Below are 46,268 nucleotides of genomic sequence, written 5' to 3' on the forward strand. Positions count from 1 at the left end.
CCCACCAGGCACGAATTTCCTGTATGGGGTTATGAAAGGTTAACAAACGCATAAGCAGCACATACAACACCCAAGCCGGATGAAACTGCTTGCGTATAAAATAATAATTATCAAAAAGCGATACCGCCTCAAAAGCCGTATAACATGGTATATCCCCTATATATCCCGCCTGAATAGCCTGCCAAGACAAATCGTAAGCACGGGCAGTTTCTGAATGGTAATGCCCATCAACAGTCAAGGTGTCTAACACAGTTTTGGGCAACTCCGAAACTATAGGATAAGCACTAGCCCCTGAAGCATTAAACAAGCGAAAGTAATGCGTGGGCTGTAAATATGTTAAAAACTGAAATGGCATGTATTAAAGTAAATAAATATTAAGAGTTAGGGGAATCAGTTATAACGGATTTCAACTGCTTATATATAATCGATTTCTCGAAAGTATCGGCATATAAACTTTTAAAATAATCAGTTGATAATCCTTCACCATCTATATAGCATTGCAATTTATGACTAAGTTCTTTAATATCTCTGGGGTTAAAACTAAAATCGGACAGCTGATATTTTGATGTGTCCACAAAATTCAAGGCGCCAAAGGTTTGTGAAACAATTACAGGAGTTCCTAAAGCAATCGCTTCTATAAGAACCAAACCAAAAGCTTCGTGAAAGCTCGGTAAAACTACCACATCCATTTGCTTATAAAAGGCAACCATTTCGCTTACGGATAGATTCCCCAAAAATACCACCACATCTTGTAAACCATATTGTTCAATCAATGCGCTTAAAGCCTTTTGATTATCTCCTTTACCAGCCAAATATAATTTTAATGGTATGTTCGTCTTAGACTTTAAGATGCTTAAAGCTTCTATAACACTTTGCTGGTTTTTATCAAAAACCAAACGTCCTGGACAACCAATCTGAAAAACACCCGTTTCTTGTAATGTACTTAACGTTTTGGGGCAAGCTTCATATTCTTGTATATTAGTCCAAAACGGTATACAGCCAGTACGGCCCCTCGGCACCTTATACACACTATGCATTTCGCCTTGCAATTGTTTGGAATTGGCTAAAACAAAATCAGCTAAATTAAGATAAAATGATTTATTCCATACTTTCAACTGGCTAGGTTTTGTATGACCATAAGCACTATGAAACCAAGCTATATTACGTTTAACACCCAATAGTTTCCCAAACAAAACAGCAGGATTAATATAACTAAAGTTAGAAATAACCACATCGGGTTTTCGAGCCTTAATTATACGGTAAATCGCTAAGTAATTCTTAAAATAACTACTTCGCTTTTCACCATATATAGATACACCGTCCTGTTTAAAACAAGCTTTCTTATGCTTTAAATAAAAATTATCCACTTCAAATCCATCAGCATACAACCGCTCTGATAGTTCCTGAAAAAAACCAGAAAGCAAGCCTTTATTATATGTGTATAAGATTAATAGTTTCAAATTAATAATAGGTGTTAATTTACTAAAACAATAAGGTTATAGTATTTATGATAGGTTCTTAAAAAAATCTACATCACGATTGATAGCTATAGAATTTTCATAATATTTTAAAAACCTTATATATCCAGATTTTGCTAGGTCATTCCTTAAATTTTCATCCAACAAAATCTGTTTTAACTTAGTCTTCAAATCGACAGAATTACCTGTTTCAAATAATAAACCAGACTCTCCATTAATTATAATTTCTTTTATACCTGTATTATTAGCCCCAATAACGCAGGTCCCAGAACTCATTGCTTCAATTAGAGTAAATCCAAACGCCTCTGAATTACTAGGAACAATGGTACAGTATGATTGCTTATATGCTCGTAATACAACTTCTTTATTTTTTTCTCCTAAAAAAGTAACTTTATCAGAAACCTCCAAAGCAATCGTCAAGCTTTTTAAATCATTTAGAATATATCCATTACCAATGATATCTAAAGTAACATTAGGAAATTCTTTTGCAATTTGAGCAAAAGCATGAAGCAGAATATCAACCCCTTTACTAGGGTGTAGGCGCCCTACATATAATAATTTATTTTTACAGGTATTAATACCATCTAAAACAACACTATAATCCTTTACTGAATTAGGTAACACTGTTATTTTAGTTTCAGGTATTGAAAAAAACGTACTAGCATCATCTTTTGTTGCCAATGAATTAGTAATAATATCAGTTGCTAAACCATATATAAATGATTTCCTATATACTTTAAAATTATTTTGGCTATATTGAGTACTAAGTGTACGTATCCAAGACACTCTCTTTTCAACTCTATGAATCCATCCTACTATTAAAAAAAGATTAACAGAACTAAACATAGATATCATTAATTCTGGCTTATATTTACGGACTAACCCATATAAAAACCAAAAATCCCGCCACTTAGTAGGTCGTTTTGAAGGCCACTTCAACAAAACAACATCCTCATTTAAAACAATTTGCGTTTTTCTAACTTTACTTGTAATTACAACAACTGTATTTGTTTCAGCTAACTTATTACTGAGTGTAATAAAATAATCAGATGTAGAGTTATTCATTAAATTATAAGAAAGAAAGCAAACACCCATATAACATCTATTTATACCCTACTGCCACTAAATGAGCCGTCTGCTGGGCTGTTTGTTCCAACCCTTTAGATTGCTGCCTGTTCACAGCGGTACCCACCAAGGTTTTAAGCATAGATAACGGATTGAGCGTTTTTAAACTCTTTAAACTCCATACCCGATACTTACCTGTTTTCACCGCATAATGCACATCTACCGTTTTAAAGTAAGGTGCTAATAAATCATGCAATTCCTGACGGGTATAATGCCGCACGTGATCGGGGTTTTTATCAGGCCCTTCATTTTTTATAAAATCACCATTGGGTGTCGTTAAATAAGCCCAACCTCCCGGTTTTATAACCTCCGAAATATGTTTTACAAAGGCCTCATCGGCTTCCACATGTTCTATAACTTCTATAGACACCACGGCATCGTAACTTTCAGCTGCCAATCCGGGTTGGGTCATATCATGTATTACCAAATCCGAAATATTAGACCGCTTACCTTGTATGGTGGATAAAATATTCTCAGTAAACCCCAAATGCAAATCGGCACGAACACCAGCTTCTTGAGGCACATCTAATAAGGTTACCGATGCTGGTAAATTAATGGTATAAGGCGATTTACGACCACCCACATCCAGTACCGAAAGCCTCGCTTGCTTTTCCGGAGTACTCTGGCTTAATAAGCGCTTAATATCATTACGTACTGTTACCAAATGCGTCGTCATCAAAGGAAAGCTCAACCAACGCATAAATTCATAAGAGGTCATGGAATCGTTTTTATCATTTTGCACTACAATAATAAGCCTTATCTATAAGATTTCCACATAGTTTCTAAAAAAGCTAATAAATTTCTAGAAACCAACTATAATCAGGACTACGAGGCTTGGTAAAACGTTACAAAAGCGGCCTGCTGCTGTTCTAAATAAAAAGTAGCTTGTACACGGGCTTGTGCACGGTGTCTTATAGCCATTTGCTGTGATCCTGATAAATTTAAAATATCCACAAGATGCCTGGCCAATAACGCAGGTTGGCGCTTAGGAACCACCCAACCGGTGTTTCCATCTAAAACATTCTCGGCCAAGCCTTCCGCATCCGATACAACACAAAGCAAGCCCATAGCCTGAGCTTCTAAAACCGCATTACAAAACCCTTCTTGAATACTATACTGCACATACACATCAGACTGACTCAGTGTGGCTTTAACTGCTTCTGGTGCCATTTTTCCGGCAAATATAACAGAGGCTGAAATCCCCAATTGATGTGCCGCAAAAACAAGACGCTCACGTTCAGAGCCACTACCAATAATAGTATATTCAAAAGCAATACCTTGCTGTTGCAGTATGGCCAAAGCCTCTAAAGTGTATTCCAAGCCCTTCTTCCAGTGCAAACGAGCTACACTTACCAAACGCAAAGGCGCACTACCATCTACAACACAAGTAACCAATTCCTTATTAAAAAAGGCTACATCTATGGCAGGTGGAATAACATGAATACAAGCTTTTGAAATCCCCAAGGCTATTAAATCTGCTTGCATTTCTTGAGATAACACATGATACCGAACCGCTTTCTTAAAGAGTAAATCATAACATCCTGGATGCTTTAAAGGCGATAAATACAAATCAAAGCCCCTAAAGCTCACCGCCATATCGGCACCAATAGATGCCGCTACATGCTCACGACCTACAGCCAACATGCCAAAACCAAAGTGCAACCAATCTACGGATGTCGAAAACAAAAAGGCATTCGTCACCAAGCGTTTAACACAGCTGAATACCGAAAAGCCAGTGGCACGATCCAATGTAAAATGCCGAACACTACGACGCGGATGTTTTAAAAGCACCCCGAACAACACCCAAATACTCAACAACATTTGGTACCAAACAGCCCCTTTAAAAGGCCTTCCCGGAATAACCCGACATCCAAAAGCCGTTGTTGAAGGACCTGAAGCATCGGTAACAAACAAAACCACTTCAATGCCATGAGCCTGTAAACCCGCAATCTTATTTCGGAAAAACGTTTCCGAATAACCCGGTACGGCCGACAAAACAAGTCCGATACGTTTGCTATTCCTTTCTTTCATATAAATATCCTAATCCTTTTTTCTATAATTTTAATCCGCTTCCATAACAGACGTATAAAGCCCCAACATACCAGAAACCATATGGGATTCCAAGTGTTGCTGCCTAATCAATTCCTGAGCCTGATCCAATAGCTGCTCCTGCTCCGTTTCCGATAATTCAGCCAAGGCTAAAACAGCTGCTGCTAGTGCTTTGGCTGAGCGGATAGGGACTAAAAAGCCCGTCTCATGGGGTTTAACAACCTCAGCCATACCGCCGCAATCGGTACTCAACACCAACGTACGTAAGGCCATAGCCTCCAAAACCACATTAGCAACCCCTTCTTTTACACTCGGTAAAAGCATTAAATCAGCCTCTGCTATCTGCTCCTGTACCGTATCGAAGGATTGCTGACCCACAAGCCTCACATGATTGTCTAAGCCTAAATCGGAAATCTGATACTGGTATTCTATAGCATCCGCACCACCAATAATAGTATACTCAAAATCAAACCCTGCTGCTACTAATTGCTTACAAGCATCCAAGGCATAGCTATAACCTTTAATCCAATGCGGACGTCCTACCGATAGTATTTGAAATGTGTTTTTGCCTGGTTTTAATGGATTTGAAGCTGCTGATTTTAAAAAACTAGCTGCCAAACCACTATAAACAACCTGTATGCGCGATTTTTCAGCACCATACTGTGCTGCTTCCAAACCAATGGCTTTGGATACAGCATGAAAACCGGCTACTTGCGGGAAATACTCTTCGTACATGGCGGCTAGTTCAGCATCAGCAATAGGCGAATAATTAATATGGGCTCCACGCAAACTAAGCACCAATTTCATACCAAAATCCTGAACCCAAATCCAATCGGAAACCCCTTTGGCCCATTGGACATGAAAAACATCAGGACTATACCAAAGCACCGGGTAATACTTCACCTTACTATACCAATCTGCTTTACCGACTTGCTGTAAATGGGCATCCAGACGCTGTTTGTCACGACGCTTAAACAACCATAATAACAACCCAAACCGAAGCAAATGCCAAAGTTTAGATAAGCGGCGTAAACGATACCCCACCACTACAACACCAGAACGCCGTATAGGCTTACGGTTTAAAATACCAAAAAGATACACCTGATGCCCAGACTTAGATAAGCCAGATACCAACCGCTCAATAAAAGTGGTACTACAAACCCTTCCGGAGTAAATAGCTATTTTTAAAGGTGCTTTCAATAACTTCAATTTTAAAACCTAAAGGTAAAAATCTTTAGATAACACAACCAATATTCACACATATAAATGGGCTAATTAAAATAGGGCGCTAATTGCTGAGCAAAAAGTAAGCTAACTGCCTGCTGACCACGTTTATTAACATGAAGCGCATCATAAAAATACCAATCTTCAGTTAACACACCGCTATAATTAACAACTTTAAAAGGAGAGGCTTTAATCTCAGCATTTATTCGGCCATGTGGTGGTACATAAACCACTAACGTTATACCATTCTCAGTACATAACGTTTCTATTTTCTGCAAATACGGGTTTTTAAAGACTATAGGTCGAGATTCACGATCCTGATGCGCATGCGATTCTTTACGCAGTACCGGATAACTATAATTTCCCAAAGCATCAAACCGATTACGTTTCTTAGGCTTAACGATACTTAACAGCCCTGGGTAAAACAACTCCGCATTATAATACCCCATGCCTATAGACGGCAACCACCTGCTCCATTGCAATATGCGAGACTCTCCACCTGAAAAACCTTGATAATGTCCTTGAACATAAGGCGTTGATATATAAGGTAAAAAGCGATAATCATTACTACTCAATACGGGGTTTGATCGATTATAATCCATCATACTCGCAGCTAACACACACACCTTGCTCCGCTTACCACTTGCTATAAAATGCTGCAACATAACGTACTGACTAGCCAGCGAGGTATCATCCATGGCGAGGTTTATACCATCGGTTCCTAAAACAGAATCCATAACACGCGTATTCAAGCCTGTCAACCCCACACTAGAACCCAAAACCACATAATCAAAAGTTTTAGTAGGTACATGCGTTATAAACGACGGTTTATAAAATTGACCTTGTCGCAAAGCCCATAAACTGGCATATGACAAGACCAAGGACACGCCTATTACCATCAGTAAAATAAACCTAATATGTTTTAAAAATGCCCGCATTAAAATTGAAAATAAATAAAGTCCGAAGGATTCTTATAAACCCCCATAAATACTATTAAAACGCCAATCAGTATAGCTTGGTAAGTAGTCAACTGAACCTCCCGTGCTTGTCCTTGTACACTCCGATACTCATACCCCAATAAAACCAAAATACCAACAGCACTGATAAGACTAAACAACAACGATTTCGAGCTACTATAAAACAGCCCTAATGCGAACGAATCAAAACTAAAGATCCTTGCTAAAAAATGCCATGCAGCTTCCAAACTATCAGCCCTAAAAAACAACCAAGCCAAACACACCATCAAAAAGGTTCCCAATATACTAGGTAATTCACCCCAGCTAATTCGGGTACTACTGGTGTGTTTTCTATTCCATTTCAAAACTAATAAGGGCAAAAACAAAAACGCATGTATGCCGCCCCAAACGATAAAAGTCCAATTAGCACCATGCCAAAAACCACTGACTAAAAAAATTATAAACACATTCCGAACTTGCTGCCATGTAGAGCCACGAGATCCTCCCAAAGGAATATACAAGTAATCTCGAAACCAAGTAGATAGAGAAATATGCCAACGGCGCCAAAATTCGGCAATATCTCTTGAAAAATAAGGGAATGAAAAATTCGTCATCAACTGAAAGCCAAACAACCGGGCTACACCAATAGCGATATCTGAATAACCCGAAAAATCCCCATAAATCTGAAAGGCAAATAAAACAATTCCTAAAAATAATTCGGCAGAACTATAACCACCCGTACCATCAAAAATCTGATTTACAAAAAAAGCACAATTATCAGCAACCACCATTTTTTTAAACAGCCCCCAAATAATCAAACTCACCCCCCCCTTGGCCAACTCTGAATCAAACACACGGGGTTTTAAAAACTGTGGCAATAAATGTGTAGCCCGCTCTATAGGGCCTGCTACCAACTGTGGAAAAAAAGCAACATAACTAGCAAAGGGAACAAAACCGCTTACAGGCCTTAATTGGTGTCTATAAACATCAATGCTATAACTTAACGTTTGGAAGGTATAAAAACTAATCCCCACAGGTAAAATAATGTCTAAGCTACTAGGTTGTATGCTACTACCAAAAAAGGAGAATGCCGCAACAAAATTATCTATAAAAAAATTATAATATTTAAAAACACCTAGCAAACCTAAATTAACAAAAACACTAGTATATAGCAGAAGTTTTCTCTTGCGAGCTTCTTTAGCATAGCGTAAAGAGTTACCAATCCCAAAATCTACAAGGGTGCTAAACAAAATCAATCCCAAAAAACGCCAATCCCACCAGCCATAAAACACATAACTAGCCACTAACAACAAAATATTTTGCGCGCGTAAAGACTGCTTAAACACAAACCAATACAGGATAAATACTATAGGAAGGAATACCGCAAAATCTAAAGAGTTAAATAGCATAAATGATTTACAAATAAGTTAATATTCATCAGTAAAATAAGTGTTTATAAAAAAATCTGTAAAAACCTTTGCACCATCTCTATTCAAATGCTGGTAATCATGAAACATATTCATATTATCTATAGATTTAGAATAGTCCATATAGTTTGGAAGATTCACTCTTAAAACTTCGGTATTAAAATCGGTTTGATAGTAGGGTGCTGTAAAAAAATAACATGCAATTTTATTTTTCTTACACATATTTATAATTTCTACTAAATGTTCATTTGTTTTATTTTCTAGGGCTTTTAAAGTATAATTCTCATCTTTTTCCATAGTTCCAACAATTCCCGAAAACCCTAAATTACTTTCAAAATTATTATCCTTTATAAAAGTAAGAGCAAGCTCCCTAAATCCTAACTTAGTATCATTTTGCATATATCGATAAAAGGGTATGTATTTTTTATAAATAGCCAATGAATCATACTTTTTTATTTCATTGTATACATAATCATCTCCTATAAACGGTGTCCATGGCGCTATCGCTAAAGGGTCTAATGATTCTTTATTATATACTTTATCTACTTGAATAAAAATTCGTTTAACATGATGTTTCTCTAAAAAAGTATGAACCATCAATTTTATTTCTAGGTTTGTAACAGCAGGATAAGCTAAATTAACACCTAATTGATTCGTTTTTTGTAGTATTTGCTTTGGATTAACATGATAAAAAGCCCTAGAAGAACCAAAAATAGCATAATCCAAAGGAACATCTTTACTCATATGTTTAACCCAAGAAACTTTACTTCTATTATAAACGCTATTTGAATATATTTCAGTGTAACAAATATCCAAAACAACCAATAGTAATATGGATAAAAGTAAAACCTTAAAAGAATGCAGTAAAAATTTTCTCATAATTAAAATTGAAAATAAATAAATTCTTGTAGGTTAGAAAAACTACCAAAGACAAAAATGAATAGAATAATTACTAAACTTGATGTTATAGGACTCTTTACCTTCTCCAAAGGAAATACTTTTTTTCTTGTAAACCACTCAACAATTAAAAGGAATGCAATTAAAGGCAAAATTTCAAATGCATAACGCTCTATGTGCAACTTCTCCATAAAATTGACAGTAAAGGCACTTACCTGATTTAAATAAGAAAAAGCACTAGCAACATTTTCAGCTCTAAAAAAAACCCAAGCTATTAAGGTTAAAATAAAGGTTATAAATATTTGCAAAAATTCTTTAACGCTTGGCAAATTTGTATTTTCTGCTACCGTATTAATATGTATGCGGTTTCTGGAACCAAGCATGATTGGTAAAAAATAACATGCATTTAATGCCCCCCAAACTATAAAAGTCCAATTGGCGCCATGCCAAAACCCACTGACTAAAAATATAATAAACACATTCCGAACCTGATTCCATTTATTACCTCGAGACCCGCCTAATGGTATATACAAATAATCCCGAAACCACGTGGATAGGGAAATATGCCAACGCCGCCAAAATTCAGCGATATCTCTTGAAAAATAAGGTGTAGCAAAATTCTGTTTTAAATCAAACCCAAAAAGTTTAGAGGTCCCTATGGCTATATCTGAGTAGCCTGAAAAATCACCATAAATCTGAAAGGCGAAATAAACAGCCCCCAAAATTAAAGTACTTGATGAATAGTCTGAATAATTATTAAAAATATCATTAGATAATTGTGCACAATTATCAGCAATAACAACCTTTTTAAATAAACCCCAAAGTATTTGTTGCAAACCACTAATACCTTTTTTTGCATCAAAACGCGTTGCTTTTTTAAATTGCGGCAATAAATTAGAAGCCCGCTCAATGGGACCTGCTACTAGCTGTGGGAAAAACGAAACAAATGCTGCAAAGGCAATAAAATTAGTTGTAGGTTCTAACTTTCTTCTATAGACATCAATCGTATAACTTAAAGTTTGGAACGTATAAAAACTAATTCCTACAGGTAAGATAACATCTAAACTATTAGGCTGTATGCTACTACCAAAAAAGGAGAATGCCGCAACAAAATTATCTACAAAAAAATTATAATATTTAAAAACACCTAGCAAACCTAAGTTAACAAAAACACTGGTATATAACAGAAGTTTTCTGTTGCGCGCTTCTTTAGCATAGCGTAAAGAATTACCGATCCCAAAATCAACGAGGGTGCTAAACAAAATCAATCCCAAAAAACGCCAATCCCACCAGCCATAAAACACATAACTAGCTACTAACAACAAGATATTTTGCGCACGTAACGACTGCTTAAACACAAACCAATACAGTATAAATACTACAGGAAGGAATACCGCAAAATCTAATGAGTTAAAAAGCATAGTTTAATTCTATTTAAAACGTCGTTCGTATAAATCCGTTTTAAAAATGTCTAAAATGTTATTAATTCCAGCTATAGTTTCATCCGATAAATCCATGGTCTTATTAGTAACTAAAGCGCCTTTCGGATGTGTTTTAGATGATGGTCGATTATAAATAGCGTCAAGATTTGGTGCAACCTCCAAATTAAATGTATGGCAAATATTACGCAATAAACTAATATCGCCAAGTAAATCTTCGTATCTAACGACTGTTATACGTTCTAAATAATTTGCAAAACGTGAAATGGGCACCACATTTTCAATACACCAACGCAAAGCCAATACTTCTGTCTTAGAAAGTTTGGCATAATTAGAAATATTAAAATCAAACTCCTTTTTAATAAATGCAACCAAATCAGGTTGTGCGGTAAAATGCGACAAATCAAATAACCAAGGAAACTGAACTTGTAGTTGTGAACGTATCACATCATAAGGATTTCGAATAATGTGTATAACTGGAATATTAAACACCTCACGCAAATACAAGCCAGATAAATTAAACCTTACAAACTTAATTATAAAACGTTTTGGCACTAAAGGCCACAAATGCCGTTTCCATTTACGATTACTATTCTGAGCAATCCAATCGCAATCTACGGTATTACTAAAAACCTGCTTCAAATATTTTTTCGCAGGTTTAGATGATACGGTACCATGAAACCATTTATCACATAACAAATACCCATTCTTAGTTCGGGTTTCTTGTTCAGGCTCAAACAACATACGATACCGATGGGGTTGCGACAAAGTTTCACTAAGCCAACTCGTACCACTTCTAGCACTACCTACTATAACTATATGTTTCTTAAAGGACCTCATGACTCATCATTTTAGTATACAAAGCTTCATGTGCTTTTATAAAAGTAACCATCGTAAAATGGGCTTCACAATAAGCTCTAAGTTTACACCCTAAGACATCAAGAGCAGCGGAATCCAATTCTTTAAGGTTTTGTATTTTTTCAGCTAAGGCTTCTGAATCGCCTGCTTTGAATAACAACGCTTTAAAATCTTTTAAAACATAATTAATACCCGTTATATCCGATCCCAACACAGGAAGCCCCATACTCATAGCTTCTACTAGCGCCATAGGCATACCTTCTTTACGTCCTTCATCAAGTGTAGGAATAACGTATAAATCTGCCGATTTCATATAAGGTCTCACATCTAATGCTTTCCCTAAAAAAGCAACCTGATCTTGTAACTCCAACCGGTCCCGTAAAGCAACCATAGCATGGCCATAAGCATTATCAAAATCTCCCAAAACACTTAACTTCACCTGGCTGTCATTTAGCCTAGCCATAGCTTCCAATAACACTTGTATCCCTTTTACGGGCACTAAATTGGCGACTGTTATAATATGAAAATGGGTATCTGCTGGCTTGGTATAACTGGTTACCGCGTGCGGACTATAATACGACGTATCAATACCTAAAGGGATTAAAGCTTGGGCTTTTTTATTTGGAAAATACCCCCCCATCTCTTCATTAATGGTAATAATAAAATGGGCTAAATAACTTTTTATTTGCCAATGCTTATTAAAGCCCATAGCCTTTTTAGTATACAACCATTTTTTACCTACCAGATGCGCCGCTAAGGCTTCCGTCCAATCATTACTCCATTGCCAAGAATGAATAATATCAAAATCATGCTGCTTATAAAAACGCGCTATCGGTACTATACGAAATGGCAACGATATGTAAGGCCTGTAAGGCACCTTCGTCTCAAAAATATAAATTGGTACATGTAAAGACTCTATAACCTTAAAAAAGGAGCCCTCTGAACTTCCACAAGCTATAGATATATCAAATTTATTCTTATCAAGTCCTTTAACTAAATCATAAACAACTTTACCACTTCCAGCCGTATTAAAATTAGAGATAGTAAATAAAACACGTATTTTTTTAGAGCTCATCAATTTCTTTAATAATTTTTGCTGGATTTCCTGCAATCACACAATTAGAAGGCACATCTTTTACTACAACCGATCCAGCCCCTATCACGACATTATTGCCGATTTTGATAGAACCAATAATTACCACGTTAGCGCCGACTGTTACATTATCTCCAATAATTGGACGTAATTGATTATCATTACCTTTATTACCAATGGTTAAACCATTGCGGAATTGAAAGTCTTTTCCTATTGATTCCGCATTAATAACACTAGCAAAAGGATGATAACATAGCATCCCACCGGCTATTTTTGTGTTTCTAAATAATTTACACGGGATATCACTTACAAATACTTTTCGCCATTGCGAGTTTAACTTATTTATACGCCAAAAAAAGACAAAAGCATAATCTGGGTAATAAGTCATTAAATGTTTAAACTGTTGCTCTATTGAAGCATTTTGCACCTTACTCCCTCTAACTTTCAATGTTTGTATTATGTCTTCTTGAATAACACCATTACCTAATACATAGCGTCTGTAAAGGCTAGGAATTAAAATTTTTTTCTTGATTTTTTTTATGAAATGAGTTGGTTTCAAATGTATTGTATTTAATCCGTAAGTTGCTTAACGACTCTAGGCACCAAATGATACCCATAAATTTTCCTTAGCACTTCTAACGGCAATATAACTAATATTGATAAATATAATCGAATTGAAATTGGAATACTTATTCCTTTAATATCATCAAATAATTGCTGTTTTAAACGCTTTCGTTCTTTAAATTCAGGCGTATAAACAAGTTGTCTACCCATAGATTGAAATAGCTGACTAAATAAAATCTTTTTAAATGTTTTAGGAGGATTATATTCTAAATAAAAAGGTAAATGTGCTTTTACCAGCCTAGGCCATATCATGAAAGCGCGTGGCATCTGGCGTTTCGATTGTTGTATTGTTGACACTTCATGCTTATAGTACAAATACACATAGGAATCTAAAAAGGCTACAGCACTAGTCATCCCTAATCTTATATCGAATGCCGTATCTTCTCCTATTTTTATTTCTTCAGGATACACACCTATTTTATCAAAGACGCTACGTCTGTATAAGAAGGCAGGTGGTCCTACCACATGTTTTAAGTGCTCAAACCATAATAACCCCCAATAGGGTTTTTCTTTAAAAACTACCTTATCAGTTTCATCGGTTGGTTTCTCTGTTTCAGTAATCCCTTTATAGGATTTCACCATTTTACCAAATACAGCATCCACATCTTTATTGCCTTCTAAAACAGCGAGCATTTTATGTAAAGCATGCGGATAAATCTCATCATCCACATCAAACATATAAACATAATCCCCTTTAGCCTTTTCAATACCTAAATTTCGGGCAGGTGCAGCACCTTGCTTGGCTTGCTTAAAAAGCTTGACTCTTTTATCCTGTGTTATTAATTTTTGAATGTTTTGTACCGAACTATCTGTAGAATTATTATCTACATATAGAATTTCAAAATCATCTACATGTTGATTTAAGATAGACTGATAGGATTTATCAATAAAATCAGCACCATTATAAACAGGAATAACAACAGATAATTGCATACATTATTTGGTGTAAAAGTGTTTCTTCCAAAGGGAAAAGGTTAATAACATACTTACAGGTGTGGAATAATAAACAGCATCCACGTTTTTAAATTTATCATAAAATGCAGCAACCACCTCCTTGGGAATAAATGCTAAAAAAGAATCATCAAAAAGACGTTCTTTTAACTGCGCATCATTGGCTTCCCCATAAAACTGCAGTTCAAAATTCCGCTGAATATAAGGCTTCCCCACAGCCGCTTTAAGCTCACGTTGCAACTTATTTAAAATACGATAAGGTAAATTATAAGGTACTTTATTGTATTGGTAATTATTTAAATGAAACGGCTTTTGCTGGTGCCATGTAATTTCTGCTATGGCTTGATTCTGTTGTAAATGGGCTATTTGCAAACGCCTATCGGCAAGATATGCTTCTGGAACCGTACAAATAAACTGCAACATCCGGTCGTCATAATACGGTAAGGTAATGGGGTTTGCCTCTGCAAACACTTGCAAATTAGTGGTGGTCCATCGGTGTGCCCATTGCGAGGTTTTAAAGGCTCGTATACGGGCACTAATATTTTTAATCGGTATTTTAGCCAAACCGGCTTCTATACGAGATACTAAATAGGACTTAAAAGTCCCATCTAATCCCCATGCCTGCCAAAGCGCTTCTGCAAATTCCAAGCCTCCCGGTTTTAACATCTTTTTTAAAAGCAACGGAATAACATCTTGTTCTGCCACCCCATCTGGAGCACCGCGATCAAACAACACATCCCCCCAGTGCCCTAAAGAAAACACACCCGTCTTCTGTTTCAATTCCGGTAATACCGCCATTTGCCTTGCATGGGTAAACTCCGAAAAACAGCCATTTAGCTGTGCCAAATCATCGATACAGCCCCATAAATACCCTTTAGAAATACTATAGGCTTCAAAATCAAACCCACAAACGTCGGCTATTTGTTTACTTATTTTATGCTCAGGATATCCGCCAGGAAAATAATAACTATAAGCCGATACCCTATTGGGTAAATCTTTAAAAACTAAGGCCTGACTTCTACTGTCTAAGCCACCGGATAACGGTAATATAACGGGGCTATCACCTACTTGATCTTTGGTGATAGTAGTTAATAAATCAACATATTCTTTTAAAGCGGCTTCAAATGTTAGGTCTCGAGGGGTATAATGCCATTCAAACCACGGCGTACTATCTATTAAATAACCATCTGCATCTAAAGTATGACGATGTCCTGGAGCCAAACAAATTTCGTCTTTATAATACGTATCACCATCCATAAAAAACCCCGTAGCGGCATATATGCATATAGCCTCAAGATTTAACTCATGTGGCATCTTAGCTTTTTTAACAAAGACCTGCTTTGTCGGCAATATTGGGCTCTTTATTGTTGTCATATTACTAGCAAGCTAATATAATAAAAAAGGTGACGTTACATTAAGGTATCTGAAGAGTTTTTTTGAAACCAAAAAGGCTATATTCCCTTATTAAAAACAACTATGTTTACTGTAGTTTTCAAACAAGATGTCCAATTACTTGTTTCTTTTAAAGTCTATCTTATTTAGATTTGATATTTCGTCACATTAAACATGTAAATTCGCCCACTTTTGCCAAGCATAAATATGCCAAACACCCCAAGCATTATCATGCTTCTTCGCATAAAAATCCGTAACATAGTCTTGCAGAACTGATACATCCATGGCTTCTTTACCATAAAAAGGGGTGTCAAAAACAAAATGCATAACATCAGCACGCAACTCTTTATGTAACCAATTATTTAAAGGTACCGTAAACCCCATTTTCTTTTGATTTATTAGTGTTTCTGGAATCTCTTGGGCTAACAACTTTTTTAAATTCTTTTTTAAATCTTGCATGTTATGTAATTCGCCTTCTTGTTGCCAAGCACTCTCAATACTATTCTTATCCAAAAATGGTACTCGAACCTCTAAACTATGTGCCATACTAGCACGGTCTACCTTTATTAAAACTCTCTGCATATGCGCATAAAATTCATTCCAGCGTTGTTCGTGCAATAACCTACTATTATTTGAGTTCGTAAAGGAATATAAGTTATTAATAGATTTGGAAAATGATGTATTTGGAAAAGCAGCACTTAACGTTTCTACTGGAAGTTTTAAATGCTTATTGGCAATAAATGCATCCAAACTTTTAAAATAAGGGGCCCAAGTTTTAGTTAGACCTAAGGTATTAGTGATCTGAGCTAAAGGTTTTCTAAGAAAAAAAGGCAACTTAAACCACCAACGTTTTTGTAAAACATCCAACATTCTTGGATAACCAAAAAACAACTCATCACCTCCGTCTCCTGATAACATCACCGTATGTTTCTTTTTAGCTTCTTTTGAAATAACATAGGTTGGAATACTTGAGTAATCTCCAAAAGGTTCTGGATATGCCTTGAAATGTGAATCTATTTCTAACAACAAATCCCTTTCATGTACGGCTACAATATGTTGTTTTATTTCTAAATGTGTTGCATAAGCCTTCGCTATTTCACTTTCATTTAAATTTGGATTATCTACTTCTAAAGTAAAAGCTTCAATATCTGGAATATGCTTCTTAGCATATGCACTAACTATAGGACTATCCACCCCTCCACTCAAAAACGTTGCAATTGGTACATCACTCACTAATTGTTTAGAAACAGCATTTTGCAAAATAGCAGATAAATCTGTTGTCGATTCTACCGCTTTTTGCGTTTTTTTAAAGGAAACTATAGCCTTCTTAGTAACATTTCCTTGTCTATCTATTTGTAATAATTCACCAGGGTTTACTTGAAAAATAGATTTATAAATAGTATTTGGTGCTTGCATATAACCAAAACCAAAGTATTCTTTTACTATTTCGGGTACCAACGCCAAGGTTTTACAAAACCAAGTATGTTTATATACCTGATCAAACTGTGAGGCCATAACTACCCCCTCTTGAGCTACACCATAAAACAAAGGTTTTATACCTGCAAAATCACGTGTAAGATACAAACAGTCTTTTTCAGTATCAACAACAGCTATGGCAAACATCCCATTTAGAAGCTGCACCGTAGTTTCTACACCTTTCTTATCCAATAAATGTATAAGCACTTCGGTATCGGATGTTGAGTGTAAATTGGTGAGTCCATAGGTTTGAGCTAAAGCTTTATAATTATAAATTTCACCATTAAAAACAACATGATAACGACCACTAGGACTTTGCTTAGGCTGATTACCTTGCGGAGAAACGTCTAAAATAGCCAACCTATTAAACCCTAACTGAAAGCCAGCCCCTGTTTCTATGCCACTTGCATCAGGACCACGATGCCTAGACATTGCTAAAAGCTTTTTAAACTCAGTTAATTGGGTTACTTCGTAATTTTTAAATGTATACTCACCTATAAATCCACACATAACTTATTTTTTTTTTTCAAAAATCCCTACTATGGCTGATGAAAAATATTTAGAAGAATGTTTTTCTAATATTTCATTAGCAAAGTATTTAAAAAATAAACGATGCCCTTTATAAATAAGTTTTTGAATCAAATTATTTTTCTGGTGTACACCTAAAGGGAAACCTCCATAATAATCTAGAAAGAGTAACGATAGATTGTTTCGTTTTGCAAAATTTTCAAAAACCTGAAGTTTCATACATTTTAAATTATGAACCTTTAAATTTTTATAATCCACCATATATTTATAGAACTTTATATACCCTCTCATATTAGGTATCATGACCAATAAACGTCCTTGATCAGACATATATTTTACATGTAAATCTAAAATAGTATCGTAATTTTCAAAATGTTCAATAAAACCATTGGACATCACATAATCATATGAGGTTTGTGGTTTAAACTTCGTAAAATCCTCTTGAACAATATGATATTTTGGTACATCCATCACTTTAAAGGAGCCCTCTATTTGTGTAATGTATGAATTATAATCTAGACAAGTTGGCTTAAGCTTATACTGATATGCTAAATAACGTCCTGGAAAGCCACCTATTTCTATAACGCTTTTTTTCTCATCATTATCTTTTATAAAGACATTCCAAATTCTATCATAATATGAACAAACTGTAGTAATGTGCTTTTTGTTTACATGACTATGTTTGTAATAACTTTCCCAATATTTTTCTGTTGTAAGCTTATCTTCCATTATTTAAATCTATAAATTAATATTAAACTCACTTATTAAATACGCCATATTTCAATAAAAAATACCCAAACCGCATTCCTTCCTGTATATTTATTTTAAAAACACTAATAATCAAATTCACTTTAATTTGAAGTCCTGGACAATGATTCTTTAACAGTTGCTTGTAGCGTTTCGCTTCAACTTTAGCAATTAACCCCCTATCTTTCTTTGTAAAATGCAGCTCTCCCCATTTTAGAAGCGCTTTAGTCAATGCTCGATATCTTATAAATTGCTCATAAGGATCTGTATTAACCATACGAGAGGTATTGTCATCATGCTTCCGTACACATGCCAGTACATCTGGCAAGGCATAAAATGGGTAGTAATAAGCCACGCGACGCCACATTTCCCAATCCTCTTCAATTCTAAAATCAGTATTAAACACCCCAACGGTATCAAAAACTTCTCGCCTTAAAACTGGCGTAATCATAGAAAGTCGATTTTTAAACAATAAATCTTTAAAAACATAACCATGATTTCCTCTTTGTTTTATGACACGTCCGGTTCGAACACCATCAGTATTAACAAATTCAATATTACCGGTTACCAAGCCTACTTCGGGATTCGATTTAAATACGGGTATTTGTTTTTCTAATTTATCAGACAACCAAAAGTCATCATCATCACAAAAAGCTATTAAAGCACCTTTACTCTTAGATAGGCCAAAATTTCTTGCCCCATTTACACCTTTTGGGAAATCATTACTTCGTTTAAAATAAGCTATCCTAGTATCTTGCTGACTGAAGTCAGCCATTATTTTTGCGGTATTATCAGTACTTCCATCATCAACAACAATACATTCCCAATGAGGATATGTTTGTGATAATATACTTTGAATAGCAAAACCGATATATGCTTCACGATTTAAAGTTGGGATAATAATAGAAACGACAACGTCATTCATTCAAAATAATTTTAGAGATTAAGCCTTTAACTAGTCTTTAAGCAAAACATAACCTTTATTAAAAATAGTATAAGACACAAAACCTATTAGAGTTTTCAACACACCCAGTATATCAGATTGCCTCCATTGAAATTTTAATAATGTACGTAACACAAAATATTTTATATTATTGTTTTCAACAAGAGCACGTCTCAAATAATGTTTAAAACGCTGTACTATGAGTAGCTCCAAAATAACTATATATTTTTTTAGTTCATTCTTTTCTAACAATTCTATATGTTTAACTCTAGCTTTTAAATCAGACCGAATCTCAACCTCATTTAGTTTGTTCATTTCTTTAGAAAAAGAGTTTTCATGCCATCTATATAATATATTAGCAGAATTTAAATAAGCTATTTTCGGCTTAGTATATAACATTCGTAAATTAAAATCCCAATCATCAACATTACGTATACTTTCGTCAAAAAGATATTCTTGCTTCAGTAAAAACGACCTACTCCATAAAGGACCACTAACAAAAAAAGTCATTTTTCCTGAAATAAAATCAGAAAACAAATCATGGGTTTTAAAATTGTTAGTATGTTTCTTTTTATTTGTCTCTAAATCAACAACATCTACTTTGGATACAACAACATCTTCACAATCAGTAAATCGACCAACCCATTCCTCTAAAGCACAGGGCATGAATATATCATCACTATCAAAAAAATTAATAAAGTCCCCTTTACTTTTTTCAAACCCATAATTCCTACAACTGCAAGGCCCTTTTAATTTATTTTCGGGGCGTTTGTAGTAACGGAAGCGTTTATCACGAAGCATATAATCAGACATGATTTCGGCTGTGTTATCTGTACTACCATCATCCACTACAATGCACTCCCAGTTGGTATAGGTTTGAGCAATTATAGAGTCTAAAGTTTCCCCTATAATATGTGCTCTATTATAGGTCGGGATGATTATAGAAATTAAAGCTGTTTCTAACATAACTCCATAGTTTTCCATCGTTTATTAATTCTGTAACTATAAAGTTTAAACCTGAACATACTACCACACACAAACTTAAACTCCATAAAAACTGACTTATTTTCATGTTTTAAAATGGGACCTAAGTGCTTGTAAATAAATGCCGCTGTATTATAATCACCATGCTTTAAACTCATAAAAAAATACACCATAAGTGTTTGAAAACATCTATTGATTAATTGGCAATCTCTAATTTCTATCGCTCGTTTCAAGTTTTCTATATTAATATAGCTTTGTGAGAATTTATAATCAGAAACGTAAACCTTATTTTCAGCAGACTTTGTGGAACCGTGTTGTCTGTATAAAAATAAAGGCTTATTAATAATAACGCATTGCTCTTGTGATAAATTATAAAATATCCGAGAGAAGAATTCAGTCTCTTGTCCTCTCAATATTTCAGGATTAAAAAGTTCCGTATTATCTAAAAAACATCTTCTAAAGGTTACATTATTGGTTACAATTTTAAAATTCCAAAGCACATAGTCTCTATACAAAATTGTCTTTATTTTTAAATCAACTATAGAAGTTTCTTTTAATGATTTGTCAACTTTTTTACAAGAGCATATTACTAAATCTATCCCTTCACTGAACGCAAACAGTTTTACTTTTAAAAAATTAAACAACATTACATCATCATCATCAAACCACTGAACATATTTACCCTTTGACACCTCAAACCCATAATTACGAGCCCCATTCCCACCTGGTAAATATGTGTCTGGTCGGTTATGATATTGAAATCGAGAATCCTTTTCTAAATAAGTAGCCATTAAGGCCGCAGTACCATCCGTACTGCCATCATCTACCACAATACACTCCCAGTTGGTATAAGTTTGTGACAGCACAGAATCTAAAGTCTCTCCTATTAAATGGGCACGATTATAAGTGGGTATAATTATAGACACCAATGGTGTAGTAGACATCTTATTATTTTTAATAGCTGGGCTAATATAGGGAATTTATTCTTTGATAAATGAATGATAGGTAATGAGTGAAGCGTGGTGCGTGGTGAAATCTTGGTTTAAGTTTGCTTGGCTTCGGAAATGGGTCCATTTTTAGCATATACACCCAAAGCGCTATCGAAGGAATCCCGAAGGAAACTCGAAGAAACCACCTCAAAAACGCGGCGTTCTTGTCAGGCTGTGTCTCTGTCGTTCACATTAAATCAGTAGAGTTCAGCAGAGGTCTTCTTGTTTCATAGCTGTTTAATTTCGTTCACAACACACTTTATGACATCACTAGTAATCACTACGTTTCAACCTCTTGTTTGGTAGCTTAATAGGCAGTAGCTTGAGGTATTATTAATCATAAATTTTTGAATTATGGCAACATTTGACAAAGGCATACTTGGCGGTTTTTCCGGTAAAGTAGGCAACGTAGTAGGGTCGCGCTGGAGAGGTAAAAACATCATGCGCAGTTTACCAACACGGGGTAATTACACCCCATCGGTAAAACAATTGGAACAACGTGAAAAATTTAAAACGGTTATTCAATTCCTAACACCTATAGTCCCCGTACTGGATTTGTACTTTGGTAATAAACAAGGTGATAAATCTCGTTATAATTTAGCCACCTCGTACCATATTACCGAAGCGGTTATAGATACCGGATTGGGATTTGCTATAGATTATACCAAAGTATTAATTAGTAAAGGGGATTTACGTGGCATAGATGCCGGTGCTGTAGCAGCTGCCGCAGGACAGACCCTGAATTTTACTTGGGCTGATAATAGCGGTCAAGGAAATGCCTCGGCGTTTGACGATTTTATGGTGGTGGTTTTTGCCCCGGGATTGGATGAGTTTTATTCCAACCTAGCAGTAGATACACGCGATGCTACATCAGCATCCGTTTCACTACCCGCTTATTGGACGGGGCAGGACGTAGAAATATGGGCTGCATTTAATAAACCAGACACCAAACTGGCAGCAACAAGCAGCTATTTAGGAACTGTAACATTAACCTAACCCCCTATGGTGGTTATTAAAAAACGCAGAAAAGTAAATTTTACTTTTCTGCGTTTTTTTTATTTGTGAGAAATGGATAGTAAGTAGTGAGTGGTTCATGGTGCCTGGTGAAAAACTTGTCCCATAAAAACTCATTCTTTCTTTAAACTATTAATAGCGCGTTGTAACATAACTTTATTCAGCAAAACTTTAGGATACATCGGAATACGTCCTAATACAAAACTGGGCAAGACGCGTTTTTTACGAAGGCGGTAAATGGTACTCCTACTAATATTAAGATGCTTGACAACCTCATCTGTTGTAAGCCATTCCTCATTACGGATCACCTCTGGATTATTAGACAGAAAAGCCTGTAAAGCTTCGGGTTGGGACTGCTTAAGGACTTGCTTTGTTTTTGTAGCCTTAGTACGTTTAGTGGATGTTGAACGTTTGGTAGGTTTAGTAGGTTTCATAGGCTCAGGAATTTAAACAACACAACCAACTGAATTGCAGTTGATTAACCCCAAGTTAGCATTTTTTTTAATTAGTTGTACGCCAAAACAAAAAAATACGTAGAAATACGTATGTATACCTTTACCTACATGATTATCAAGCTTGTTATAAGAAAATTATAAACCCTGTAATTACTTAACTAGTTGCTGTGTGCTTATAATCAGCTGTCTCTTTCAAGATGTTTTGTAAACTCTCAATATGACGTTTTATATTATAATTTCTTAAAATATGCTGCTTCCCTGATGTTCCTAATTTTTTAGCATATTCCACATCATCCATAAGTTGTAACATATTGTTCGCCATACCGTGAACATCATGCTCCTCACATAACAAACCGGTTTCTCCATCTATAATCACATCTGGTATTCCTGCATGCTTAGTAGCAATTACAGGTAATCCTGATACACTAGCTTCTAGTACAGCTAAAGGTGTCCCTTCCATATCACCACTCGCAGCTACAATGGAATGTTGCACAAAACCCAATGATTCTGACAACAAAACCCTATAAGCCTCTGGAGTAACCACACCTAGAAATTGTACTTGCTTTTCTAATTGATACTGTTTAACCAAGTTAACACATACATTCATTAAAGAGCCACTACCCGCTAACAACAAATGTGCATCGGGATGTTTATGGGCAATTTCATTGAAAGCCATAATAGTATAATAAGGTGCTTTTTTATCGGTAAAACGACCTATACCTATGAATTGTTTTTTTGCAAAGGTTGGTGTAACAGCTTCAAACTCTGGTTGAGGACCATACACGTTATACACTAGCTTTTCCTTAGGACAACCAAGACCTAATAACATCTGCTTCATTTTTGTAGAAACAGCAACTATTTTTGTAGCGTAATTAAAAACGTCCTTATAATCATTACAAGCTTTAATTGCTGTATGTACACTAGCATCATAACCATGAAAATGGACTACTACAGGCAAACCACTTTTAACCAATACATCTTTCATATTAAAAGCATGCGTACCATACTCCACTAAAACAACATCTATGTTCTTTTCTTTTAATGAAGCAAGCACTGCCTCTTCATTTATATAAGAAAAGGAATACTTTTTTATTTTACGAACCAAACGTAATCTCAATAACGCCCATTTAGAAACTAAAGAGTTCGCTGCTTCTAACCGAATACGTCCCCTTCCTCCATAATAATAAAACACTTGCCCTTTAAGGTAGTTTTTATGTGCCTGAATAAAAGTTTCAGAATATGGGTTTTGGCTTGGTGTGAAAATAGCAATATTCATTTACTAGTATTTTTTTAGTTTAAAACAAATAAACTGAAAAGCGAATACAACCTTTTTAAAAAGAGAAGGGTGTAGTCTATAAAAACTTCTTTTAAATAAGTCTTTTTTTGTATGCAATTTAAACCAGTTAACTAACAACTTATTATTCATTACTTTATTGTTAATCCCTTGTTTCTCCTTCAAATATTGTCTTATTAAAGATTCTTCTATCAGTCGCACTTTTTTTTTATTGCTATTAAAATGATTTCTACTTACCTGATTATGGTGTCTAAAAAAGTTTAAATCCTGATTAATGAATGCAATATTAGTATTACTCACTAACTGTAACCAAAAAAACCAATCACCGCACATCCTCATAGATAGTAAAGCCTTATTAAAGTACACATCGCTAATTATATCCTTTTTAAACACAACAGCACTGGCATTAGGTATTACATTCTTTAAAAGGAGATAATCTGATATAAATTTAGCCCCATCCATTTTAAAATCATCTTTCCAAATATTAGTTTTATAAGACTGTGTATAATTTATTCTATGAGAAAGTTTATCTCCATTTTCATCTATATCTAAACTCTGCGTATATACAACTCCCACATCACCAACCAAAGTTTTTAAACAGGTTTCCAAAAAATTTAGCTCGCAATAATCATCACTCTCTGCAATCCAAACATATGTTCCTTTAGCTAAAGCAATCCCTTTTTCCCATTGCTTAAAAGGACTACCTGAATTATCCTTATTAATAATAACATGACTTACTTTTGGATGATTTACATACGAATTTAAAAGTAACGCACTATCATCTGTAGACGCATCATCCAATAAAATCACTTCAAAATCTTGAAATGTCTGATTAAAAACAGAATCTAAACGTTGCTGTAAAAAGTCAGAATGATTGTAATTGGGAATAATAATAGAGAAAGTCGGTTTCAATATGATTTTAATTTGTTAAAAACTTTCCTAAATACAGATGTTGAAAGTTCTTTTTTTAAATATATATTTTCTTTTAACAGTTTTTGATAAGCTTTTATATACAGTTGATAATGCTTTTGTTTAATATAGTCTAAATTTTCTTGCATCATATCGTCGTTAAAAGACTTAATCATAGAGCTGTTAGACACCCGATAATCAAATGTAATTTTATTTAAATAAAAAAAACTAAAATCCGTTTTCATAATACTTAACCAAAAATCCCAATCTTCATGCCCTTGATAAGGTAAATTTTCTTCATAACCACCAATAATATCAAATAGTGATTTACGGATAACGGCACAGGCGTCTATATAATTATGATTTAACATTTTGAATAGGTCAAAATCACCAACATTCCAAATCCCGGACTTTTCCCCAAAATACATAGCATCTCCATAAACGACACCAATATTACTTTCATTATTCAATATGCTAATTGCATTTCTTACAAATTCTGGTCGAACCTTGTTATCTGAATCTAACGGTAAAATATAGCTCCCTACAGCTTTACTTATACCATAATTTCTAGCACTACCTAAACCGCCATTTGTTTTTTTATAATATTTAAACCTATGGTCTTTTTCTGTCCATTTTAAGGCAATTTCCTCCAAATTATCTGGCGAACCATCATTAACCATAATAGCTTCCCAGGCATTATAATTTTGATCAATGACAGATTGCAAGGTATCTTCTAAGGTTCTTTGTGAATTGTAACAGGGAATAATAATACTTACATTTATCATAATTTACTTATTATAACCTATTCCTTCAAGTAATTCTAACTTCGAGTTAGATTCAAAATAATATGCTTCTAACTCCCTCATTAAAAAGGGACTTATGTTTTTCTGATAATCCCCAACAAATATTTTTTTTGTTTTAAGAAAATTCCAATCTATTTTATTTACATTAATGAATTTGGTTATGTTATTCAATATTTCTTCAGTTTCCTTATCAAGCAATTCGTTCTTTACAACTATTAAGTTTTCATTAAAAACCTCTCTGAACACTTTAATTTGTTCAATATACTTTCCATTTAATAAAACCGGACATTCCATGATCTCCCCTTCTTCGAGCCAAGCCAACTCTTCTTTGATAAAAAATTCAAAACTCGAATAAGATTCTGCCGACCTTCTTCTTCCTACAGGTCTATAACCTATTCGCTTCTCAAACCAATCAAACCACCAATTATCCCTACCTTGCTCATACCTCTTTTTAAACATATTATATGCACTATAAGCTCTATCGATAGGATTCCGTACTAAACAAATAATTTTTATTTCAGGGTTATACAATTTAATTCTTTCTGCTGTTTGTTTTATGTCACAAAATAAGCTTCCATTAATATAAGAAGGAGTAGCTTCTATTAATTTATACCCTCTTGTTTTATGAAAAAAAGGTTTATGTTTAAAAAAAGAATGGTAATATGAATTTCCCTTATTGTAATTAAAATCATAATTAAAATAATCAATTTCTTTAGGATTAGAAACAATAATTTTCGAATGTTGTCCTAAAAAATGATGTAAAGCAGTTGTTCCACATTTTTGTCCTCCAGCTATTATAACATCTACTTTCATAACCCTTTTTTATAATTTAATAACTTAAAATCTTTATCATAATAAACATCAAGAATCATTTTCACTTCTTGACTTAAGTCTTCTTTTTCTCCTTGAGATTTATTCACAATAGGTATTTTTAAATTCATCTGAAATTTCTCCAAAAAATCCACTTCTAGTTCTTTAAGGTTCTCTAGTTGATAAATCTTTGAAACCAAACATTTATCAGAAGAATCAAATATCCATGTTACTTGTGGCTCCCATTGATTCCATGCTAAATCATGTTTCAACTTACCTTTTTTTAACAACTGAGCACATTCTAACAAAGAAGCATCTTTTAATAATTTATAATCTAAATGTATACCGTGCTTAGCCTTTTCTGGCTCGATATTATTATGATAGTGACTGATAGGCATTCGTGCATAATTGTACAAGGATAAAAATCGATCATATGGATGTCTAGCAATTGCAAATGAAAATCTACTCCTTAATAATTCACTGCGGTTTGTATTTATAATCTCCTGAGCCTTTATATGAGTAACACCTTTAAAACCAAATGCTTTAACTAAAGAAGAACCACCATTTTTAGGTATATGAATAAATAAAAAATCGTTAGTAAAATTAACAGGATATTTTTTTTTAATTTTCCTTATTCCCTTTATTTTTTTTAAAAACCACATTTATTCAAGGATTTTCCAATCAAATATTGGTTTCAATGGCCCTTTTGTTTTACCCATCCAAACCCCTAACTCTTTACTCTCTTGAGCGACAACAAAACTTACAATATCGTTTTGACAATATATTTGTTTTCTATTATGATTAATCAGTAAATCAACATAAAATGTTCCTTCATTAAAAAAGTAATTTGGCAATATAACTTCATATGTAAATACACCTATTTTATCTCTATCTTTAGTAGTATTTTTAGCTAAGACAAAAATAAAATGCCCCGAATCATCTTTAAATCGTAGAACTACACCTAAAAAATCAGAAACTTTCTTTTCTAACACAAGCTCTACTCTTATTTTATCATCTCTATCTATAGGTGTGTCTATTGTCTCATTGCAAGCTTGTACAGATAGTTTATGTAAACCAAAAAATAAATTTTCTTTAAAATCAGCTTCTTTATATTCAACAAAATTTAATAACCCATGACTATTCGTATTTAAATAATAATTAACAGCCTCATCCGTTCCACCCTCAAATACCGTACATCCATTTTCTAAAACAATGGCGCGGGTACACAAACTTTTTACTGCTGCCATATTATGGCTGACAAATAAAACGGTTCTACCATCGCCTTTGCTGATATCTTGCATTTTACCAATAGCCTTTTTTTGGAACTCGGCATCACCAACGGCTAACACCTCATCTATAACCAAAATATCGGGCTCTAAAAAAGCGGCTACAGCAAAGGCCAACCGCACACGCATACCCGAAGAGTAGCGTTTTACAGGGGTATCTACATAACGTGCACAACCAGAAAAGTCTATAATCTCGGCTTCTTTGGCTTGTATTTCGGCCTTAGACATCCCTAAAATAGCACCGTTTAAATAAATATTTTCTTTACCAGTAAGCTCAGGGTGAAACCCTGTACCTACTTCTAACAAACTCGCTATACGCCCTCGTGTTTTGATCTCCCCTGTGGTAGGGCCAGTTACACGGGATAGGATTTTTAAAAGCGTCGATTTTCCAGCGCCATTTTTCCCAATAATACCGAGAACCTCACCTTGTTGTACTTCAAAATTAATGTCTTTTAAAGCCCATACATACTTACTATCAGACTTCGTACTCCGGTCATTAACAGCGCCTACTTTTAAATATGGATCGTCTTTACCACGCACACGGTACCACCAACGGTTTAAATCGTGACTAATAGTACCAGTCCCCACAAGACCCAATCGGTATTGCTTGCTTATATTTTCAGCTTTTAAAATGACACTCATTTATTAATAATTATATGTTTTATAAGAGATTTGATGTTGTTAATTCCACCAATCACTACTCCACTATTCACTTCTCACTACTCACTATTCCATTTAAACAGTATCAATAAACGTCTTTTCGGTTCTATTGAATATGATAATACCTAAAAACAGAACAACAAAAGTTACAGCTACCGTATATACAATACCTTGCAAACTAAAGGTGCCTGTTCCTAAAAGCATATAACGTGTGGTTTCTATAATGTAAGCAACCGGATTATACTCCACAATCCATGCTATTTGCGGTAACTTATTGCGCATTAACGTCAACGGATACATAACAGCAGATACATACATCAGCAACTGCACCCCAAAACCTAGTAGAAATTTTAAATCGCGGTACTTGGTAACCATGCTAGATATAATCATCCCAATCCCAAGGCCCAACAAGCCCATAAGCATCACTATAAAAGGGAAAAACAAAAGACCTCCGGTAGGATGAATAGCAGCACCATTAAGATAGTAATACACATAAAAAGCAATAAAAATGAGCAACTGAATAGCAAACTTCATCAAATTAGAAATGATGATTGACAGTGGTACTATAATTCTCGGAAAATAAACTTTTCCAAAAACGGCAGCGTTACTCTTAAATGTATCACTTGTAGAGGTTAAACAGGTGCTAAAGTAGTTCCAAATAGATATCCCTGCTAAATTAAATAAAAAGGGTGGCACGGTACCGGTTTCAATATTAGCAACCTTATTAAAGATTAAAGTAAAGGTAAGTGCTGTAAACAATGGCTGTATTAAATACCATAAAGGCCCTAATACGGTTTGCTTGTAAACAGTAACGACATCACGCTTTACAAATAAAATTAGTAAATCTCTATATCGCCAAATCTCCTTAAAATTAAAGTCTATTAATTTGCGCTTAGACGAAATGGTATATAGCCAAGCATCATCTTTAGGTGTACTCAAGGTTCGTTAGGTTTTATTTGGGGCTAATATAACAAAAGACAAGGTTTTATCTTATAAAGTTTTAAGCATTTTAATCTAAATAAACATTAGGTATTAAACTTATCCCAAGTAATTTTCAAACCTTCCCTGACGCTATATATCGGTTTATATCCCAATAGATTTTTAGCCTTAGAAATATCGGCTAAAGAATCTCTAACATCCCCTTGGCGTTTTGGTCCGTGAATAGGTTTTAACTCTGAATTGGCCGCTATACGCAAGGACTCCCATAAATAGTTAATCGTAATCCGTTCGCCGCAGGCTACATTAAAAACCTCGTTTTTTGCTTCTTGAGATGCAAAGAAGCTTTTCACATTGGCTTGAACCACATTATCGATAAAGGTAAAATCTCGCGTTTGCTCTCCGTCTCCATTAATTTTAGGAGATTTATCATCCTTTAAGGCTTGCATGAACAATGGAATGACTGCGGCATAGGCGCCATCCGGACTTTGTTTTGGTCCGAATACGTTAAAATAACGTAAGCCTATAACATCAGTATTATACGTCGTCCCAAACACATCTGCATATAACTCGTTCACATATTTTGTTACCGCATACGGCGATAAAGGTTTCCCAATCGTATCTTCCACCTTTGGTAACGCTTTACTATCCCCATAGGTAGAGCTTGATGCGGCATATACCATCCGTTCCACAGTAGGACTTTCTTTTAGCGCAATTAACATATTTAAAAACCCAGACACATTAACATCATTAGTCGTGGCCGGATCATTAATGGAACGCGGTACCGAACCTAAAGCGGCTTGGTGTGACACATAGTCCATATTTTCCATTGCCGATTTACAGGTTTCTAAATCTCTGATATCCCCTTCCATCAATTCAAAAGCGGGATGCCTATGAAAAGGGGCTAGATTTTTACGATGGCCGTTAGAAAAATTATCGAGTACACGTACTTTTTTTGCCTTATACTTTAACAAATACTCAACAAGGTTAGACCCTATAAATCCTGCGCCCCCTGTAATGAGAAAACTGAATTCTGAGAGATCTTTGGTATGGTGTGGATGGTTATACATTACAATCTAGCATCTATGGTGTTCTTTGGAAGTAAAGATTTTACATCGAATACAACACCGGTTTCTGATTTCAATTTTGAAAGATCTATATTGAGAAATTCATTATGAGACACGGCTAAAATTACCGCTTCGTAATCTGTACTTAAGGCCTCATCATCTTTAATTAGGTCTAAGTGATATTCTTGCTGTACTTCTTCTTTGGAGGCCCAAGGATCGTATACCTCAACATTAATATCGTAAGTCATTAATTCTCTTATAATATCAATAACCCTCGAATTTCTAATATCTGGGCAATTTTCTTTAAACGTAATCCCTAGTACTAAAACTTTAGCACCTTTTATGGTGGCCCCTTTTTTTATCATCATCTTTACGGTCTCCGTAGCGACGTAGCTCCCCATACTATCATTCATCTTCCGGCCTGCTAGAATAATTTCAGGATTATACCCCGATTCTATAGCTTTTTGAGCTAAATAATAAGGGTCTACACCGATACAATGGCCGCCGACTAAACCTGGAGAAAAATTTAAGAAGTTCCATTTGGTCCCTGCTGCTTCTAACACTGCTTTGGTATCAATCTCTAACAATCTAAAAATTTTAGAGAGTTCGTTTACAAAGGCAATGTTAATATCTCGCTGCGAATTCTCAATGACTTTAGCCGCCTCGGCAACTTTAATGGAAGGTGCTAAATGCGTCCCTGCTGTAATGACTTTTAAATACAAGGCATTGACTTTCTCTGCAATCTCTGGAGTAGAACCCGATGTGACTTTTAAAATTTTAGTTACGGTATGTTCTTTATCTCCTGGATTTATACGTTCTGGACTGTAACCTGCAAAGAACTCTTTGTTATAGGTTAAACCCGATACTTCTGCTAATATAGGGACACAAATATCTTCCGTTGCCCCGGGATACACGGTAGACTCATAAATAACGATATCATTTGGACTTAGCACCTGACCTACCGTTTCACTCGCTTTAATTAAAGGGGTGAACACCGGTTTGTTTAAAACATCCGTAGGGGTAGGCACCGTTATGATGTAGTAATTCGCTACGGCCAAAGCTTCTCGATCATCCGTAATAAACAACCCTGAATTGGCGTTTAAATCTTGAGTTAAAACTGATTCTAAATCTGCATTTTCTACTTCTAAGGTCTTATCTACACCTGCATTTAACTCGGTAACACGCGGTTTATTAATATCAAAACCCACCACTAAAAATTGTTTCGCAAATTCCACTGCGAGTGGTAGACCAACATAACCTAATCCTATAATTGCTATTTTATCCGTGGTGTTTATCATCTGTGTATGGTTGATTTAAAATCGATTTAAGAAGGATACTCAAATCTAAGTAAAAAGTATAATTTTGAATGTAATTTCTATTAATTTTCACTTTATCTACCCAAATAATCGTTCTATTGTACTCCTCAGGGTTGGGTTGACGGGCTAAAATATCGTCTTCATGTCTGTATTTTAAAGAAGCTAAACCTGTAAGTCCTGGTTTGACTTTAAGAATAATCTGATCTTTTCCTTTTAAGGCATCCGCGAAACCTGGCAGATCTGGGCGTGGCCCCACCAAACTCATATCGCCTTTAAGTACGTTGTATAACTGTGGGAGTTCATTGAGTTTAGAGCGTCTTAAAAAATGACCATAAGATGATGGGCCATTTTCTCTTGTACCACCAATCCCTGTTCTTACCGCTAAAGTCTTGATTTTATAAATCTTAAAAGGCAGCCCGTGTTGACCAATACGTTGTTGGCTAAAAATCCCCCACTCTCGAGTATCAATCATAGCAATCAACGTCAGCAAGAGAACAGGAAATAGTATAAAAGGAATACTCAAGATAACAATAACGAGATCAAACAGACGCTTAAAGTATCGTTGTGGTGTGGTTATCATGATTCTATTTTAAAATTAAGGTCATGAAATATAAATATCAATGGTAAACCTAAAAATATCATTTTTAACGGTGTAAAATAGCCAAATGCTTTCCACTTTATAAGATACTCTTGGTCCTACCCTCTATCCTTTTTCTTCTATGCTTTATTATCCAATCGATATCCGCTATTCAAATCAACTATATACGCTTTAGAAACTGTTTGATCTTTTTAATTATGGAATTGTCATCTTTTTCGTGATAACTGTTTCCGTACACCCCATAACCATAGCCGTAACCGTATCCATAGCCATAACCGTATCCATAATTACTATTATTTTTATGGCGGTAGAAATTAAGAATGTAATTCACATTTTTTAATTCCCCACTACGATGTTTAGCATTAACCAATTGAAGCATCCCTTTTTTGGTATAATCTAAACGGACCATAAAAATAGTGGCGTCTACATATTGGGTTAACTCTAAAGCATCAGTTACCAAACCTAGAGGAGGGGTATCTAGAATAACCACATCATAAGTCTCCTTTAAGGTGGCAATCATAGCACTTAGCCGATCACTCATTAATAATTCCGAGGGGTTTGGTGGAATTGGTCCTGAAGTTATAATGTCTAAATTTTCAATATGGGTATGCGTGATGATATTGTCTAAAGTATTATCGCCAATGAGGTAATTTACCACACCTTGTTCATTGGTAATATCAAAATCATCAAAGATTTTAGGCTTCCGCAAATCTAAACCTACAAGAATGGTTTTTTTTCCAGAGAGTGCATATACCGTCGCCGTATTTATAGAGGTAAAGGTTTTTCCTTCTCCACTAACCGATGAGGTTACCATCATAGTATGTGCTTTATCGCCTTTATTTTGATTTTTAAAAATAAACTGTAGACTAGAACGGATGGCTCTAAATGATTCTGCTACAGCAGATTTAGGTTTTTCATAGGCCACTAAATTGTTTTTATAACGATACTTCCCTACAAGTCCAAGAATAGGTATTTTTGAGAGTCGCATTATCTCATCTGAACCGTGAATAGTATTATCTAATAGAAACACCACAAATATCAAAAGCATAGGGATAAAAAATCCCATCATTAAGCCCATCATATAGTTCAAAGACTTATTAGGACCAATTAAGCCTCCCCCTATATCTTTAGCCTCATCTATAACCGTAATATCCGAAATATTTGCAGCTTTTACTATCGCAGCTTCACTACGCTTCGCTAAATAGACGTCATAAGCTTCTTGACTAATGTCTAATTCCCGTTGAATTTTTAAAAACTGCTGCTCATCTTCGGGCAGCTCACTTAATTTAGCCTCTAACGCAGCAATTTTGCTATTTAATGCTTTAATAACTCCATTGATGCTACGTTTTGTTGCATCAATCGTTTCTAGCAAAACGTTTTTTTCTGAACTAATACGGCGATCTAAATCTTTAAAAAGCCCAGAACTTTCCTTTGTAGTATACTCTAAATTCTGACGTTCTGCTGCCAGTTCTACAATTTTTGATACACTTCTGAGAATATTAGATTCCTCAATTCCAACGCTGGTTGGTGCCGCTATATTGCTATAATCCGTTTTAGTATTTAAATAAACCTCAAGATTATCTAAATAATTTAATTTAGATGTCTCGGCGCGTTCCTCCAATTCAAACTGCCTTAATTCTTGAGATATTTGAGTAATCTCAGAACTGACATCAAAAACCTTATTTTGACTTCGAAATTTATTCATTTCGTTAGTAACATCTTTAAGGTTATTATTGACAGCTGCCAAACTACTATCTATAAATTTAATAGTATTGGTTGCATATAAATTTTTTCGCCTAAGCTCACTTTCTCTCAGTATGGCAGAGGTAGCGTTTAAGTAATCTACAATTTTGTCTTTATTAAATCCTGCCAATTGCAATTTTAAAACAGAACCTGATGATGCCCCTAACGTATTGACTATAATACTATTCTTGTACTTATTAACGACGCCATCATAATTACTAAATTGAATAAAATATTCTACTCCTGGAGCAATCTGTCGAGAAGGCTTCACTCTTATCTCTCCGTTAAGAAATGGTAGGTTTATGATATCACCATTTCTAAAACGTTTCGAAAACGACCCATTAGGCATATCTACAGAAGATTTAGATTTATCGCCATACTTTTGGGCTACCGCACTGTTCCCTTCAAAAGTCGTGAATACCTCAAATTCTTGAGCATTTAAAAACCGAATCCCTATAGGATAATTTAGAACTTGAAATTTAGATTTGTCAATTATAAACTCAAAAGGCACCTTTTTATAGATATCTATTTTGCGGTATTTACCTTCTTTTAAATACTGTATATAATACTGTAATGAATCTATAACAAGTTCATTATGGGTACGGGTTTTAAGAGCCGTCATTACTTTACCAACTTTCCCGGAGGTTCCTCCCCAATTAAAAGAAATACTGGTATTTGCTGTAAAAAAAGGATTCTGATCGTTTTCAACAGAAATTAAAGAATCTAATTTATATACATTTTGCTTCCTAACATTAATAAAATAAGCAATCAAAAGTGCTGTACCAATACAAATCAGTACAAACTTCCAAAGGTTTAAGACTTTGAAAAGATATCCCCTAAAGTCAAAACTTATACTTGGGGACTCATGATCTTCTAATTCTTCATATTCTCTCATAACACTTTTTATAATCTAGTGAAGAGTAAAATCGTTGTACTCAGTAATGAGACTATAGACGCTATCGTCGCAATACTAGACACCGCAGTCTCTCCTGTTCCCAACGCTTTCTGTCTTAAAGGCTTTACATAAATAATATCATTAGGCTGAATGTAATAATAAGGGGATTGCATTACTTTTACATCCGTGAGGTCTAAATGATGAATTTTTTGACCTTGGGGATACTGTCTAATAATAAGCACATCTTTTTTGTTCCCGGTCACCGGAATCTCCCCCACATTAGCAATGGCCTCGAAAATATTAACCCGCTCCGTAAACAACACCTGACTCCCCGGTGAGCCCACTTCTCCATTAGCCGTATAACGTAATCCTGCTAGTTTTACAGTGACAAAGATATTGGCGGTTTCTTTAAATTGTTCCTCTAAAAGTTTGGCCTCTATTCTTTTTTCAATTTCTTCAGTGGTAAAGCCTAAAACATTGATATACCCTAAGGTTGGAATTCTAATATTACCATGAACATCTACTGTAAATCCATCAAAATAGGCACGTTCTGCACTACTGGCATTTAAATTTTCATCGCCTGAAGGATTTAAAATAGACACCGTTTCTTGGTCTAAAGCCTTAACTCTAATATTTAAAATATCGTTAACCTGTATGCGGTAAGGTTTTTGAATTTCGGTAAGATTATGAGCAATACTGTCCGTCATAGCTCCCTCTTTAATCTGCAAGTAAACCGTATCTTTGTGAGGGATACAAGAAGACAACACAATACAACTTAATAATATAATTAAAAGCTTCATAGGCTTCATACTTTCATCGGATCTTAGTGGACAAATATAATCTATCAACACTAATATTAAAACTAATACGATTATTTTTGGTTTATTTCCGTTCTTTGTAAAAAAACAACTTTGAATTACCTTAACGTAGAAAATATATCGAAGTCTTTTGGAGAATTGGTTCTCTTTAAAGATTTATCCTTCAGTATTCATAAAGATCAGAAAATTGCTTTTGTCGCTAAAAATGGTAGTGGCAAAACCTCTATCTTAAAAATATTAGCCGGAAAAGACAGTCCGGATGCTGGCCAAATTGTGATTAGAAAAGGGCTACGACTCGCCTTCTTAGATCAAGAACCCGATCTTGACCCAGAATTAAGTCTTGAAGAAACCATCTTTGCTTCTGATATTCCTATTTTAAAAACGATTGAAGCTTACGAACAGGCATTAAAAACCCCTGAAGATGCAGACGCCTATCAAAAAGCTTTTGAAGCGATGGATAGAAACAATGCTTGGGAGTTTGAAACACAGTACCAACAAACCTTATCGCAGCTTAAGCTTGATGATCTCAGTGTTAAAGTAAAAACACTTTCTGGTGGACAGAAAAAACGTCTCGCCTTAGCACAGGCCTTGTTAAGTAAGCCGGATATCTTAATTCTCGATGAGCCTACCAACCATTTAGATCTTGAAATGATTGAATGGCTAGAAGAATATTTTGCCAAAACACAGCAAACGTTGTTTATGGTTACGCACGACCGTTATTTTTTAGAGCGTGTTTGTAATGAAATTATAGAACTCGATCACGGAGAGCTTCATACCTACAAAGGAAATTATTCTTACTACCTAGAAAAGAAAGAAGCCCGAATAGAAAACCAAGCTACAGAAGTCGGAAAAGCCAAACAACTCTTTAAAAAAGAATTGGATTGGATGCGTCGCCAACCTAAAGCGCGTACGACGAAATCTAAGAGTAGAATTGACGATTTTCACGAAATTAAATCGAAAGCCCACCAGCGCCGTAACGACCACCAAGTGCAACTAGAAATTAACATGGAGCGCTTGGGAAGTAAAATTATAGAATTCCATAAAGTCTCTAAATCCTTTAAAAATAAAACCATCTTAAAGGATTTTGAATACACCTTTAAGAAAGGCGAACGCATTGGGATCATAGGAAAAAATGGAACCGGAAAATCGACTTTTCTCAATTTACTGACGCAAACCCTTGAGCCCGATTCTGGAAAAGTGGTCACCGGAGAAACGGTAAAAATCGGGTATTATACGCAAGGAGGAATTCAAGCCAAGCCCAACCAAAAGGTTATTGACGTTATTAAGGAATTTGGTGATTATATTCCCCTAGCTAAAGGACGCCAAATTAGTGCACAGCAATTATTAGAGCGCTTTTTATTTGACCGAAAAAAGCAGTGGGACTTTGTTGAAAAACTAAGTGGAGGCGAGCAAAAACGCTTGTACTTATGTACGGTTTTAATTCAGAATCCTAATGTTTTAATTCTCGATGAGCCTACCAACGACTTAGACATTGTAACTCTAAATGTATTGGAAGATTTCCTCATGGATTTTCCAGGCGTGCTTTTAGTGGTCTCTCACGACCGTTACTTTATGGATAAAATTGTGGACCATATGTTTGTGTTTAGAGGTCAAGGCGTTGTTGACGATTTCCCTGGTAACTATTCCGACTTTAGAGCTTATGACAGCAGTCAACCAAAACAAGTTGAAGTTGTAGAAAAAACAGACAACACCAAAGCTATAAAGAAAAACGAAAGCAATAAACTTGATTATAACGAACAAAAGGAACATAAAAACTTAGAATCTAAAATTAGATCTTTAGAACTAGACAAAGCAGCTTTAGAGGCCAAATTCTTAAATCCCGATTTATCTCAGGATGAAATTACAAAGCTCTCTCAAGAACTTCAGGTGATTATAGATACTATTGAAGAAAAAGAAATGCGTTGGTTTGAATTGTCTGAGAAACTCGAAGGTTAAACCTAGCGTACCTCCATCAAAGCACGCATCATTAAAATAAAACTTCAAAATCCTTAACGCCACAGTTTTTAACGCTGTGGCATTTTAGAGCCTTAAAGTCCCTAAAACCACTATTGTGTATCAATTTAAATCCTATATAAAATTCTTAACTAAAGCCAGCAATCAGCATGGGGTACACTCCCCATTTGTCTATAGTTTTGTGACCAAATGCCTCTATAACAAAACGGCTTATCTAGCTTACGACGCCTTGGCGTCTTACCGAAAAGAACTCAGAGCTTCCGACACCATTTTAGAGGTTACAGATTTAGGTGAAGGCTCTAAAGTATTGGATGCCACACAACGGAAAGTGAGCGAAATGGTTAAGGTTTCTAGCAGCTCTAAGAAAGAAGTACGTTTGTTATACCGAATTGCAAAGTACTTCAATTTTAAAACGAGTTTAGAATTAGGCACCTCTTTGGGTATTGGTACTTATGCCTTAGCGCTAGCGAATCCGGAGTCTAAAATCACTAGTATTGAAGGCTGCCCCAATACCTCCGCCTTTGCGCAAAGTCAACTTAAAGCTAAAACTGTACAGCACGTCGATTTGATCTCAGGACCTTTTAAAACGAAACTGCCGCATTTAAAAGCGCCCTCTTATGATTTTATTTATTTTGATGGACATCACAATAAAACAGCCACCCTTAATTATTTTGAAACCCTACTCGCCAAAGCCCATAACGACAGTGTTTTTATTTTTGACGATATTTATTGGTCTAAAGGGATGACTGAAGCTTGGGAACACATAAAACATCATGAAGGTGTAACAGTGACCGTAGACACCTTTTATATGGGAATTGTTTTTTTCAGAAAAGAGCAAAAGAAAGAACATTTTAAAATTAGACTGTAACAACCGAAAGACTTTGACGTCTTATGGATAAAATATGCCGTAACTTGCAGAATACTAACGCCACCAAGACTATTTAATTATGAGCGACAACGTCATCGAAATTAGAAACATCATTAGAGATTTTAAATTAGGTCAAGAAATTGTTCATGTATTAAAAGGAATTGATTTAGACATTAAGCGTGGCGAGTATGTTGCCATAATGGGACCTTCTGGTTCCGGAAAATCGACCTTAATGAATTTATTAGGTTGCCTTGACACCCCTACAGCAGGGAGTTACAACCTAAATGGTAAAGATGTGAGTCAGATGAGTGATGATGACTTGGCAGATATTAGAAACACTGAAATCGGCTTTGTGTTTCAAACCTTTAACCTCCTCCCTAGAACCACAGCTTTAGACAATGTAGCCTTACCGATGGTATATGCCGGAATTTCTAAAAAAGCTAGAGAAGAACGTGCTTCTGAAGTCTTAAATGATGTGGGTTTAGCAGACCGTATGGACCATAAACCTAACCAACTTTCTGGAGGACAACGTCAGCGTGTGGCGGTAGGGCGCGCCTTAGTTAACAAACCTTCTATTATCCTTGCCGATGAACCTACAGGAAACTTAGACTCAAAAACCGGTGTGGAGATCATGAAACTTTTTGACGATATTCACCGCTCTGGTAATACCGTAATTATGGTGACTCACGAAGAAGATATTGCCGCCCATGCCAAACGCGTCATTCGCTTAAGAGATGGCGTTATTGAGAGCGATACTTTTAATGTCTAGTTGTTGGTTTTTGGTTGTTGGTTGCTGGTAGTTGGTTAATAGTCCTTTCTTGGTTCTTGGCTCTTAGCTCTTGGTTCTTGGCTCTTGGCTCTTGGTTCTTGGTTCTTGGTTCTTGGTTCTTGGTTCTTGGTTCTTGGTTCTTGGTTCTTGGTTCTTGGTTCTTGGTTCTTGGTTCTTAAATATCACTTTTCCGCCACCCCTTCAAAAATTCAACCTCAAACTTCGACTTTTTTCTCCGCGTCTTTACGTCTTAGCGTGAAACTTCAAACCATATTCATTAACTTTGAAATATGAAAGTATACACAAAAACAGGCGATAAAGGTACAACTGCACTATTTGGTGGTACACGTGTACCTAAACATCATATAAGAATAGAGAGTTACGGCACTATTGATGAGCTCAACTCTCACATTGGTTTAATTAGAGATCAAGACATTAATCAATTGTATAAAAACACCTTGATGCATATTCAAGATCGACTATTTACGGTCGGGGCAATCTTGGCGACGGATCCTGAAAAAGCAGAATTGAAAAACGGCAAAGCGCGTTTAAATATTCCGAAGATATCTAACGAAGACATTGAAAAATTAGAACGCGAAATGGATCTTATGGAAAATAGCCTTCCTCCTATGACGCATTTTGTTTTACCCGGAGGGCACCAAACCGTGTCATTCTGTCATATTGCCCGCACAGTTTGCCGTAGAGCAGAACGTTTAGCGTCACATTTAAATGACTTAGAGCCTTTTCAACCCGAAACCTTAATGTATATTAATAGACTATCTGACTACCTTTTTGTGTTGGCACGGAAGTTGTCATATGACCTACATGCTGAAGAAATTAAATGGATTCCGAATAAGGAATCGTAACACTTTAGCTAGGGGTTTCGGTTTTTTACTGAAATTAGAATAAAGTTTACAAAATTAACCTCCTCTTGAGTAGGCTAACCTTTCAGTTAACAGCTATCAAGAACAAGGTTGAACAAAAACCATCAGTTCGAGTATGCTGACCTTTTCGTCAGCGGTATCGAGAACAAGGTTGTAATATTTTATTTTACCCCTTTTAAGACTAAGAAAAGCAAAAACTAGTCTATAAAAAAGTTGAAAAATGACACGTTCTTTCTATTAATGATATTGCATTTATTACTGCGGTTTGAAAGCTTCAAATGGCACGAAATAAATGTTCAGCGAGACCAATAAATTAATTTATAGGCGTTCCTAGCTAATTAATATGATTTTTTCTTGAATTATTCAACTAAAAAATTATTTTTGCAAAAATTAAATTACACACGCAATTATGTATTGGACACTAGAATTAGCATCTTATTTAAGTGATGCACCTTGGCCGGCAACAAAAGATGAGCTTATTGATTATGCAATTAGAACCGGAGCTCCCTTAGAAGTTGTAGAAAATTTACAAGCGATAGAAGATGAAGGTGATTCTTACGATTCTATTGAAGAAATTTGGCCAGATTATCCAACTGACGAAGATTACCTCTGGAATGAGGATGAATATTAACATACAAAATGATTACAAAAAAAGTCTCTCGCGTTACTATAACTGAGAGACTTTTTTTTTATTTTCGGATGCTTTTTTAGCCCGAAATTAAAAACCTTAAAACCAAATGGCGCATTTGTAAGATTATAAATGAAGCCATTAACTATGCTATATAAGTCGTAAAAGGCTTCTAACGTATAACATTGTTGGTTGTAAGCGGTGTGATACACCTAAAACTAAATAACTGAAATTAATACCAAGATTAACGCGAGTTAATCCGTTACAAATATTTAAATATGACTTTTTTAGATAAAGTACTTAAAGTTTTTGTTGGAGATAAATCCAAACAAGATGTAAGTGCCATTAAACCTATTGTAGAGAAAATAAAAACTTTCGAAAAAGCTTTAGAGGCCTTATCAAATGACGAATTAAGGGCAAAAACAGCCGAATTTAAAGCTAAAATAGCAGAAGCCAGGCAACCTTTAAACACTAAAAAAGAAGCCCTTTTAGAAAAAGCGAAGCTTACTGAAGACATTGACGATCGTGAAGATATCTACTTAGAAGTCGACAAAATTGACGATGAAATCTATGAAGTCACTGAAAAAGTGCTTAACGACATTCTTCCTGAAGCCTTTGCAGTTGTTAAAGAAACGGCAAAACGTTTTGTTCACAACACTGAAATTCCAGTAACAGCAAACGCTTTTGACCGTGAAATCTCTGGTGAACACGACTATGTTACCTTAGAAGACGATAAAGCCGTATGGGCCAATTCTTGGGATGCTGCAGGAAAGGCCATTACCTGGGATATGATCCATTACGATGTACAGTTAATTGGTGGTATTGCGATGCATCAAGGTAAAATTGCAGAAATGCAAACAGGGGAAGGTAAAACTTTAGTGGCAACCTTACCGGTTTACTTAAATGCTTTAGCAGGGAAAGGTGTTCACTTAGTAACGGTAAATGATTACTTAGCAAAACGTGATAGCGCTTGGATGGCTCCTATATTCCAATTCCACGGAATGAGCGTCGATTGTATTGATTACCACACGCCAAACTCAGATGCGCGTCGTAAAGCTTATAACGCCGATATTACTTATGGTACCAATAACGAATTTGGTTTCGATTACCTCCGTGATAACATGGCTAATTCTCCAGAAGATTTAGTGCAACGTCCACATCATTTCGCTATTGTAGATGAGGTCGATTCTGTATTGGTTGATGATGCGCGTACGCCATTAATTATCTCTGGTCCTGTACCAAAAGGAGATGTCCATGAGTTTGATGCACTTAAACCTAAGGTTAATGCTATTGAAGAAGTTCAAAGAAAATATTTAGTTGGTGTTTTAGCTGAAGCGAAAAAACTTATTGCTGCTGGCGACACTAAAGAAGGTGGTTTTCAATTATTAAGAGCTTACAGAGGTATTCCTAAAAATAAAGCCTTAATTAAGTTTTTATCTGAAGAAGGTGTTAAACAACTCCTTCAGAAAACGGAAAACTATTACATGCAAGATAATAATAGAGAGATGCCTACTGTAGATGCAGAACTTTATTATGTTATTGATGAAAAGAACAATCAAGTTGAATTAACAGATAAAGGTGTTGATTTCCTTTCGGGTGAAGATGATCCAGATTTCTTCGTGATGCCAGAAATGGGAACAGAGATTGCAAAAATTGAATCCAAAGGTCTTTCATCTGAAGAAGAAGCTGAGCTTAAAGAAGAATTATTTAGAGATTTCGGAATTAAGTCAGAGCGTATCCATACCCTTAATCAACTTTTAAAAGCTTACGCCTTATTTGAAAAAGACAATCAGTATGTTGTTATGGACAACAAAGTCATGATTGTAGACGAGCAAACTGGTCGTATTATGGATGGGCGTCGTTATTCAGACGGATTACACCAAGCCATTGAAGCTAAGGAAAACGTTAAAATTGAAGCAGCAACACAAACGTTTGCTACTGTAACGCTTCAGAATTACTTTAGAATGTACCGTAAACTTTCTGGTATGACGGGTACAGCGGTAACAGAAGCTGGTGAGCTTTGGGAAATCTACAAATTAGATGTTGTTGAAATTCCAACCAACAAACCGATTGCTAGAGATGATAGAGACGATTTAGTTTATAAAACTAAGCGTGAAAAATACAATGCCGTTATTGATGAAGTTGTAAGTCTTTCTAATGCGGGTCGTCCGGTACTTATTGGTACAACCAACGTTGAGATTTCAGAGCTTTTAGGAAAAATGTTAAGCATTCGTAAAATCGACCATAATGTCTTAAACGCGAAACAACATAAAAAAGAAGCCGATATCGTTGCACAGGCTGGTAATGCAGGACAAGTAACCATTGCAACCAATATGGCAGGTCGTGGTACGGATATTAAATTAAGTGACGAGGTTAAAGCTGCAGGTGGTTTAGCCATTGTAGGAACCGAACGTCATGATTCGCGTCGTGTTGATAGACAGTTACGAGGTAGAGCCGGTCGTCAAGGAGATCCGGGAAGTTCTCAATTTTACGTTTCGTTAGAAGATAACTTAATGCGTTTATTTGGTTCTGAGCGTATCGCTAAGATGATGGACAGAATGGGCTTAAAAGAAGGCGAAGTTATACAACATGGCATGATTTCTAAGTCTATTGAGCGTGCACAGAAAAAAGTAGAAGAGAATAACTTTGGTGTACGTAAGCGATTACTAGAGTATGATGATGTGATGAACGCGCAACGTGAAGTGGTTTACAAGCGTCGTCGTAACGCCTTACATGGTGAACGTTTAAGAGTAGATTTAGCTAATATGATTTACGATACCTCTGAAGGTATTGCGATGAGTAATAAAGACGCGAACGACTTTAAAAACTTTGAGTTTGAATTGATCCGTTACTTCTCAATGCCATCTCCTATTACTGAAGCTGAATTTGGTAAAAAGAACGCTACAGAAATTGCTGGTATTATTTATAAAGAGGCCTTTAAGCATTACCGTGAAAAAATGCAACGTGCTGCAGATTTAGCATTTCCTGTTATTGAAAATGTTTATAACACGCAACGCGATCGTTTTAAAAGAATTGTAGTGCCATTTACAGACGGGGTTAAAAACCTACAAGTAGTTACGGACTTAGAGAAAGCTTATGAAACTAAGGGAACTCAGTTAATTAATGATTTTGAAAAGAACATTACTTTAGCTATTGTTGATGATGCTTGGAAAGAACATTTACGTAAAATGGACGAATTAAAGCAATCTGTTCAGTTAGCGGTTCATGAACAAAAAGATCCTTTATTAATTTATAAATTTGAGTCTTTTGAATTGTTTAAAGGAATGATTGACCAAGTCAATAAAGATGTGATTTCATTCTTATTTAAAGGTGAAATTCCACAAGAAACGGCAGATACTATACAAGAAGCAAAACAACAGAAGCAAGAGAAATTAGAAACGCAAAAGGAAGAAATTCCTAATTTAGATGAGCGTTCTTCTCAAAGCAGACAAGTTGGTGAAGGCGCATCGCGTCAGCAACAGCAAGTTGTAGAAACGGTAGTTAGAGAGCAACCAAAAATTGGTCGTAACGATAAAGTGACGATTAAGAATGTAATAAGCGGCGAAAGTAAAGCTGTGAAATACAAACAAGCCATTCCGCTTTTAGAGAAAGGCGAATGGGTTTTAGTTGAATAACAACCTATTATTGATATAAAAAAATCCTGATGTTTTCATCAGGATTTTTTTTTGGTTAAAACACAAATTAAACCTCAACGTCACTTCGAGTGAAATCTCGTTTTTCAGAGATTTTTTATCGAGAAGCATTCCACAACTCATGATTCTCGATACATTTCTCGCCTACTCAAAACACTCGAACTGACGCACAAACACAAATTAAACCCCAAACGTCACTTTGAGTGAAATCTCGCTATTCAGAGATTTTGTATCGAGAAGCTATGTACTACTCATGGTTCTCGATACATTTCTCGCCTACTCAAAACACTCGAACTGACGGAAGAATACAAATTGAACCCCAAACGTCGCTTCGAGTGAAATCTCCTTTTTCAGAGATTTTGTATCGAGAAGCTTTTCTACCACTAATCATTCTCAATACATTTCTCCCCGACTCGAAACACTCGAACTGACGTAGCACTACAAATTAAACCCCAAACGTCACTTCGAGTGAAATCTCACTTTTTCGGAGATTTTGTATCGAGAAGCATTCCACAACTCATTGTTCTCGATATATTTCTCGCGCACTCAAAACACTCGAACTGACGAAAGATTACAAATTAAACTCCAAACGTCACTTCGAGTGAAATCTCGTTTTTCAGAGATTTTGTATCGAGAAGCATTCTACCTCTCATGGTTCTCGATACGTTCCTCACTCACTCCAAACACTCGAACTGACGGAAGAATACAAATTAATTCCCTCAACGTCACTTCGAATGAAATCTCATTTTTTGGAGATTTTGTATCGAGAAGCTATGTACCACTCATGGTTCTCTATACGTTCCTCACACACTCAAAACACTCGAACTGACGAAAAAAAAACACAAATTAAACCTCAACGTCACTTCGAGTGAAATATCCTTTTTTAGAGATTTTGTATCGAGAACTAACTTTTGTTTTTAATTTCGTTAAGTTAATAAAACCAATAAAAAAATATGATGGACATTTCAAATCAGAAGATTTCAGATTTCGAATTTATACTCACCCTAGAGATCGCAGGAAATATCGTTGATGAAAGGCACGATCTTAGTATAGGTGCGCTCACCATGATAAAAAATGAAAATACTTTTATTATTGACTTCAATCAATCTTTTACAACTTATATTGAAGCCAAAGATGTTACTGTGATTGAATGCCATGCCCCACAACAACATTTTGAAACATTAGAGGATGGTACAAGGTACAATGAGGATTTTCCTGATTGCAAATTTGATTTATCTGCTGCAGAAATGCCTACTGCCGATCATGTATTATGGCTAGATGGTGAACTTGAGGCAGAGATTAAACGTATGACCCTAAATGGAAAACTTAATGAAACGTATTCGTTTTCATCAAACGTTATTGAATGGATTGACTATGAATCTTAAATAATCACAACAAACTTCCATTTCATGGCTTATAAAGCTGAAAAACAACGTGGTTCTCGATACATTTCTCTCACACTCAAAACACTCGAACTGACGTAGCACTACAAATTAAACCCCAAACATCACTTCGAGTGAAATCACTTTTTTGGGATTTTGTATCGAGAAGCTTTTCTACCTCTCATGGTTCTTGATACGTTTCTCCCGCACTCGAAACACTCGAACTGACAGAAGAATACAAATTAAATCCTCTACGTCACTTCAAGTGAAATCTCGTTTTTTAGAGATTTTGTATCGAGAAGCTTTTCTACCACTAATCATTCTCA

The 46,268-nt window shown here is 35.4% G+C and carries 41 protein-coding genes (1 of these 41 running past the window's edge); 8 read left to right on the forward strand and 33 right to left on the reverse strand.

Going from position 1 to position 46,268, the window contains the following annotated elements; genetic code table 11:
* The 20 genes from ACFQ13_RS01575 to ACFQ13_RS01670 all read right to left on the reverse strand — a co-directional run.
* On the reverse strand, positions 1–355 hold the start of the coding sequence (locus ACFQ13_RS01575) for a glycosyltransferase family 2 protein (protein ID WP_386113332.1). It extends 962 nt beyond the left edge of the window; 355 of the gene's 1,317 nt are visible here — the first part of the coding sequence; it begins with the start codon at positions 353–355; its stop codon lies beyond the left edge, outside the window.
* Positions 356–374: 19 nt separating this feature from the next.
* Positions 375–1,460, reverse strand: coding sequence for a glycosyltransferase family 4 protein (locus ACFQ13_RS01580; protein WP_386113333.1), 1,086 nt, complete (start codon positions 1,458–1,460; stop codon positions 375–377).
* A gap of 45 nt (positions 1,461–1,505) precedes the next feature.
* The gene (locus ACFQ13_RS01585; RefSeq protein ID WP_386113334.1) at positions 1,506–2,543 is read right to left on the reverse strand and encodes a glycosyltransferase family 4 protein; all 1,038 of its coding nucleotides are present in this window, start codon (positions 2,541–2,543) and stop codon (positions 1,506–1,508) included.
* A 37-nt stretch (positions 2,544–2,580) separates the two neighbouring features.
* Positions 2,581–3,321, reverse strand: coding sequence for a class I SAM-dependent methyltransferase (locus ACFQ13_RS01590; protein ID WP_386113335.1), 741 nt, complete (start codon positions 3,319–3,321; stop codon positions 2,581–2,583).
* A gap of 107 nt (positions 3,322–3,428) precedes the next feature.
* Positions 3,429–4,634: a glycosyltransferase family 4 protein gene (locus ACFQ13_RS01595; RefSeq protein WP_386113336.1), complete on the reverse strand. Its 1,206-nt coding sequence runs from the start codon at positions 4,632–4,634 to the stop codon at positions 3,429–3,431.
* Between the two features lie 30 nt (positions 4,635–4,664).
* Positions 4,665–5,852, reverse strand: coding sequence for a glycosyltransferase family 4 protein (locus ACFQ13_RS01600; protein ID WP_386113337.1), 1,188 nt, complete (start codon positions 5,850–5,852; stop codon positions 4,665–4,667).
* Between the two features lie 71 nt (positions 5,853–5,923).
* Positions 5,924–6,814, reverse strand: coding sequence for a hypothetical protein (locus tag ACFQ13_RS01605; RefSeq protein ID WP_386113338.1), 891 nt, complete (start codon positions 6,812–6,814; stop codon positions 5,924–5,926).
* Positions 6,814–8,241, reverse strand: a complete 1,428-nt coding sequence (locus ACFQ13_RS01610; protein WP_386113339.1) for an MBOAT family O-acyltransferase — start codon at positions 8,239–8,241, stop codon at positions 6,814–6,816. The genes ACFQ13_RS01605 and ACFQ13_RS01610 overlap by 1 nt, the downstream gene beginning before the upstream one ends.
* 18 nt (positions 8,242–8,259) lie before the next feature.
* Complete coding sequence (locus tag ACFQ13_RS01615; protein ID WP_386113340.1) at positions 8,260–9,003, reverse strand: hypothetical protein; 744 nt, start codon at positions 9,001–9,003, stop codon at positions 8,260–8,262.
* A 137-nt stretch (positions 9,004–9,140) separates the two neighbouring features.
* The gene (locus tag ACFQ13_RS01620; RefSeq protein ID WP_386113341.1) at positions 9,141–10,577 is read right to left on the reverse strand and encodes an MBOAT family O-acyltransferase; all 1,437 of its coding nucleotides are present in this window, start codon (positions 10,575–10,577) and stop codon (positions 9,141–9,143) included.
* A gap of 9 nt (positions 10,578–10,586) precedes the next feature.
* Positions 10,587–11,435, reverse strand: a complete 849-nt coding sequence (locus ACFQ13_RS01625) for a sulfotransferase domain-containing protein (protein WP_386113342.1) — start codon at positions 11,433–11,435, stop codon at positions 10,587–10,589.
* On the reverse strand, positions 11,422–12,528 hold the full coding sequence (locus ACFQ13_RS01630; protein ID WP_386113343.1) for a glycosyltransferase family 4 protein: 1,107 nt from the start codon (positions 12,526–12,528) through the stop codon (positions 11,422–11,424). Before ACFQ13_RS01630 ends, ACFQ13_RS01625 begins: the two co-directional genes overlap by 14 nt.
* On the reverse strand, positions 12,518–13,105 hold the full coding sequence (locus ACFQ13_RS01635; protein ID WP_386113344.1) for a serine acetyltransferase: 588 nt from the start codon (positions 13,103–13,105) through the stop codon (positions 12,518–12,520). Before ACFQ13_RS01635 ends, ACFQ13_RS01630 begins: the two co-directional genes overlap by 11 nt.
* Positions 13,106–13,116: 11 nt before the next feature.
* Positions 13,117–14,103: a glycosyltransferase family 2 protein gene (locus tag ACFQ13_RS01640; protein ID WP_386113345.1), complete on the reverse strand. Its 987-nt coding sequence runs from the start codon at positions 14,101–14,103 to the stop codon at positions 13,117–13,119.
* A 3-nt stretch (positions 14,104–14,106) separates the two neighbouring features.
* The gene (locus tag ACFQ13_RS01645; protein WP_386113346.1) at positions 14,107–15,435 is read right to left on the reverse strand and encodes an asparagine synthase-related protein; all 1,329 of its coding nucleotides are present in this window, start codon (positions 15,433–15,435) and stop codon (positions 14,107–14,109) included.
* Between the two features lie 246 nt (positions 15,436–15,681).
* A complete protein-coding gene (asnB, locus tag ACFQ13_RS01650; RefSeq protein WP_386113347.1) occupies positions 15,682–17,499 on the reverse strand; it encodes an asparagine synthase (glutamine-hydrolyzing) in 1,818 nt (605 codons plus the stop codon).
* 3 nt (positions 17,500–17,502) lie between these two features.
* The gene (locus ACFQ13_RS01655; RefSeq protein WP_386113348.1) at positions 17,503–18,246 is read right to left on the reverse strand and encodes a methyltransferase domain-containing protein; all 744 of its coding nucleotides are present in this window, start codon (positions 18,244–18,246) and stop codon (positions 17,503–17,505) included.
* Between the two features lie 28 nt (positions 18,247–18,274).
* The gene (locus tag ACFQ13_RS01660) at positions 18,275–19,189 is read right to left on the reverse strand and encodes a glycosyltransferase family 2 protein (RefSeq protein ID WP_386113349.1); all 915 of its coding nucleotides are present in this window, start codon (positions 19,187–19,189) and stop codon (positions 18,275–18,277) included.
* Positions 19,190–19,219: 30 nt separating this feature from the next.
* A complete protein-coding gene (locus tag ACFQ13_RS01665) occupies positions 19,220–20,191 on the reverse strand; it encodes a glycosyltransferase family 2 protein (RefSeq protein ID WP_386113351.1) in 972 nt (323 codons plus the stop codon).
* On the reverse strand, positions 20,167–21,135 hold the full coding sequence (locus tag ACFQ13_RS01670; RefSeq protein WP_386113353.1) for a glycosyltransferase family 2 protein: 969 nt from the start codon (positions 21,133–21,135) through the stop codon (positions 20,167–20,169). The genes ACFQ13_RS01665 and ACFQ13_RS01670 overlap by 25 nt, the downstream gene beginning before the upstream one ends.
* Before the next feature lie 399 nt (positions 21,136–21,534).
* On the opposite strand from ACFQ13_RS01670, the gene ACFQ13_RS01675 reads away from it, so the two are divergent.
* Complete coding sequence (locus tag ACFQ13_RS01675) at positions 21,535–22,176, forward strand: DUF6266 family protein (protein WP_386113355.1); 642 nt, start codon at positions 21,535–21,537, stop codon at positions 22,174–22,176.
* Between the two features lie 131 nt (positions 22,177–22,307).
* Here ACFQ13_RS01675 and ACFQ13_RS01680 read toward each other — a convergent pair whose 3' ends face one another.
* The 13 genes from ACFQ13_RS01680 to ACFQ13_RS01740 form a co-directional block, all read right to left on the reverse strand.
* Positions 22,308–22,628, reverse strand: a complete 321-nt coding sequence (locus tag ACFQ13_RS01680) for a helix-turn-helix domain-containing protein (protein ID WP_386113356.1) — start codon at positions 22,626–22,628, stop codon at positions 22,308–22,310.
* Between the two features lie 175 nt (positions 22,629–22,803).
* Positions 22,804–23,925: a glycosyltransferase family 4 protein gene (locus ACFQ13_RS01685; protein WP_386113358.1), complete on the reverse strand. Its 1,122-nt coding sequence runs from the start codon at positions 23,923–23,925 to the stop codon at positions 22,804–22,806.
* Positions 23,926–23,928: 3 nt separating this feature from the next.
* On the reverse strand, positions 23,929–24,855 hold the full coding sequence (locus ACFQ13_RS01690; protein WP_386113360.1) for a glycosyltransferase family 2 protein: 927 nt from the start codon (positions 24,853–24,855) through the stop codon (positions 23,929–23,931).
* Positions 24,852–25,637, reverse strand: a complete 786-nt coding sequence (locus tag ACFQ13_RS01695) for a glycosyltransferase family 2 protein (protein ID WP_386113362.1) — start codon at positions 25,635–25,637, stop codon at positions 24,852–24,854. The genes ACFQ13_RS01690 and ACFQ13_RS01695 overlap by 4 nt, the downstream gene beginning before the upstream one ends.
* A 3-nt stretch (positions 25,638–25,640) precedes the next feature.
* Positions 25,641–26,468 carry a sulfotransferase domain-containing protein gene (locus ACFQ13_RS01700; protein ID WP_386113363.1) on the reverse strand — a complete coding sequence of 276 codons (828 nt, stop codon included), beginning with the start codon at positions 26,466–26,468 and terminating at the stop codon, positions 25,641–25,643.
* On the reverse strand, positions 26,465–27,127 hold the full coding sequence (locus ACFQ13_RS01705; protein WP_386113365.1) for a sulfotransferase family 2 domain-containing protein: 663 nt from the start codon (positions 27,125–27,127) through the stop codon (positions 26,465–26,467). The genes ACFQ13_RS01700 and ACFQ13_RS01705 overlap by 4 nt, the downstream gene beginning before the upstream one ends.
* Positions 27,128–28,393 (reverse strand): ABC transporter ATP-binding protein, encoded by a 1,266-nt coding sequence (locus ACFQ13_RS01710; RefSeq protein WP_386113367.1) that lies wholly within the window; start codon positions 28,391–28,393, stop codon positions 27,128–27,130.
* Positions 28,394–28,486: 93 nt separating this feature from the next.
* Positions 28,487–29,350 carry an ABC transporter permease gene (locus ACFQ13_RS01715; protein WP_386113369.1) on the reverse strand — a complete coding sequence of 288 codons (864 nt, stop codon included), beginning with the start codon at positions 29,348–29,350 and terminating at the stop codon, positions 28,487–28,489.
* A gap of 86 nt (positions 29,351–29,436) precedes the next feature.
* Positions 29,437–30,417: an SDR family oxidoreductase gene (locus ACFQ13_RS01720; protein ID WP_386113371.1), complete on the reverse strand. Its 981-nt coding sequence runs from the start codon at positions 30,415–30,417 to the stop codon at positions 29,437–29,439.
* On the reverse strand, positions 30,417–31,712 hold the full coding sequence (locus ACFQ13_RS01725) for a nucleotide sugar dehydrogenase (RefSeq protein ID WP_386113373.1): 1,296 nt from the start codon (positions 31,710–31,712) through the stop codon (positions 30,417–30,419). The genes ACFQ13_RS01720 and ACFQ13_RS01725 overlap by 1 nt, the downstream gene beginning before the upstream one ends.
* Entirely contained in the window at positions 31,693–32,310 is a 618-nt protein-coding gene (locus ACFQ13_RS01730) for a sugar transferase (protein WP_386113375.1), read from the reverse strand. The genes ACFQ13_RS01725 and ACFQ13_RS01730 overlap by 20 nt, the downstream gene beginning before the upstream one ends.
* A 178-nt stretch (positions 32,311–32,488) precedes the next feature.
* A complete protein-coding gene (locus ACFQ13_RS01735) occupies positions 32,489–34,966 on the reverse strand; it encodes a polysaccharide biosynthesis tyrosine autokinase (RefSeq protein WP_386113377.1) in 2,478 nt (825 codons plus the stop codon).
* A gap of 8 nt (positions 34,967–34,974) precedes the next feature.
* Positions 34,975–35,775: a polysaccharide biosynthesis/export family protein gene (locus ACFQ13_RS01740; protein WP_386113379.1), complete on the reverse strand. Its 801-nt coding sequence runs from the start codon at positions 35,773–35,775 to the stop codon at positions 34,975–34,977.
* 102 nt (positions 35,776–35,877) lie between these two features.
* Between ACFQ13_RS01740 and ACFQ13_RS01745 the strand changes: the two genes are divergently transcribed.
* The 7 genes from ACFQ13_RS01745 (at position 35,878) to ACFQ13_RS01775 (ending at position 45,945) form a co-directional block, all read left to right on the forward strand.
* Positions 35,878–37,740 carry an ABC-F family ATP-binding cassette domain-containing protein gene (locus ACFQ13_RS01745; protein WP_386113380.1) on the forward strand — a complete coding sequence of 621 codons (1,863 nt, stop codon included), beginning with the start codon at positions 35,878–35,880 and terminating at the stop codon, positions 37,738–37,740.
* Between the two features lie 115 nt (positions 37,741–37,855).
* A complete protein-coding gene (locus ACFQ13_RS01750) occupies positions 37,856–38,626 on the forward strand; it encodes an O-methyltransferase (RefSeq protein WP_386113382.1) in 771 nt (256 codons plus the stop codon).
* A gap of 79 nt (positions 38,627–38,705) precedes the next feature.
* Complete coding sequence (locus ACFQ13_RS01755; protein WP_386113384.1) at positions 38,706–39,395, forward strand: ABC transporter ATP-binding protein; 690 nt, start codon at positions 38,706–38,708, stop codon at positions 39,393–39,395.
* A gap of 290 nt (positions 39,396–39,685) precedes the next feature.
* Positions 39,686–40,261, forward strand: a complete 576-nt coding sequence (locus ACFQ13_RS01760; protein ID WP_386113386.1) for a cob(I)yrinic acid a,c-diamide adenosyltransferase — start codon at positions 39,686–39,688, stop codon at positions 40,259–40,261.
* 427 nt (positions 40,262–40,688) lie between these two features.
* The gene (locus tag ACFQ13_RS01765) at positions 40,689–40,910 is read left to right on the forward strand and encodes a DUF2795 domain-containing protein (protein ID WP_008272287.1); all 222 of its coding nucleotides are present in this window, start codon (positions 40,689–40,691) and stop codon (positions 40,908–40,910) included.
* 275 nt (positions 40,911–41,185) lie between these two features.
* Positions 41,186–44,542, forward strand: coding sequence for a preprotein translocase subunit SecA (gene secA / locus ACFQ13_RS01770; RefSeq protein ID WP_386113388.1), 3,357 nt, complete (start codon positions 41,186–41,188; stop codon positions 44,540–44,542).
* A 971-nt stretch (positions 44,543–45,513) separates the two neighbouring features.
* Positions 45,514–45,945 (forward strand): hypothetical protein, encoded by a 432-nt coding sequence (locus tag ACFQ13_RS01775; RefSeq protein WP_386113389.1) that lies wholly within the window; start codon positions 45,514–45,516, stop codon positions 45,943–45,945.
* Positions 45,946–46,268: the final 323 nt, after the last annotated feature.

The sequence above is a fragment of the Winogradskyella rapida genome (assembly GCF_042675845.1).
GTDB classification, from domain to species: Bacteria; Bacteroidota; Bacteroidia; order Flavobacteriales; family Flavobacteriaceae; genus Winogradskyella; species Winogradskyella rapida.

Bases quoted from the DNA above. Each gene is read 5' to 3' on its own strand.
- ACFQ13_RS01685 (WP_386113358.1), bottom strand. From the start codon at position 23,925: ATGAATATTGCTATTTTCACACCAAGCCAAAACCCATATTCTGAAACT.
- ACFQ13_RS01660 (WP_386113349.1), bottom strand. From the start codon at position 19,189: ATGAATGACGTTGTCGTTTCTATTATTATCCCAACTTTAAATCGTGAA.
- asnB (WP_386113347.1), bottom strand. From the start codon at position 17,499: ATGTGTGGATTTATAGGTGAGTATACATTTAAAAATTACGAAGTAACC.
- ACFQ13_RS01705 (WP_386113365.1), bottom strand. From the start codon at position 27,127: ATGTGGTTTTTAAAAAAAATAAAGGGAATAAGGAAAATTAAAAAAAAA.
- ACFQ13_RS01645 (WP_386113346.1), bottom strand. From the start codon at position 15,435: ATGCCACATGAGTTAAATCTTGAGGCTATATGCATATATGCCGCTACG.
- ACFQ13_RS01675 (WP_386113355.1), top strand. From the start codon at position 21,535: ATGGCAACATTTGACAAAGGCATACTTGGCGGTTTTTCCGGTAAAGTA.
- ACFQ13_RS01725 (WP_386113373.1), bottom strand. From the start codon at position 31,712: ATGATAAACACCACGGATAAAATAGCAATTATAGGATTAGGTTATGTT.
- ACFQ13_RS01630 (WP_386113343.1), bottom strand. From the start codon at position 12,528: ATGAGCTCTAAAAAAATACGTGTTTTATTTACTATCTCTAATTTTAAT.
- ACFQ13_RS01755 (WP_386113384.1), top strand. From the start codon at position 38,706: ATGAGCGACAACGTCATCGAAATTAGAAACATCATTAGAGATTTTAAA.
- ACFQ13_RS01670 (WP_386113353.1), bottom strand. From the start codon at position 21,135: ATGTCTACTACACCATTGGTGTCTATAATTATACCCACTTATAATCGT.
- ACFQ13_RS01595 (WP_386113336.1), bottom strand. From the start codon at position 4,634: ATGAAAGAAAGGAATAGCAAACGTATCGGACTTGTTTTGTCGGCCGTA.
- ACFQ13_RS01655 (WP_386113348.1), bottom strand. From the start codon at position 18,246: ATGGAAGATAAGCTTACAACAGAAAAATATTGGGAAAGTTATTACAAA.
- ACFQ13_RS01730 (WP_386113375.1), bottom strand. From the start codon at position 32,310: ATGATAACCACACCACAACGATACTTTAAGCGTCTGTTTGATCTCGTT.
- ACFQ13_RS01665 (WP_386113351.1), bottom strand. From the start codon at position 20,191: ATGGAAAACTATGGAGTTATGTTAGAAACAGCTTTAATTTCTATAATC.
- ACFQ13_RS01760 (WP_386113386.1), top strand. From the start codon at position 39,686: ATGAAAGTATACACAAAAACAGGCGATAAAGGTACAACTGCACTATTT.
- ACFQ13_RS01765 (WP_008272287.1), top strand. From the start codon at position 40,689: ATGTATTGGACACTAGAATTAGCATCTTATTTAAGTGATGCACCTTGG.
- ACFQ13_RS01620 (WP_386113341.1), bottom strand. From the start codon at position 10,577: ATGCTTTTTAACTCATTAGATTTTGCGGTATTCCTTCCTGTAGTATTT.
- ACFQ13_RS01640 (WP_386113345.1), bottom strand. From the start codon at position 14,103: ATGCAATTATCTGTTGTTATTCCTGTTTATAATGGTGCTGATTTTATT.
- ACFQ13_RS01605 (WP_386113338.1), bottom strand. From the start codon at position 6,814: ATGCGGGCATTTTTAAAACATATTAGGTTTATTTTACTGATGGTAATA.
- ACFQ13_RS01585 (WP_386113334.1), bottom strand. From the start codon at position 2,543: ATGAATAACTCTACATCTGATTATTTTATTACACTCAGTAATAAGTTA.
- ACFQ13_RS01695 (WP_386113362.1), bottom strand. From the start codon at position 25,637: ATGATAAATGTAAGTATTATTATTCCCTGTTACAATTCACAAAGAACC.
- ACFQ13_RS01710 (WP_386113367.1), bottom strand. From the start codon at position 28,393: ATGAGTGTCATTTTAAAAGCTGAAAATATAAGCAAGCAATACCGATTG.
- ACFQ13_RS01625 (WP_386113342.1), bottom strand. From the start codon at position 11,435: ATGAGGTCCTTTAAGAAACATATAGTTATAGTAGGTAGTGCTAGAAGT.
- ACFQ13_RS01615 (WP_386113340.1), bottom strand. From the start codon at position 9,003: ATGAGTAAAGATGTTCCTTTGGATTATGCTATTTTTGGTTCTTCTAGG.
- ACFQ13_RS01735 (WP_386113377.1), bottom strand. From the start codon at position 34,966: ATGAGAGAATATGAAGAATTAGAAGATCATGAGTCCCCAAGTATAAGT.
- ACFQ13_RS01590 (WP_386113335.1), bottom strand. From the start codon at position 3,321: ATGACCTCTTATGAATTTATGCGTTGGTTGAGCTTTCCTTTGATGACG.
- ACFQ13_RS01680 (WP_386113356.1), bottom strand. From the start codon at position 22,628: ATGAAACCTACTAAACCTACCAAACGTTCAACATCCACTAAACGTACT.
- ACFQ13_RS01775 (WP_386113389.1), top strand. From the start codon at position 45,514: ATGATGGACATTTCAAATCAGAAGATTTCAGATTTCGAATTTATACTC.
- secA (WP_386113388.1), top strand. From the start codon at position 41,186: ATGACTTTTTTAGATAAAGTACTTAAAGTTTTTGTTGGAGATAAATCC.
- ACFQ13_RS01610 (WP_386113339.1), bottom strand. From the start codon at position 8,241: ATGCTATTTAACTCTTTAGATTTTGCGGTATTCCTTCCTATAGTATTT.
- ACFQ13_RS01720 (WP_386113371.1), bottom strand. From the start codon at position 30,417: ATGTATAACCATCCACACCATACCAAAGATCTCTCAGAATTCAGTTTT.
- ACFQ13_RS01740 (WP_386113379.1), bottom strand. From the start codon at position 35,775: ATGAAGCCTATGAAGCTTTTAATTATATTATTAAGTTGTATTGTGTTG.
- ACFQ13_RS01700 (WP_386113363.1), bottom strand. From the start codon at position 26,468: ATGAAAGTAGATGTTATAATAGCTGGAGGACAAAAATGTGGAACAACT.